Annotated in this window: 50 protein-coding genes (1 of these 50 running past the window's edge); 12 read left to right on the top strand and 38 right to left on the bottom strand. The window is 56.9% G+C overall.

What is annotated here, in order from left to right; genetic code table 11:
• Nucleotide 1: 1 nt before the first annotated feature.
• Entirely contained in the window at nucleotides 2-739 is a 738-nt protein-coding gene (locus tag I6L58_RS19170; RefSeq protein ID WP_058610292.1) for an alpha/beta fold hydrolase, read from the top strand.
• Nucleotides 740-804: 65 nt separating this feature from the next.
• Here I6L58_RS19170 and guaA read toward each other — a convergent pair whose 3' ends face one another.
• Nucleotides 805-2,382: a glutamine-hydrolyzing GMP synthase gene (guaA, locus tag I6L58_RS19165; protein ID WP_042320409.1), complete on the bottom strand. Its 1,578-nt coding sequence runs from the start codon at nucleotides 2,380-2,382 to the stop codon at nucleotides 805-807.
• A gap of 63 nt (nucleotides 2,383-2,445) precedes the next feature.
• Complete coding sequence (guaB, locus tag I6L58_RS19160; protein ID WP_006176656.1) at nucleotides 2,446-3,912, bottom strand: IMP dehydrogenase; 1,467 nt, start codon at nucleotides 3,910-3,912, stop codon at nucleotides 2,446-2,448.
• Between the two features lie 159 nt (nucleotides 3,913-4,071).
• On the opposite strand from guaB, the gene xseA reads away from it, so the two are divergent.
• The 3 genes from xseA to I6L58_RS19145 are packed head-to-tail and all read left to right on the top strand — an operon-like array spanning nucleotide 4,072 to nucleotide 6,874.
• Nucleotides 4,072-5,445, top strand: coding sequence for an exodeoxyribonuclease VII large subunit (xseA, locus tag I6L58_RS19155; RefSeq protein ID WP_088207954.1), 1,374 nt, complete (start codon nucleotides 4,072-4,074; stop codon nucleotides 5,443-5,445).
• 58 nt (nucleotides 5,446-5,503) lie between these two features.
• Nucleotides 5,504-6,523 (top strand): M4 family metallopeptidase, encoded by a 1,020-nt coding sequence (locus I6L58_RS19150; RefSeq protein WP_058610294.1) that lies wholly within the window; start codon nucleotides 5,504-5,506, stop codon nucleotides 6,521-6,523.
• Complete coding sequence (locus tag I6L58_RS19145) at nucleotides 6,524-6,874, top strand: protealysin inhibitor emfourin (protein WP_058610295.1); 351 nt, start codon at nucleotides 6,524-6,526, stop codon at nucleotides 6,872-6,874.
• Here the strand turns inward: I6L58_RS19145 and I6L58_RS19140 are convergent.
• The 17 genes from I6L58_RS19140 to I6L58_RS19060 all read right to left on the bottom strand — a co-directional run bounded on the left by I6L58_RS19140 (nucleotide 6,871) and on the right by I6L58_RS19060 (nucleotide 31,276).
• On the bottom strand, nucleotides 6,871-7,092 hold the full coding sequence (locus I6L58_RS19140; RefSeq protein ID WP_006176660.1) for a zinc ribbon domain-containing protein: 222 nt from the start codon (nucleotides 7,090-7,092) through the stop codon (nucleotides 6,871-6,873). The two genes, I6L58_RS19145 and I6L58_RS19140, sit on opposite strands and share 4 nt — an antisense overlap.
• A 49-nt stretch (nucleotides 7,093-7,141) precedes the next feature.
• Nucleotides 7,142-8,176 carry a Gfo/Idh/MocA family oxidoreductase gene (locus I6L58_RS19135; protein ID WP_088207953.1) on the bottom strand — a complete coding sequence of 345 codons (1,035 nt, stop codon included), beginning with the start codon at nucleotides 8,174-8,176 and terminating at the stop codon, nucleotides 7,142-7,144.
• 63 nt (nucleotides 8,177-8,239) lie between these two features.
• On the bottom strand, nucleotides 8,240-9,781 hold the full coding sequence (locus I6L58_RS19130) for a peptide MFS transporter (RefSeq protein WP_006176662.1): 1,542 nt from the start codon (nucleotides 9,779-9,781) through the stop codon (nucleotides 8,240-8,242).
• Between the two features lie 299 nt (nucleotides 9,782-10,080).
• Nucleotides 10,081-11,556 (bottom strand): ribosome biogenesis GTPase Der, encoded by a 1,476-nt coding sequence (gene der / locus I6L58_RS19125; protein ID WP_006176663.1) that lies wholly within the window; start codon nucleotides 11,554-11,556, stop codon nucleotides 10,081-10,083.
• A 112-nt stretch (nucleotides 11,557-11,668) separates the two neighbouring features.
• A complete protein-coding gene (gene bamB, locus I6L58_RS19120) occupies nucleotides 11,669-12,847 on the bottom strand; it encodes an outer membrane protein assembly factor BamB (protein WP_088207952.1) in 1,179 nt (392 codons plus the stop codon).
• Nucleotides 12,848-12,857: 10 nt separating this feature from the next.
• Nucleotides 12,858-13,478 carry a YfgM family protein gene (locus I6L58_RS19115; RefSeq protein WP_088207951.1) on the bottom strand — a complete coding sequence of 207 codons (621 nt, stop codon included), beginning with the start codon at nucleotides 13,476-13,478 and terminating at the stop codon, nucleotides 12,858-12,860.
• A gap of 13 nt (nucleotides 13,479-13,491) precedes the next feature.
• Nucleotides 13,492-14,766, bottom strand: coding sequence for a histidine--tRNA ligase (gene hisS, locus I6L58_RS19110; RefSeq protein ID WP_042320417.1), 1,275 nt, complete (start codon nucleotides 14,764-14,766; stop codon nucleotides 13,492-13,494).
• An 81-nt stretch (nucleotides 14,767-14,847) separates the two neighbouring features.
• Nucleotides 14,848-15,966 (bottom strand): flavodoxin-dependent (E)-4-hydroxy-3-methylbut-2-enyl-diphosphate synthase, encoded by a 1,119-nt coding sequence (gene ispG / locus I6L58_RS19105; RefSeq protein WP_058610300.1) that lies wholly within the window; start codon nucleotides 15,964-15,966, stop codon nucleotides 14,848-14,850.
• 26 nt (nucleotides 15,967-15,992) lie between these two features.
• Nucleotides 15,993-17,006: a cytoskeleton protein RodZ gene (gene rodZ / locus I6L58_RS19100; protein ID WP_088207950.1), complete on the bottom strand. Its 1,014-nt coding sequence runs from the start codon at nucleotides 17,004-17,006 to the stop codon at nucleotides 15,993-15,995.
• Nucleotides 17,007-17,298: 292 nt separating this feature from the next.
• Nucleotides 17,299-18,465: a bifunctional tRNA (adenosine(37)-C2)-methyltransferase TrmG/ribosomal RNA large subunit methyltransferase RlmN gene (locus tag I6L58_RS19095; RefSeq protein WP_088207949.1), complete on the bottom strand. Its 1,167-nt coding sequence runs from the start codon at nucleotides 18,463-18,465 to the stop codon at nucleotides 17,299-17,301.
• 147 nt (nucleotides 18,466-18,612) lie between these two features.
• Nucleotides 18,613-19,044, bottom strand: a complete 432-nt coding sequence (gene ndk / locus I6L58_RS19090) for a nucleoside-diphosphate kinase (protein ID WP_006176670.1) — start codon at nucleotides 19,042-19,044, stop codon at nucleotides 18,613-18,615.
• A 122-nt stretch (nucleotides 19,045-19,166) separates the two neighbouring features.
• The gene (locus tag I6L58_RS19085; protein WP_241493800.1) at nucleotides 19,167-20,042 is read right to left on the bottom strand and encodes a 4Fe-4S dicluster domain-containing protein; all 876 of its coding nucleotides are present in this window, start codon (nucleotides 20,040-20,042) and stop codon (nucleotides 19,167-19,169) included.
• Nucleotides 20,039-20,842 (bottom strand): dimethyl sulfoxide reductase anchor subunit family protein, encoded by an 804-nt coding sequence (locus tag I6L58_RS19080; RefSeq protein ID WP_006176672.1) that lies wholly within the window; start codon nucleotides 20,840-20,842, stop codon nucleotides 20,039-20,041. The genes I6L58_RS19085 and I6L58_RS19080 overlap by 4 nt, the downstream gene beginning before the upstream one ends.
• Complete coding sequence (locus I6L58_RS19075; protein WP_006176673.1) at nucleotides 20,835-21,464, bottom strand: DMSO/selenate family reductase complex B subunit; 630 nt, start codon at nucleotides 21,462-21,464, stop codon at nucleotides 20,835-20,837. Before I6L58_RS19075 ends, I6L58_RS19080 begins: the two co-directional genes overlap by 8 nt.
• Nucleotides 21,461-23,839 (bottom strand): DMSO/selenate family reductase complex A subunit, encoded by a 2,379-nt coding sequence (locus I6L58_RS19070; RefSeq protein ID WP_306417803.1) that lies wholly within the window; start codon nucleotides 23,837-23,839, stop codon nucleotides 21,461-21,463. The genes I6L58_RS19075 and I6L58_RS19070 overlap by 4 nt, the downstream gene beginning before the upstream one ends.
• A gap of 155 nt (nucleotides 23,840-23,994) precedes the next feature.
• Nucleotides 23,995-26,322 (bottom strand): peptidoglycan glycosyltransferase PbpC, encoded by a 2,328-nt coding sequence (gene pbpC, locus I6L58_RS19065; protein WP_088207947.1) that lies wholly within the window; start codon nucleotides 26,320-26,322, stop codon nucleotides 23,995-23,997.
• 1 nt (nucleotide 26,323) lies between these two features.
• Nucleotides 26,324-31,276, bottom strand: coding sequence for an alpha-2-macroglobulin family protein (locus tag I6L58_RS19060; protein WP_088207946.1), 4,953 nt, complete (start codon nucleotides 31,274-31,276; stop codon nucleotides 26,324-26,326).
• 286 nt (nucleotides 31,277-31,562) lie between these two features.
• On the opposite strand from I6L58_RS19060, the gene I6L58_RS19055 reads away from it, so the two are divergent.
• From I6L58_RS19055 to I6L58_RS19040, 4 genes are all read left to right on the top strand, one after another.
• On the top strand, nucleotides 31,563-33,107 hold the full coding sequence (locus tag I6L58_RS19055; RefSeq protein WP_088207945.1) for a PTS transporter subunit EIIC: 1,545 nt from the start codon (nucleotides 31,563-31,565) through the stop codon (nucleotides 33,105-33,107).
• 12 nt (nucleotides 33,108-33,119) lie between these two features.
• Nucleotides 33,120-34,487 (top strand): 6-phospho-alpha-glucosidase, encoded by a 1,368-nt coding sequence (locus I6L58_RS19050; RefSeq protein WP_088207944.1) that lies wholly within the window; start codon nucleotides 33,120-33,122, stop codon nucleotides 34,485-34,487.
• Between the two features lie 90 nt (nucleotides 34,488-34,577).
• Nucleotides 34,578-35,426, top strand: coding sequence for a 3-mercaptopyruvate sulfurtransferase (gene sseA / locus I6L58_RS19045; protein WP_088207943.1), 849 nt, complete (start codon nucleotides 34,578-34,580; stop codon nucleotides 35,424-35,426).
• Entirely contained in the window at nucleotides 35,426-36,196 is a 771-nt protein-coding gene (locus tag I6L58_RS19040; protein WP_006176682.1) for a MurR/RpiR family transcriptional regulator, read from the top strand. Before sseA ends, I6L58_RS19040 begins: the two co-directional genes overlap by 1 nt.
• An 18-nt stretch (nucleotides 36,197-36,214) precedes the next feature.
• On the opposite strand, the gene sseB is transcribed toward I6L58_RS19040, so the two are convergent.
• From sseB to trmJ, 11 genes are all read right to left on the bottom strand, one after another.
• Nucleotides 36,215-36,991, bottom strand: a complete 777-nt coding sequence (sseB, locus tag I6L58_RS19035) for an enhanced serine sensitivity protein SseB (RefSeq protein ID WP_058610310.1) — start codon at nucleotides 36,989-36,991, stop codon at nucleotides 36,215-36,217.
• A gap of 111 nt (nucleotides 36,992-37,102) precedes the next feature.
• Entirely contained in the window at nucleotides 37,103-38,389 is a 1,287-nt protein-coding gene (gene pepB / locus I6L58_RS19030; protein ID WP_006176684.1) for an aminopeptidase PepB, read from the bottom strand.
• Nucleotides 38,390-38,442: 53 nt separating this feature from the next.
• Complete coding sequence (iscX, locus tag I6L58_RS19025; RefSeq protein ID WP_006176685.1) at nucleotides 38,443-38,643, bottom strand: Fe-S cluster assembly protein IscX; 201 nt, start codon at nucleotides 38,641-38,643, stop codon at nucleotides 38,443-38,445.
• 1 nt (nucleotide 38,644) lies between these two features.
• Nucleotides 38,645-38,980, bottom strand: a complete 336-nt coding sequence (fdx, locus tag I6L58_RS19020; protein ID WP_006176686.1) for an ISC system 2Fe-2S type ferredoxin — start codon at nucleotides 38,978-38,980, stop codon at nucleotides 38,645-38,647.
• A 1-nt stretch (nucleotide 38,981) separates the two neighbouring features.
• Nucleotides 38,982-40,832 carry a Fe-S protein assembly chaperone HscA gene (gene hscA, locus I6L58_RS19015; protein ID WP_088207942.1) on the bottom strand — a complete coding sequence of 617 codons (1,851 nt, stop codon included), beginning with the start codon at nucleotides 40,830-40,832 and terminating at the stop codon, nucleotides 38,982-38,984.
• A 15-nt stretch (nucleotides 40,833-40,847) separates the two neighbouring features.
• Nucleotides 40,848-41,363, bottom strand: coding sequence for a co-chaperone HscB (gene hscB, locus I6L58_RS19010; protein WP_006176689.1), 516 nt, complete (start codon nucleotides 41,361-41,363; stop codon nucleotides 40,848-40,850).
• A gap of 201 nt (nucleotides 41,364-41,564) precedes the next feature.
• Nucleotides 41,565-41,888 carry an iron-sulfur cluster assembly protein IscA gene (gene iscA / locus I6L58_RS19005; RefSeq protein ID WP_003860659.1) on the bottom strand — a complete coding sequence of 108 codons (324 nt, stop codon included), beginning with the start codon at nucleotides 41,886-41,888 and terminating at the stop codon, nucleotides 41,565-41,567.
• Nucleotides 41,889-41,901: 13 nt separating this feature from the next.
• Complete coding sequence (gene iscU, locus I6L58_RS19000) at nucleotides 41,902-42,288, bottom strand: Fe-S cluster assembly scaffold IscU (protein WP_003860661.1); 387 nt, start codon at nucleotides 42,286-42,288, stop codon at nucleotides 41,902-41,904.
• A gap of 24 nt (nucleotides 42,289-42,312) precedes the next feature.
• On the bottom strand, nucleotides 42,313-43,527 hold the full coding sequence (gene iscS / locus I6L58_RS18995) for a cysteine desulfurase (protein WP_058610313.1): 1,215 nt from the start codon (nucleotides 43,525-43,527) through the stop codon (nucleotides 42,313-42,315).
• A gap of 116 nt (nucleotides 43,528-43,643) precedes the next feature.
• A complete protein-coding gene (gene iscR / locus I6L58_RS18990; RefSeq protein WP_006176693.1) occupies nucleotides 43,644-44,135 on the bottom strand; it encodes a Fe-S cluster assembly transcriptional regulator IscR in 492 nt (163 codons plus the stop codon).
• Nucleotides 44,136-44,440: 305 nt separating this feature from the next.
• On the bottom strand, nucleotides 44,441-45,166 hold the full coding sequence (gene trmJ, locus I6L58_RS18985) for a tRNA (cytosine(32)/uridine(32)-2'-O)-methyltransferase TrmJ (RefSeq protein WP_088208395.1): 726 nt from the start codon (nucleotides 45,164-45,166) through the stop codon (nucleotides 44,441-44,443).
• A gap of 132 nt (nucleotides 45,167-45,298) precedes the next feature.
• Between trmJ and suhB the strand changes: the two genes are divergently transcribed.
• Nucleotides 45,299-46,102: an inositol-1-monophosphatase gene (gene suhB, locus I6L58_RS18980; RefSeq protein ID WP_058610314.1), complete on the top strand. Its 804-nt coding sequence runs from the start codon at nucleotides 45,299-45,301 to the stop codon at nucleotides 46,100-46,102.
• Between the two features lie 48 nt (nucleotides 46,103-46,150).
• On the opposite strand, the gene I6L58_RS18975 is transcribed toward suhB, so the two are convergent.
• Nucleotides 46,151-47,131 (bottom strand): nickel/cobalt transporter, encoded by a 981-nt coding sequence (locus tag I6L58_RS18975; RefSeq protein WP_088207941.1) that lies wholly within the window; start codon nucleotides 47,129-47,131, stop codon nucleotides 46,151-46,153.
• A complete protein-coding gene (locus I6L58_RS18970) occupies nucleotides 47,122-47,760 on the bottom strand; it encodes a DUF1007 family protein (RefSeq protein ID WP_042320432.1) in 639 nt (212 codons plus the stop codon). Before I6L58_RS18970 ends, I6L58_RS18975 begins: the two co-directional genes overlap by 10 nt.
• Before the next feature lie 125 nt (nucleotides 47,761-47,885).
• On the opposite strand from I6L58_RS18970, the gene csiE reads away from it, so the two are divergent.
• Nucleotides 47,886-49,163 (top strand): stationary phase inducible protein CsiE, encoded by a 1,278-nt coding sequence (gene csiE, locus I6L58_RS18965; protein ID WP_006176699.1) that lies wholly within the window; start codon nucleotides 47,886-47,888, stop codon nucleotides 49,161-49,163.
• Here csiE and I6L58_RS18960 read toward each other — a convergent pair.
• Nucleotides 49,160-50,299, bottom strand: a complete 1,140-nt coding sequence (locus I6L58_RS18960; protein WP_088207940.1) for a 3-phenylpropionate MFS transporter — start codon at nucleotides 50,297-50,299, stop codon at nucleotides 49,160-49,162. The genes csiE and I6L58_RS18960 overlap by 4 nt on opposite strands.
• 174 nt (nucleotides 50,300-50,473) lie before the next feature.
• Between I6L58_RS18960 and I6L58_RS18955 the strand changes: the two genes are divergently transcribed.
• On the top strand, nucleotides 50,474-50,896 hold the full coding sequence (locus I6L58_RS18955; RefSeq protein WP_006176701.1) for a DoxX family protein: 423 nt from the start codon (nucleotides 50,474-50,476) through the stop codon (nucleotides 50,894-50,896).
• Nucleotides 50,897-50,950: 54 nt separating this feature from the next.
• Here I6L58_RS18955 and glyA read toward each other — a convergent pair whose 3' ends face one another.
• Nucleotides 50,951-52,204 (bottom strand): serine hydroxymethyltransferase, encoded by a 1,254-nt coding sequence (glyA, locus tag I6L58_RS18950; protein ID WP_045783563.1) that lies wholly within the window; start codon nucleotides 52,202-52,204, stop codon nucleotides 50,951-50,953.
• Between the two features lie 304 nt (nucleotides 52,205-52,508).
• On the opposite strand from glyA, the gene hmpA reads away from it, so the two are divergent.
• Complete coding sequence (hmpA, locus tag I6L58_RS18945; RefSeq protein WP_088207939.1) at nucleotides 52,509-53,699, top strand: NO-inducible flavohemoprotein; 1,191 nt, start codon at nucleotides 52,509-52,511, stop codon at nucleotides 53,697-53,699.
• An 83-nt stretch (nucleotides 53,700-53,782) separates the two neighbouring features.
• On the opposite strand, the gene glnB is transcribed toward hmpA, so the two are convergent.
• The 4 genes from glnB to qseE all read right to left on the bottom strand — a co-directional run.
• Nucleotides 53,783-54,121 (bottom strand): nitrogen regulatory protein P-II, encoded by a 339-nt coding sequence (glnB, locus tag I6L58_RS18940; protein WP_003860685.1) that lies wholly within the window; start codon nucleotides 54,119-54,121, stop codon nucleotides 53,783-53,785.
• Between the two features lie 80 nt (nucleotides 54,122-54,201).
• Entirely contained in the window at nucleotides 54,202-55,539 is a 1,338-nt protein-coding gene (gene glrR, locus I6L58_RS18935) for a two-component system response regulator GlrR (RefSeq protein WP_006176705.1), read from the bottom strand.
• A complete protein-coding gene (gene qseG / locus I6L58_RS18930; RefSeq protein WP_006176706.1) occupies nucleotides 55,526-56,299 on the bottom strand; it encodes a two-component system QseEF-associated lipoprotein QseG in 774 nt (257 codons plus the stop codon). Before qseG ends, glrR begins: the two co-directional genes overlap by 14 nt.
• Nucleotides 56,296-57,671: the 3' portion of a two component system sensor histidine kinase QseE/GlrK gene (gene qseE / locus I6L58_RS18925; RefSeq protein WP_176399422.1), read on the bottom strand. The gene runs 58 nt beyond the window's last position; 1,376 of the gene's 1,434 nt are visible here — the last part of the coding sequence; its start codon lies off the right edge, out of view — the gene reads right to left on this strand; its stop codon occupies nucleotides 56,296-56,298. Before qseE ends, qseG begins: the two co-directional genes overlap by 4 nt.

The following is a 57,671-nucleotide window of genomic DNA, read 5'->3' as shown; positions in this document are numbered from 1 at the left end:
GATGAAAGCACTGTCTGTATTAACGGCTGGCCTGTTGGCACTTTCTGCCAGTGCGTTAGCGGAGAGCCATTCAAGCGTAGTGCTGGTGCATGGCGCATTTGCGGATGGCAGCAGCTGGAATAAGGTGATTAGCCGTCTGCAGGAACAGCAAAGGGAGGTCATTGCCGTACAGCTGCCGCTCACCTCCCTACACGATGACGTAGCCGCGACCCGGCGCGCCATCGCCCGGGCGCACGGTAAGGTTACGCTGGTTGGCCACTCGTGGGCTGGCACAGTGATTAGCGAGGCGGGTAACGATGCCCGGGTGACATCGCTGGTGTACGTGGCAGCGTTTGCTCCGGACTCCGGTCAGTCGACGGCGGACCTGGTGGGGAGCTACCCTGCCCCGCCGGGGAGCGCGGGCATTGCTAAAACGGCTGACGGGTATTTGTATCTCCCCCTCAAAGCGGTCAAAGAAGACTTTGCGCCTGATGTCAAAACGGCTGAGCAGGAACGCATTGCTGCAACGCAGGGTCCGATCCGGGCCGATGCGTTTGGCGAAAAAATCACGCATGCCGCCTGGCATGATAAACCGAGCTGGTTTGTGGTGAGCAAAAACGATCGGATGATAAACCCCGATCTGGAACGCACCATGGCGAAAACCCTTCATGCCACCACCACGGAGGTCGCGGCAAGCCATGTCTCCATGGTGAGCCAGCCGGATGCGATTGCCCGGGTGATTGAACGGGCGAGTGAATAAGCGGGATAAAAAAAAGCCCGCGAGAGGCGGGCTTTACTGGCTAAGGGTCTAGATTGCCGGGGAGATTATTCCCACTCAATCGTCGCCGGTGGCTTACCGCTGATGTCATACACCACGCGGGAAATGCCGTTCACTTCGTTGATGATGCGGTTAGAGACGCGACCCAGGAAATCATACGGCAGGTGCGCCCAGTGTGCGGTCATGAAATCGATGGTTTCAACCGCGCGCAGGGAGACAACCCAGTCGTATTTACGGCCATCGCCCATTACGCCGACGGAGCGAACCGGCAGGAACACGGTAAATGCCTGGCTCACTTTGTTGTACAGGTCGGCTTTGTGCAACTCTTCAATGAAGATCGCATCGGCACGGCGCAGCAGGTCACAGTACTCTTTCTTCACTTCGCCCAGCACGCGCACGCCGAGACCTGGCCCCGGGAACGGGTGACGGTAAAGCATGTCGTACGGCAGACCCAGCTCCAGGCCGATCTTACGCACTTCGTCTTTGAACAGCTCGCGCAGCGGTTCAACCAGGCCCATCTTCATCTCTTTCGGCAGGCCGCCCACGTTGTGGTGAGATTTGATGACGTGCGCTTTACCGGTAGCAGAAGCTGCCGATTCGATCACGTCCGGGTAGATGGTGCCCTGCGCCAGCCATTTCACATCTTCCAGCTTCAGCGCCTCTTCATCGAACACTTCGACAAACACGCGACCGATGATTTTACGTTTCGCTTCCGGGTCGTTCTCGCCTGCCAGCGCGTCCAGGAAGCGTTTCTCGCCTTCCACGTGAACGATGTTCAGACCAAAGTGGTCACCGAACATGTCCAGCACCTGCTGAGCTTCGTTGAGGCGCAGCAGACCGTTGTCCACGAACACACAGGTCAGGTTTTTGCCGATAGCGCGGTGCAGCAGCATCGCGGTAACGGAGGAGTCCACGCCGCCGGAAAGGCCGAGGATCACTTTGTCATCACCAACCTGCTGGCGGATACGCTCCACGGCGTCGTCGATGATTTTTGCCGGGGTCCACAGGGCTTCACACTGGCAGATATCGCGCACGAAGCGCTCCAGCATACGCATCCCTTGACGGGTGTGGGTCACTTCCGGGTGGAACTGCACGCCGTAGAAGCGTTTTTCTTCGTTCGCCATGATCGCGAACGGGCAGCTTTCGGTGCTGGCAACGGTCACGAAGTCAGACGGGATGGCGGTAACTTTGTCACCGTGGCTCATCCACACGTCCAGCAGCGGTTTGCCGTCGGCGGTCAGGGAGTCTTCGATACCGCGCACCAACGCGCTGTCGGTCACGACTTCAACCTGCGCGTAGCCGAACTCACGTTCGTTAGAGCCTTCTACGTGGCCGCCGAGCTGCATCGCCATGGTCTGCATGCCGTAGCAGACGCCGAAGACCGGCACGCCCGCTTCAAATACGTACTGCGGTGCACGCGGGCTGTTCTCTTCGGTGGTGCTTTCCGGGCCGCCGGAAAGGATGATGCCGCTTGGGTTAAACTCGCGAATCTGTGCTTCCGTGACATCCCACGCCCACAGCTCACAGTAAACGCCCAGCTCACGTACGCGACGCGCCACCAGCTGAGTGTACTGAGAACCAAAATCCAGGATGAGAATGCGATGTTTATGAATGTTTTCCGTCATTGACGCTAATTCCGAGGCAAGAGAAACAAAATCGCCCGGCATAAAGCCGGGCGTGGAAATTTATCAGGAGCCCAGGCGGTAGTTCGGGGACTCTTTGGTGATCGTCACGTCGTGAACGTGACTTTCCTGGATACCCGCACCGCTGATACGCACGAATTCTGCCTTCGTACGCAGCAGGTCGATGGTACCACAGCCGGTCAGGCCCATACAGGAGCGCAGGCCGCCCATCTGCTGGTGAATGATCTCTTTCAGACGGCCTTTATAAGCTACGCGACCTTCGATACCTTCCGGCACCAGTTTGTCCGCCGCGTTGTCGGTCTGGAAGTAACGGTCAGACGAACCTTTGGACATCGCGCCCAGGGAGCCCATCCCGCGGTAGGATTTGTAAGAACGGCCCTGGTACAGTTCGATTTCGCCCGGGGATTCTTCTGTACCGGCCAGCATAGAACCGACCATCACGGCAGCCGCGCCCGCAGCGATAGCTTTAGCGATGTCGCCTGAGAAACGAATGCCGCCGTCAGCGATAACCGGGATACCGGTGCCTTCCAGCGCTTCAACCGCGTCAGACACGGCGGTGATCTGCGGAACGCCCACGCCGGTGACGATACGGGTTGTACAGATGGAGCCAGGGCCGATACCCACTTTTACCGCGCTGCAGCCGGCTTCAGCCAGCGCGCGTGCGCCTGCGCCAGTGGCGACGTTGCCGCCGATGATCTGCAGGTCAGGATATTTCGCACGGGTTTCACGAATACGCTGCAAAACGCCTTCGGAATGGCCGTGAGAGGAGTCAATCAGCAGCACATCAACGCCTGCTTCTACCAGCGCATCGACGCGCTCTTCGTTGCCCGCACCCGCGCCAACCGCAGCGCCAACGCGCAGACGGCCACGCTCGTCTTTACAGGCGTTAGGCTTACGTTCTGCTTTCTGGAAATCTTTTACGGTGATCATGCCGCGCAGGTGGAAGCTGCTGTCGACAACCAGCGCTTTCTCAACGCGTTTTTCGTGCATTTTTGCCAGCACGACGTCGCGAGTTTCACCTTCACGCACGGTAACCAGACGCTCTTTTGGCGTCATGTATACGCTGACAGGCTGGTTCAGGTCAGTCACAAAGCGCACGTCACGACCGGTGATAATCCCCACCAGCTCGTAATCTTCCGTCACAACCGGGTAGCCAGCAAAGCCGTTACGTTCGGTCAGGGCTTTCACTTCATGCAGGGTGGTGGTTGGCAGAACGGTCTGTGGGTCAGACACAATGCCGGATTCATGTTTTTTCACGCGGCGAACTTCTTCAGCCTGACGCTCAATAGACATGTTTTTATGAATAAAGCCAATGCCGCCTTCCTGTGCCAGGGCGATCGCCAGGCGCGCTTCAGTCACGGTGTCCATTGCCGCAGAGAGCATAGGAATGTTCAGGCGAATGGTCTTCGTTAACTGCGTGCTGAGATCGGCAGTATTCGGCAGAACGGTGGAGTGAGCGGGAACGAGGAGGACGTCGTCAAACGTCAGTGCTTCTTTAGCGATACGTAGCATGGGCAATATCTCTGACCTGGGTGGTTAAATATTGCCGTGGCATTATACAGAGCGTAACCGATTGCATCTACACTTTTTTGAAAAAAATGCTTGCGATCGCCTCTCAGCAGGTTACTATCGACTGAATAACTTGCTGATTTAGAATTTGATCCCGCTCACATGTTATCCTCTCAATCTCCCTCAATTTTTACTGTCAGCCGCCTTAATCAGACGGTGCGTTTGCTGCTTGAGCAGGAAATGGGGCAGGTCTGGATCAGCGGTGAAATTTCTAACTTCACCCAGCCATCATCCGGCCACTGGTACTTTACGCTGAAAGACGATACCGCCCAGGTACGCTGCGCGATGTTCCGCAACAGCAACCGCCGGGTGACGTTCCGTCCTCAGCACGGCCAGCAGGTTCTGGTGCGCGCCAATATTACCCTGTATGAGCCGCGCGGTGATTATCAAATTATCGTCGAAAGCATGCAGCCTGCGGGTGAAGGTTTATTGCAGCAGAAGTATGAACAGCTCAAAGCAAAGCTGTCAGCCGAAGGTTTATTTGATCAGCAGTTCAAAAAAGCCCTGCCCACACCTGCCCACTGCGTGGGGGTGATCACCTCGAAAACCGGGGCGGCCCTGCACGATATTTTGCATGTCCTGAAGCGTCGCGACCCTTCCCTGCCCGTTATCATCTATCCGACCGCCGTTCAGGGTGACGATGCGCCCGGGCAAATTGTGCGCGCCATTGAGCGGGCGAATGCCCGTCAGGAGTGCGACGTGCTGATCGTCGGGCGCGGCGGCGGCTCGCTGGAAGATCTGTGGAGCTTCAACGACGAGCGCGTGGCGCGGGCAATCTTTGCAAGCGTAATTCCCGTTGTGAGCGCCGTCGGCCACGAAACCGATGTCACCATTGCGGATTTTGTTGCGGACCTCCGCGCCCCCACGCCATCCGCGGCGGCGGAAGTGGTCAGCCGCAACCAGCTGGAGTTGCTGCGTCAGCTCCAGAACGGCCAGCAGCGTCTTGAGATGGCGATGGATTACTTCCTCGCCAACAGAACCCGCCGCTTCACCCAGCTTTACCATCGTCTGCAGCAGCAGCACCCGCAGCTGCGTCTGGCGCGTCAGCAAACCGTGCTGGAACGCCTGCGCCAGCGCATGAACGTTGCGCTGGACTGCCAGCTCAAACGTGCGACCTCGCGCCAGCAGCGCATGGCCCAGCGCCTGAACCAGCAAAATCCGCAGCCGAAAATCTACCGCGCGCAAACGCGCATTCAGCAGCTCGAATATCGTCTCGCGGAGAATGTCCGTGCACGCCTGAGCGCCACCCGCGAACGCTTTGGCAACGCGGTGACCCATCTGGAAGCCGTCAGCCCCCTCTCCACGCTGGCGCGTGGCTACAGCGTCACCACGGCGACAGATGGCAAAGTGCTGAAACAAACGAAACAGATTAAGGCCGGGGATGTGCTCACGACGCGGCTTTCAGACGGCTGGGTCGAGAGCGAAGTGAAGGCGATCAAACCGGTGAAAAAAACGCGTCAGCGTAAAACCGGATAAATCTTCGCCGGTTACAAACTATACTGCTGCTATTCCCTTTTTTACTAAGGAGAGCAGCATGCCCCATCTTCACAGCGTCATCCCCCCCTATATTCTTCGCCGTATTATCGAAAGCGGTTCGGAGCCACAGCAGCGTTGCGCCCGGCAGACGTTAACCCATGTGCAAACGCTGATGGCGCATATGCCTGGCAAACCCGCCGCGCCGCACGTCAATAAAACCGGTCAGCTTGAGCGTGATATCTATGACGCGAAACAGACTCAGGAGCTGCCGGGTACTCAGGTGCGTTACGAAGGCCAGCCGTCCAACGGTGATGTTGCAGTGGATGAAGCCTATGATTATTTAGGCATTACCCATGACTTCTTCTGGAAAGAATATCAGCGTGACTCGCTTGATAATAAAGGGCTGATCCTGACCGGCACCGTGCATTATGGCCGGGAATATCAAAACGCCTTCTGGAACGGTCAGCAGATGGTGTTTGGCGATGGCGACGGGGAGATCTTTAACCGTTTCACCATTGCCATCGACGTGGTGGCGCATGAACTGAGCCACGGCGTGACCGAGACCGAAGCCGGATTGATCTACTTTGAACAGTCGGGGGCGCTGAACGAGTCGCTGTCCGACGTGTTCGGCTCGCTGGTGAAGCAATATCACCTTAAGCAAACCGCCGACCAGGCGGACTGGCTGATTGGCGAAGGTCTGCTGGCTGATGGCATTAACGGTAAAGGATTGCGCTCTATGGCGGAACCCGGCACGGCCTATAACGATCCCCTGCTCGGTAAAGATCCGCAGCCCGGTCATATGAAAGATTTTATTAAAACGCGCGAGGATAACGGCGGCGTACATCTCAACTCCGGTATACCTAACCGCGCCTTTTATCTGGCCGCCACGGCTCTGGGCGGCTATGCCTGGGAAAAAGCCGGCTATGCCTGGTACGACACCGTGTGCGATCGCAGTCTGACGCAGGATGCCGATTTTGCGGCCTTCGCGCAACTGACCATCGCCCACGGAGAGAAGCGTTCGGGAAGCGACGTTGGGGCGGCCATCAAACAAGCCTGGGAACAGGTGGGAGTACTGTAAATGCAGGTTCCGGAACTGACGGATGACGCCGTAGTTGAGCTGGCCCGGGAAGGCGGCGTCGCGTTTATCCCTAAGCTGAGCGGCCAGCGCACCATCGCGCTTTCGTCGCTTAACGAGGCCCAGCGCCAGCGCCTGGTGAGCATTCTGGAGCAGGCTTTCCCGCGCGGTCAACCGCCCGGGCAAGCCTCTTCACCCGGCAGCGGTGACCAGCGCTATTTCCGCATCCAGATTATCTGGACCGGACAAAATCAGGCGCACTACGCCGACATCATTGTGCTGGTGCCCGAACAGGAAGCGCCCGAGTCGCTGGTTGAGCTGTGGCGAAAAGGCGAAGGCTGCGTGTGCGATTAACCTTCGGCCCGAACAAACTCCACGCGTTTTTTAGAGATCAGCCCGTGGCCGTTCTGGCAGAAATAATCCACCGCACCGCAGGCTTTTAATACCTCGAGCGGCTTATGGCATTCGGGGCAACGCGCTTCCAGCGCGACGTCTTTATTGCAGCGCGCGCAGTGGGCCGCGCCGTGCTGAGGCTCCAGCTCTGCATGGCAATCCGGGCAGGTTATCGTCATGATGACTCCTAAAGCAGTTCAGTATTACGTCGATAGTATCACGGGGCGCTTAATGCGCTCCACGCAGCCGTTGTTGCAGGTTCAGAAGCAGTTCAACCTCATCGAGCCTGCGCTGTGTCGTACGGCTAACCTCCTGCGGATCGCACCTGAACAGGCTTTGCGCGCCCAGAACGCGCTCCGCAAGGCAGTGTTCGTAAATCGCGCCGGGCAGGGTCCAGCGCTGAATATCATCCCCGTCAATCAGCTCCACGACGTCCTCTGCACCGCGTCGGTCGTGGCTGATAATGCGCCCGTCACGCAGATAAAGCCGCAACCCTTTTTGGCCGCCCGCCGGGCCCGCGTATTTATTGAGCCAGATGTTCACCGGCACACCGCTTACCCTCCCCTGAAGATGCGCTTCACCCTCAGCCGTGATCAGGTCGCCCTGGGTAATGTCGTGGCCCAGCCGATCGCGGGCGGTCATCACCTGCAGAGCCATGTCATCCTGCCCACCGAGATAGCGCACCGTTTCACGCAGCATCGCCAGAACATGGGTCCCAATATCCAGAATGACGCCGTCCGGGTGACGAAGCGTACGCTTATCCGGCTCGCCGGTGGCAAAATTGAGCGCTACCGGTTCTCCGGCAGCGTTGAACCCGCTTGGCTCCTGGAGAAACCCTTCCATGCTGACAATCTCAGAAAAATGGCTGACCAGCGCGAACCGCACCGCGCCGAGGCGCGCCATCCAGTGATCGAGCGCCAGCACCCGGTCCGCTGCGCCAGGCTGAGCCAGCAGTGCTTTCAGTCTGGCCATCTGGGAAAGCGTCGCAACGATCGGTTTTTCGACCACAACACGCGTTACTGGCGAGGCGAGAGCCTGTTCCAGCACCTCGAGGTGATGCAGGGATGCGGTGGTGATGAACAGCGTATCAAGAGGCTGAGCGAGTAGCTCAGGGAGGGATGCGCAGCGAGTGATGCCTTCCGGCTGCTTTGTGGGGTCAAGGTCAAACCCGAGGAGGTGGAGCGAGCTGCCAAAACGGTTACGCAGCGCCGGCAGATATGCCGTTTCAACTACTGCACCAAGACCAACAAACCCTAACAGCATAGTATCGCCTCGTTAAATAACATGCCGGAGCAGAACGCCTGCCCCGGCAAGAACGAGGGGTTATCAGGCGTTGGCAGCCGGTTTCGTCTGGGCATTTTCCAGCATACGGCGTACCGGAACAATGAGGACGATCAGCACCGCGGCACAAATCAGCAGCGCGATGGAGCAGCGCGCGAAGAGATCCGGCAGCATATCCAGCTGGTCGGCCTTCACGTGACCGCCAATCAGGCCCGCCGCCAGGTTACCCAGTGCGCTGGCGCAGAACCACAGGCCCATCATCTGACCGCGCATTCTCTCCGGGGCCAGCAGCGTCATGGTCGCCAGACCAATCGGGCTAAGGCACAGCTCACCGAGCGTCAGCATCAGGATACTGCCTACCAGCCAGAACGGTGAAACGCCTGCCCCACCGTTGCTCAGCACGTTCTGCGCCGCCAGCATCATCAGGCCAAAACCTGCGGCAGCACACAGAATGCCAATCACAAACTTAGTGATGCTACTCGGGCGAATGTTTTTGCTCGCCAGCTTCGGCCATGCCCAGCTGAACACGGGGGCCAGCAGGATGATAAACAGCGCGTTAATCGACTGGAACCATACCGCCGGGATTTCAAAATCGCCAATCATGCGGTTAGTGTAGTCGTTGGCAAACAGGTTGAACGAGGTTGGCTTTTGCTCAAACGCCGACCAGAAAAAGGCGGCAGAGACCAGCAGGATGAAGCAGACCAACAGTCTGGCGCGCTCTTTGCGGTTCAGACCAGCAAAAATGAACAGGTAAATAAAGTAGAGGGCAACGGACGCCGCAATCACGTAAACCAGCACGCTCGCCACGGCGACGGGGTTAATCACAATCACGCCCTGAGCAATCAGGGTGACGATTACCGCCACGCCAACGGCCAGCGCCAGTAGCCACGCGCCGACACCGTTTCGTTTCACGACCGGGCTGTTCCAGGTGGAGTCCAGGCCAACTTCGCTGTCGTAGCGTTTCATTGCCGGAACGGCAAACACGCGGAAGATGATCAGCGCGACCAGCATCCCGATACCGCCGATACCAAAGCCCCAGTGCCAGCCATGGGATTTGATCAGCCAGCCGGAGATCAGCGGCGCGATAAACGAGCCCATGTTAATGCCCATGTAGAACAGTGAGAAACCGCCGTCACGACGCGCATCGCCCTTTTTATACAGCGTGCCGACCATGACCGAAATACAGGTCTTGAACAGACCGGAGCCGAGCACGATAAACATCAGGCCGATAAAGAACAGGTTGTCGCCCATGAAAGCAGAAAGCGCAATGGACAGGTGGCCGAGCGCAATCAGGATCGAGCCATACCAGACGGCTCTCTGCTGGCCGAGCCAGTTATCTGCCAGCCAGCCGCCCGGCAGCGCGGCGAGGTACATCGTCCCGGCAAAGATGCCGACAATCGCCGAGGCGTTCTCACGCGCCAGCCCCATCCCGCCGTCGTACACGGTAGCGGCCATAAAGAGGATCAGCAGCGGGCGTATGCCGTAAAACGAGAAACGCTCCCACATTTCGGTGAAAAACAGCGAACCGAGCGGGTAAGGATGGCCGAAGAACGTTCGGCTTTCTTTTTGATTAACAGAGGATTGCATAATTCTCCCGAGAAGGTATGTCGTCGTGCTTGTAAACGCCAGCAGGTACGCCGGCCAGTTACGTATCTGGCCGATTTTTTACATGCGGCGAAAAGTTGGTTAACCATTTGATAACCAGGCGCTAGTTTTGTCTAGTACCGAACCCTGGACTTTAAGATGAAAATTCGACGATTGTCTACTTTATTAGATTTATACGTGGTTGAAAGTGAATAGTGATTGACATCACACCGGATACCACGGCGGCAGAAAGAGATAAAAAAACCCGCGACTGGCGCGGGTTTTAGCGAGATAAACGTGTGTTATTTGCTTTTCTTAATGTGCTTAATCAAACGCTTACGCTTACGCATCTGGTTTGGCGTCAGGGTGTTACGCTTGTTCGCGAACGGGTTTTCCCCTTCCTTGAACTGAATGCGGATAGGCGTACCCATCACGTCCAGTGATTTACGGAAGTAGTTCATCAGGTAGCGTTTGTATGAATCCGGCAGGTCTTTCACCTGGTTACCGTGGATCACGACGATAGGTGGGTTATAACCACCGGCGTGCGCATATTTCAGCTTCACGCGACGACCACGCACCAGCGGTGGCTGGTGATCTTCTGCTGCCATATTCATGATACGGGTCAGCATGGCGGTGCTCTGACGACGGGTGGAACTGTCGTATGCCTCGCGAACGGATTCGAACAGGTTACCTACGCCGCTGCCGTGCAGCGCGGAGATAAAGTGTACACGAGCGAAATCGATGAAGCCCAGACGGAAGTCCAGGGTCTCTTTCACCTGCTCACGCACTTCATTGCTCAGGCCGTCCCATTTGTTGACGACGATAACCAGTGAGCGCCCACTATTGAGGATAAAGCCAAGCAGAGAGAGGTCCTGATCGGAGATCCCTTCACGCGCGTCGATAACCAACAGCACTACGTTGGCATCTTCAATGGCCTGCAGGGTTTTGATAACGGAGAATTTTTCCACCACATCGGTGATTTTCCCGCGCTTACGCACGCCTGCGGTGTCGATGAGCACGAACTCACGCTCGTCACGCTGCATCGGAATGTAGATACTGTCACGAGTCGTGCCAGGCATGTCGTAAACGACCACACGCTCTTCGCCCAAAATACGGTTAGTAAGTGTAGACTTACCAACGTTAGGACGCCCGACGATTGCCAGCTTAATCGGCAGATCCTGCGGGTTGAAGTTGTCTTCCGGCTCTTCTTCCTCGCCCGCTTCATTGGCTTCGAACTGCGCCCAGTATTCCGCGTCTTCGTCCACTTCTTCCGGTGGGTTCACTTCGTCAACCCAAGGGAGCAGCACGGTTTCAAGGAGGCTGGTCACGCCACGGCCATGAGACGCCGCGATCGGGTAGATATTCCCCAGACCTAAAGACCAGAAGTCCGCAACGGCCTGATCGGCATCAATACCGTCAGTTTTGTTTGCCACCAGGAAGGTAGGCTTTTCGCGTGAGCGAAGATGTTTCGCGATAGCGGAGTCCGCGGGCATCAGCCCTGCACGAGCATCCACCATAAAGAGCACGACGTCCGCCTCTTCAATCGCCAGCAGAGACTGCTCAGCCATACGCGTTTCAACGCCATCTTCTGTCCCGTCAATACCACCGGTATCAATACAGATGAACTCGCGTCCTTCCACTTCTGCACGACCGTACTTACGGTCACGCGTCAGCCCCGGGAAATCCGCAACCAGCGCATCACGGGTGCGTGTTAAACGGTTAAAAAGAGTGGATTTTCCAACGTTAGGGCGCCCGACAAGCGCGACCACAGGTACCATGTTTGAAGCCTCATAAAATTCAACTAAACGTCGCGTCGGCGGCGTTTTTTAAAATGTCAAAACGGCCCCTGAGTTAACAGGAGCCGTTTAGTATACTACAACCGCTGTGTAATTAACGCGTGATCGCGTACAGCGTGCCGTCTTTTGCCTGAATCAGCAGTTTACCATCAGCGACAACCGGCTCAGTCAGGAAGCCGGAGCTATCCAATTTTTGCTGTGCGGTGAAGCGACCGTTTTCCGGGTCAATCCAGTGCAGGTAACCTTCGCTGTCACCCACGACCAGGCTACCGTTATACAGTGCCGGTGCGGTTAACAGACGGTGCAGCAGATCGCTCTGCGTCCACAGGGTCACGCCACCTTCGGTGCTCAGCGCCAGCAGACGATCGTTCTGGTCAACCATGTAGATACGGTTGCCGTCTACGATGAAATCGTTCACGGAACCCAGTTCGCGTTTCCACATGATCTGGCCGCTGCGCAGATCAAGCGCGGTCAGGTTACCGTTGTAGGCCAGCGCGTAAACGACGCCGTCAACGATGACCGGAGTCGTATCAACGTCGCTCAGACGGTCGATTTCAGTCGAACCGGTGGCCTGAGAGATACGCTGCTGCCAAATCATCTGGCCTTCCTGCATCAGCACAGCGCTCACGCGTCCGTTGTCACCGCCAACAATAGCAGCGCCAAAGGCGGTGGCCGGAGCCGATTCACCGCGCAGAGAGAGCGCAGGCATATCAAGGTTAACGGTCCATTTCACCAGACCGTCAGCTTCGTTCAGCGCCTGCAGCTGGCCGTTGCTGGTATGAATCAACACCATGCCGTCGCTAACCACCGGACGAGACAGTGATTCACCGGCAACCGTCGTCTGCCATGCAATAGAGCCATCGCTGGCGTTCAGCGCATAGACCTGCGCTTTTTCGCTACCGACATACACATGACCACCGCCAATGGTCAGGCCGCCAGAGAGCAGTGCAGGTTTACGCGAGAACCAGCCGTCTTTTTCCGCCAGATTAACGGACCAGACCTCTTTTCCGTCGTCGGCGTTAAGCGCTTTGACGGTGCCTTTGCGGTCAGCTGCATAGACAACGCTGTCAGCAAAGGCTGGATGCAGGTTGGAATAGAAATCACCAATTCCGTTCCCGACGGAGGTGCTCCATGCGGTAGACGGGGTAAACTGGTTTTCAACCGTCGGCAGTGGGGACATTTTGACAACATCTTCTTCGCCACTGAACAGTGAACAGCCACTCAATAACGTAACGGAAAGCAGTCCTGGCAGAAGTAATTTACGCAATTGCATCGGGTCCCTCTCAGACGGACAAATTATTTATTTTCATCTGCATCATTTCGCTCAGCGCAGGTGAAGCTTTACTCTCTACGCCAGCTTGCCACGCTTTACGCGCGCCCTCTTTGTCACCTTTGCTCAGCAGTGCTTCACCGCGCAGGTCAGCCACGATGGCCGCAAAGCCTTCGCCTTTGATGGTGTCGAGGGTTTTCAGCGCGTCATCGGCTTTCTTCTGCTGAACCTGGATACGTGCCAGACGCAGGTTAATGACCGCTTTCAGGTTTTCATCGCTGGCAGCCGCAAGACTCTGCGACAGCTTGGCAGCCGCTTTATCCAGTTCGTTTTTATCAACGTACTGCTGCGCCACTTCCAGTGCGGCCAGCGCACCGTAGGTGTTTTTATTGTCGGCGACAAACTTCTCAGCAGCCGCCAGCGTTTGAGGCTGATCGGCACGAATGTCACTGACGGTATTCTCATAAGCCAGGGACGCACCGCGAGCCGAATCGGCCTGATGGCTGTTCCAGTAACGCCAGCCCATCAGTGCACCCACACCTAGAATCACCCCAACAGCCAGCGCTTTGCCGTTTTCAGCAAAGAAGCGCTTAACCGCATCGACCTGGTCGTTTTCGTTCTCGTAAATTTCCACGCAGTCCTTCTCCTTAGCCCAATAAAGTGCGCAAGTGCGCCGCAACGCCGTCCTGCGTTACCGTTGTCTGTTCGCCAGAGCGCAGGTCTTTAACCACAACGTCGCCGTTAGCCACTTCGGACTCACCCAGCACCAGTGCGATACTTGCGCCCCACTTATCAGCACGCGCAAACTGTTTTTTAAAGTTGCCGCCGCCGTGGTTGGTCATCAGCTTAACGTCCGGCAGCGCATCGCGCACGCGTTCGGCAAGCTGCATTGCCGCAGACTGCGTATCCGCACCTGAAGCCACCAGGTATATATCGACAACGGAATCTGCTTTAAATTCCGGATTAACTGCCTGAACCAGCAAAACAAGTCGCTCAAGGCCCATTGCAAAGCCCACGGCAGGGGCGGCACGACCTCCGAGCTGCTCAACCAGACCGTCATAACGACCGCCAGCACATACGGTGCCCTGGGAGCCGAGGCTGGTGGTGACCCACTCAAACACGGTACGGTTATAGTAGTCCAGACCGCGCACCAGGCGCTGGTTAACGGTATAAGCAATGCCTGCCGCTTCGAGCAGCTTACACAGCCCATCGAAGTGTTCGCGAGACTCTGCGTCGAGATAATCACCCAGAGCAGGCGCATCGTTCAGCAAGGCCTGCACATCCGGGTTTTTGGAGTCCAGTACGCGCAACGGGTTGCTGTACATACGGCGCTGGCAATCTTCGTCCAGCTTATCTTTGTGCTGTTCCAGGAACGCCACCAGCGCATCGCGGTAGTTCGCACGCGCTTCAAGAGAACCAATCGAGTTCAGTTCCAGAGAGACGTGTTCAGCGATGCCCAGCGCGCGCCACCAGCGGGCAGTGAGCATGATAAGCTCAGCATCAATGTCCGGCCCCTGCAGGCCAAAGACTTCCACACCCAGCTGATTAAACTGGCGATAACGACCTTTCTGAGGACGTTCGTGGCGGAACATCGGGCCGATATACCACAGGCGCTGCTCCTGATTGTACAGGAGACCATGTTCGATGCCGGCGCGTACGCAGCCCGCCGTCCCTTCTGGACGCAGCGTCAGGCTATCGCCGTTGCGGTCCTCAAAGGTGTACATCTCTTTTTCAACCACATCGGTCACTTCACCGATTGCGCGTTTGAATAACGGGGTCTGCTCTACAATCGGCAAACGGATTTCGCTGTAACCGTAGCTGCCGAGCACCTGCTTGAGTGTGCCTTCAATGCGCTGCCAGATGGCGGTTTCGCCAGGCAGATAATCGTTCATGCCGCGGATGGCTTGAATGTTTTTTGCCACGTTTATTCTCTTTCTATATACAAAAAAGAACCCAAAGAATGGGTTCAATCATACATGGGAAGCCAGCGGCTTCCCAACACGTTATTTTTCGACCTGTTGAACGCTAATGCGCTGCGCTTCATCCAGCATCGTGGCTTTGGCACGAATACGGGCTTCAAGCTGATCGATCATGTCGCTATTATCCAGACGATCTTTACGAACGCCATCTTCATAGAGACCACTTTTCTTGTTACCGCCGGTCACGCCCAGCGTGGAGACCAGCGCTTCGCCCGGACCGTTCACCACGCAGCCGATAATAGAGACGTCCATCGGGGTGATGATATCTTCCAGACGCTGCTCAAGGGCATTCACCGTACCGATCACGTCAAATTCCTGGCGTGAACAGGTTGGGCAGGCGATAAAGTTGATTCCACGAGCGCGAATACGCAGTGATTTCAGAATATCGAAGCCGACTTTAATCTCTTCCACCGGATCGGCCGCCAGAGAGACGCGCAGGGTATCGCCGATCCCTTCTGACAGCAGCAGCCCCAGGCCGATCGCCGATTTAACGGAGCCGCTACGCAGGCCGCCGGCTTCGGTGATGCCAAGGTGCAGAGGCTGATCGATCTGTTTAGCCAGCAGGCGATACGACTCTACCGCGAGGAACACATCAGATGCTTTAACGCTGACTTTAAACTGATCGAAATTAAGACGATCCAGGTGATCGACGTGGCGCATGGCTGATTCGAGCAGCGCCTGCGGCGTAGGTTCACCGTATTTTTCCTGGAGATCTTTTTCCAGAGAACCGGCGTTCACGCCGATACGGATAGGGATATTTTTATCGCGAGCGCAGTCGACAACCATGCGAATACGCTCTTCGCTACCGATATTACCCGGGTTGATACGCAGGCAATCTACGCCATACTCAGCGACTTTGAGCGCAATGCGGTAATCGAAGTGGATGTCTGCCACCAGCGGAACGCTGACCTGCTGCTTGATCAGTTTGAACGCCTCGGCGGCATCCATCGTTGGCACGGAGACGCGAACAATGTCCGCGCCTACGCGTTCTAACGCTTTAATTTGATTGACCGTCGCGTCCACATCCGTGGTGCGCGTGTTGGTCATCGACTGGACGGCAATAGGTGCGCCGTCGCCGACTGGCACATTCCCAACGTAAATCCGTTTTGATTTTCTACGTTGAATCGGAGCCTGGTTATGCATGAAAAATCTCCCGCGTTGCCCGTCTGTTACTGTGCTGCTGATTGTTCGGCATTAACGGTAAGACGTGCAACCTGGTTAGTTCTGATAAAGCGGCTCAGATCAACAGGTTTTCCTTGATACTGGATCTGTACCGCTGCCGGAGCGCCGATTTTAAGTTTATACGGTGCCTGGCCGGTTAGGTTTAACGTGCCATCTTTACGCTGCAGGCCGCTAAACAGTTTTTTTCCTGTTGCGTCAGTGACTTCTAACCAGCAATCTGCCGTAAAGTTCATCACCAGCGCATTAGGATCGGCCGCAGGTGTCGCGACACCCGCCTGGTCCGTTGGTAACGGTGCAGCGTTTGTTTCTGTTGGCTGGGTCGCGGCCGGGGTAGTCGTTGCCGTATCGACATTGGCCTGCGAAGGCGCAACAACCGCATTCGGATCCTGAGTTGCCGGAGCGGTGTTAGCCGTGGCAGCCGGAGTCTGTGCAGAATCGGTTGCTGGCGCGTCTGTCGCTGCGGTCTGAGGATCGGTTGAAGGGGTTTCAGCGCCCGTGTTCAGCGGCACGCTTTGCGCATTATCATTACCGGACTGATTAAGCTCGGCCGAAGACTGATCGGCCATCGTCGTGATCTCTTCCTGCTGCGCTTTGTGGTTTTGCCACCACCATGCGCCCGTCAGACCGACCACCACGAACAGCACCAGCCAGGTGAAACTCATCAGCCAGCCATCGCGTTTCTTACGACGCTTACCCAGAGAGAACGTCTGCATCGGCGCAACTTTCGCTGCACGAACCGGTGCCTGCTTCTCCATCATGGGCAGTAATTCTTCTTCGGGGATATGCACCAGTTTTGCATAAGAGCGGATATAACCACGCAGAAATGTTGAAGCCAGATCGGCAGGCGCCTTATCTTCTTCAATATCGCGAACCGTGGAAACCTTCAGGCATAAGCGTTCTGCAACGGCCTGTTGGCTAAGTCCGAGTTGTTCACGGGCGTTGCGAAGACGAACGCCAGTGGAGAGTGCTTCATGTTGGTCGTGAGTGGCTTCAGTATTCATTCGCTACAACTACTGGTACGTGAAAAAAAGGGTTCAGGTGCCGGTGAGTCACAATGCTACCCGCACCGCGAAACTTCTGGTCAGTTAACCTTGAACAGACAGTATAAGACTGTCAACCTTGAGATGACAGTGCCGCCCTGCCCATGAAGCTAAACTGTTGTTACGTCGTTACATACTGCCCGAAAGTCATATGAAACGCACCGTAATTATTGATAAAACGTCACGAATCTGACTGATTATTCAATGAGATTACGCCTCACGGCGCAGATAGTGCGCCGTGAAAGCATAATAATCAAACAGCTTTGACCGCAATCATCTCGCCCTGCATGCGTTTACGCAGGGTACGTTTGGTACGGTCAATGACGTCACCCGCCAGCTGCCCGCATGCGGCATCGATGTCATCGCCACGGGTTTTACGCACGATAGTGGTAAAACCGTACTCCATGAGCACTTTCGAGAAGCGATCGATGCGGCTGTTAGAGCTACGGCCATACGGCGCGCCCGGGAACGGGTTCCACGGGATCAGGTTTATCTTGCACGGCGTATCTTTGAGCAGCTCAGCCAGTTCGTGGGCATGCTCGGTGCCGTCATTCACATGATCCAGCATCACGTACTCAATGGTCACGCGGCCCTGGTTGGCATTGGATTTCTCCAGGTAACGACGCACGCCGGCCAGGAAGGTCTCGATATTATACTTTTTGTTGATAGGTACAATTTCGTCACGAATCGCATCGTTCGGCGCATGCAGCGAGATCGCCAGCGCAACGTCAATCATGTCGCCCAGTTTATCCAGGGCAGGCACTACACCAGAGGTGGAGAGTGTAACGCGACGCTTGGAGAGGCCAAAGCCGAAATCGTCGAGCATGATTTCCATCGCCGGAACCACGTTGGTCAGGTTCAACAGCGGCTCGCCCATCCCCATCATCACCACGTTGGTGATAGGACGGGTACCGGTCACTTTTGCCGCACCAACGATTTTCGCCGCACGCCATACCTGACCGATAATTTCAGATACGCGCAGGTTACGGTTAAAGCCCTGCTGAGCCGTAGAGCAGAATTTACACTCCAGCGCACAGCCAACCTGTGAGGAGACGCACAGCGTGGCGCGATCGTCTTCCGGGATATAGACCGTTTCAACGCGCTGATCGCCTACGGCAATCGCCCATTTGATCGTGCCGTCTGAAGAGCGTTGCTCTTCAACCACTTCAGGCGCACGGATTTCGGCCACTTCTTTGAGCTTATTGCGAAGGACTTTATTGATGTCAGTCATGTCATCAAAATTGTCGCTGCAATAGTGGTACATCCATTTCATGACCTGGTCGGCACGAAACGGCTTCTCGCCCATCTCTTTAAAGAACTCGCGCATCTGCTGACGGTTCAGGTCCAACAGGTTGATTTTTCCATTTTTATTTGGAACCGCAGGAATGGCGACTTCGGAGGTGTTCACTAATTCAGACATAATTTTATCCGGCCTCGTTGTTACACGTTATGGCCCATGGAGGGTTGAAAAGAAACGCCCCGGCAGGCAGTGTGCTCATCCGGGGCGTTGCATTGTACAAAGTCTGGCGCAGGGATGCCACGTTTGCACGCGGCATTTACGAAATTATTAGCGAGTGCGAGCGCACACTTCGCCTTCTGCGAAGAAGAACGCGATTTCGCGCGCAGCAGATTCAACGGAGTCGGAACCGTGGGTGCCGTTTTCGGTGAAGCTGTCCGCGTAATCTGCACGCAGGGTGCCTGCCAGCGCGTTTTCCGGGTTGGTCGCACCCAGCAGGTCACGGTGACGCTGTACGGCGTTTTCACCTTCAAGCACGGAAACTACGATCGGGCCGGAGGTCATGAACTCGACCAGGCCATCGAAGAATGGACGACCTTCGTGCTCAGCGTAGAAACCGCGAGCCTGTTCAACGGTCAGGTGCAGCATTTTGGTGCCAACGATCTTAAACCCTGCTGATTCAAAGCGAGAGAAGATGCTGCCAATAACGTTTTTTGCCACCGCGTTTGGCTTGATGATGGAAAAAGTACGTTCAATAGCCATGATAACCTCTGTCAAATGTTCTGTTGTTTTGCATACCTGAGTATGGTGTGGCGCGGATTATAAAGAGCAATAGCGCGATTGCCTATGGATTCAGGTAACATTTTTTTAAAATGAGACGAAGATTAGCAACAGGTCAAGTTTCTCATGCTCTGCGTCTGCCCCGCACAGAGATAGCACTGCTTTTCATCGGCGTTAAATCGCCAGAACGGACGGCTGCATGACGTACAGGTAGCGGCCTGCGCCTCCCACGTATGCTGCTGCGCCTCCCCTTCTGCGGGCATCACCTTTATGGCATGAGAAGGACAAACCGCTTCACACCCGCCGCAGCCGGTACAGCGCGCGTTTTCCATCACCAGCGCATTATCCTCAAACCGTATGGCTTTTTCGGGACAGCTTCGCCAGCAGGCGCCGCACAGAATGCATTTTTCCGTGTCGGGAATCACGTCGAATTCGCTGAAACGGGGGAATGCCTGCCGCTGCTGACGTTTGCCCGGCTGCACGATACAGGCCTTCACGTCTTCTCGGGGAGCGTGGATCAGCGCGCGTCGCGACAGGCTAATGTCGCTCGCTGGAACCGCTTTGAAGGACCAGGCTGGCTCACCCAGGCGTCGAAGCGCCAGGTTCAGGCGGGCAAGCGCCACCATCCAGGCGGAAGAAGATTCGGCATCAATGCTAATAAAGCGTATGCCGTACTGAGCGTGCCAGAGCAACAGCTCATTGACCGTCGGGGGGTGAACGGCGAACGGGCCGGTAAGCGTGTCGCTATTGATGAAACGCCGCTGAGGAACGACACCGGAGATGGCGTCTGTGGGGCAAACGAAGAGGCAATCCCCGCATTCAATGCAGCGTGTAGGGTCGATGGTAAACTGCCCGTCCGTCACGGAAAACGCCTGCGCCGGACAGACGTCCGCGCAGGCGTGGCAGGATGCGTGCCGAAATCGGCGACGGACGCAGGCTTGCGTCACGTCCATCGCCGGGGCAAACGTAATCTTCATCAGCCAATACTAAAGAAGACGAAACGCAGCACAATCTCACCCAGGATCAGCAGCGCGCTTCCCGCCAGCAGGAGGCTTCGCGTCTGTTTGAGGCCGCCTGCCGCAAAGCAAAGCATCCCCGCAACCGATACGCACCAGCCCAGCAGATAGACATTGCGCAGTTGCTCAAACATCTGCAGCGGCGTGTGCGGGAAGGTTACCACGGTGTTATCTACCGCCATGATGTCCGACAGCCACACGGGTTGCATGATCAGGCGAGCCAGCACCAGCAGGGTCACGACGATTGCCGCCGTACGCAGCGCATTTCGGGTTTGTGCCCCCAGCGCTACACAGGCCGAACCGACAATCCCGACTGAGCCCATAAACATGAACAGCGTATTGATATGCTGCCAGGTCACCACCGAGGCGTGGATGTAAATCTGTGCCATACAGAACACGTCCACCAGCCCAATGAGGCCCGCCAGCGCCAGCAGTGCTTTACCGCCAGGCTTACTGAAGAACATCAGCAGCACCGCAAAACCAAGTGCCGCCAGATACAGGCTGGCAAAGACAATCTCACGGCTAAGCCAGGAGCTGGCTACGTGGCGCAGCGCGTTCAGCGCATTCAGCGGATAACCCATGTGGAGCGCTGAGGCCAGCAGACCCAGGCTCGCCAGCACGAACGCACCGGCAGCGGCGATGGCTACGCTACGGTCACAGGCGCGCGCGCCCATAACCTGCTGGCGTCCCAGACCCAACCACAGCGTGACGCCTACTGAACCTTGCAGGAACAGCGTAAAAATCAGCAGCGGTAACTCATGCATGACGTTTACCCTCTTTCTCTGCGCCCTGGTGCGCTTTCACTACCAGATTAGGATGGGTGATGGATGAATCAGGCAGCCCTTTGACGTCACATACTGAGCCATATTTGGCGCGCAGTTCGTCAATCGGACCAAACTTGATCGCTTCCAGCGGACAGGTTGCTACGCAGACCGGCTGCTCGCCTTTCGCCTGTAGATCCACACAGAAATCGCATTTCGACATCTGCCCGGTCTGTTCGTTAAGCTGCGGCGCGCCGTAAGGGCAGGACCACGCACAGTAGCCGCACCCTACGCACTTATCCGTATCGACGCGCACAATGCCGTCACCCGGACGCTTGTGCATGGCGGTCGTCGGACAGTTTTTGGTGCAGATTGGGTCTGCACAGTGGTTGCAGGAGATCGAGAGCGTATAGGCAAAGACGTTGTTGCTCACGCCACCCTGTCCGGTAGGAATAAAGTTCCCACCGTTCACTTCATATACCCGGCGAAAACGACGCCCAACCTCAAGGTTGTTTTTATCTTTACACGCTACCTGACAAGCCTTACAGCCCGAGCAGCGGGAAGAATCAATAAAGAAACCCAGCTGTTTATCGCTCACCGGCGCATAGTGTTTAAACTTACTCATGCTTTTGCTACCTCCACCAGCATGGTTTGATGTGAATTCCCTTTCGCGAGCGCAGTAATACGTGCAGAACTCAACACGTTCGCGCAGCCGCCTTTATCGACGCCCTGCTCGTCCGGCTGCCACCAGGCACCGGCCTGCATGGCCACTACGCCAGGGATAATGCGTGGCGTAACCTCCGCCGGAACTTCGCAGATCCCACGCTGGTTATGAATGCGTACCGTATCGCCCTGTGAAATGCCGCGACGCTGCGCATCCTGCGGGTTGATCCACAGTTTCTGCTGCTGCACTTCAATCAGCCACGGGTTAGCGTATTGGGTAGAGTTGGCGCGGTTTTTACCTTTCCAGGTAATCAACTGCAGCGGGAAGCTTTTCGCCAGCGCGTCTTCCGGGCCTTCATGCGCAGGCACGTAGTGCGACAGCGCCGGGATTTCCGGATGATTCATGTCGTACAGGCGCTTTGAGAAGATCTCAATTTTCCCGGACGGGGTCGGGAATGGATGATTGTCCGGATCGCGAATGTTGTCTTCAAAGGCGACAAACGGCGCGCTTTTAAACAGGTGCTGACGCGTTTTTTGCAGCGTCGCGAAATCAGGCAGATTTTCATCCGGCATCGCCAGGCGCGTCTGTTCCCAGATATGCTCAATCCAGGCCTTTTCGTCGCGCCCCTGGCTGAATTCGTGTTCAATACCCAGCTTCGCCGCAACCTCACGCAGCCAGTCATAGTCTGAACGGCGTTCAAATTCCGGCTCGATCAGTTTTTCTGACAGGATCAGGTAGCTTGCCGTACCCCAGGTTTCGCCGATGTTCCAGCGTTCCATGAAGCTGGTTTCCGGCAGCAGCAGATCCGCATACCGGGCGCTCGGCGTCATGTACAGATCGCTTGCCACGATGAACTGAATTTTGGACTCATCTTCCAGCACGCGGGTCGCCTGATGAAGATCCGGGTTCTGGTTGGCAAGATAGTTCCCGGCCAGCGAAAACAGAATACGGATATTGCTGTCGAGTTTGTCAGCATCTTTCAGGCCATCTTCAGGCGTCACCTTTGTGGCGTCGTCTGCGGCCTGCACCCAGTTCATCACCGAGATTTTGGCCTTCACCGGGTTATCCGGCATTTCTGGCCCGGCGGCAAATTTACGATTGCCGCAGCCGCCGTAGCCTGCCGCCCAGCCGCCTTTCACGCCAACGTTACCGGTCAGCGTCGCGAGCAGCGTCGAACCGCGCGCAGTACGCTCGCCGCAGTTATGACGCTGCGGGCCCCACCCCTGGATCAGGGCTGCGGGTTTGGTATTGGCATAGTCACGCGCCAGCTGGCGGATCGTCTGTGCGGGAACATGGGTAATTTTTTCTGCCCATTCCGGCGTTTTCGCAACGCCATCTTTTGCACCGGTAAGGTAGGCAACCAGCGACTCATTTGCCGGCACGCCTTCCGGCATTGATGCTTCATCAAAGCCAATGGTATGGCGGGTGATAAAATCGCGATCGTGCAGATTTTCCGTCACGATGACGTACATCATGGCGTCCATCAGGGCATTATCGGTGGTCGGCAGCAGCGGGATCCACTGGTCTGCCAGCGAAGAAACCGTATCGGAATAACGCGGGTCGACGACGATAAAGCGGGTACCGTTTTGCTTCATCTTCTGGAAGAAGTAGTTGGTATGGCCAAAAATGGTTTCCGTTGGGTTATGTCCCCACAGGATCACCAGTTTGGTATCCAGAAGCGTGTCGAGCGAGCTGCCGCTGGCCGCGGTGCCATAGGTGTAAGGGGTGGCCGCCGCCGTGTTACCCATGCTGACCGAGTGATAACTTTCAAGGTAGCCGCCGGTTAAATTAAGCAGGCGACGTACCATTTTATCGCCGGAGAACGTTCCGCCGGAAACCGCCGTACCCACATGAACATAGCGTGACGCGACGCCATATTTTTCGGTGATCGTTTTTAAATTATTGGCAATCAGCGTTGTCGCTTCATCCCATGAAATACGCTCAAATTTTCCTTCTCCGCGTTTGCCAACGCGTTTCATCGGATATTTAAGACGGTCAGGATGATAAACGAATTTACGATAGGAGCGACCGCGAACGCAGGCACGCATAACGGGCATCTGAGGATCGATTTCATTATCCGGACGGGTAGAAATACGCGTCACTACCCCATCGCTAACGTGCGCACGAATATCACATTTTCCGCCGCAGTCAAACGTACTGCAGGTCTGGACAACCTTTTCTGGAGGCGTATTTTCCGCTACAGAAGGGGTAGCCGCATCAGCCCTGACTGACGTTGAGACAAACGGCAGGGCAACCAGCGCCGAACTGGCCTGGATAAAATGGCGTCGAGACAGGGCAGGAATGACACCGTCTCCCTGGCTGGCTATTTTTTTCATTGCTCGGTCCTTCAAATAAAAGCGCATTCTCGCGGTTTTGAAGTCCGTCACATTTGATAATTATCAAGGTAACTCTTTCGGGTTACCACTTAATTTTGATAATAATAATCGTTATTTTTTAAAATAATAAATCGCTTAACAGATTTAATATATTACTAACGATTCAAGGAAAAATTCACCGCAACGACCTGTCCGGACTCGTCCATTACGGCCAGTTGATATTCACCGGGTTTATTCAATAATAAGGATTGATAATTATTTCGCCCGTCCAGAGGCTCACCGTTTAAAAACCACCAGCGCTGACCTTCCCCGCCGCTGGTCGTCACAGCAAGCGTCATGTTTTCCTGCCCCGGCAGTCGCTTGATTACCGCCCCTTCCCGCACGCCTGAAAGCATGAGCGGTGCGACATTGTGGTTATCAAACGGCGGACAGGTTTTAGACGCAGCCGGGATGCGGGCAGCCCGTCTTTCTGACGGCGGCAGCCAGGGGTCGAGCGGCAGCGGCCATACATCCAGTACTTTCTCTGTCGCCTCCGGGCAGTCTGCTGCCACGCGTTTTCCGGCACTATCCACCCAGATTGGGAAACGGATCCCGCGAATGCCTTCCTGCTCAGGCAGCAGCAGGGTTGGCGGCTCGCTGCCCTCCAGCAGCCAGGTTGAAAGGCGGCGTCGACAGTTTTCACTGCCTTCCGGCAGCGATTGCCCCCCTGGCCAGCAAATGGTCCCGCGCCCTACGCTGGCGGGACGCGGATCGCGCGGCAGACGGGCCTCATCGATCGTGGAACGAGACTGAAGCAGATTGTTGACCTGGTTTAACAGCGGGACGGCGCTGGCAAATCCAAACTGCCCGGCCACCGGCGTGCCATCCGGGCGACCGGTCCAGATGCCGATCACGTAGCGGGCGTTAATTCCGATGGCCCAGGCATCACGGTAGCCATAGCTGGTTCCGGTTTTCCATGCCAGCGGTGCCACCTGAGGAAGCGCACCGTCCGGCAGAGGCTGCGCTTCATTAGCCAGGATCCGTCGAATGACCCACGCTGAACCTTGCGACAGCAAAGGCCGCTCGGTGAGTGGATCTTGCGGCTGCAAACGAAGCCTCCCCGCCTTTCCATGACGAGCGAAGGCGCTGTAGGCGGCGGCAATGTCGGACAAACGCGCCCCCGCCCCGCCCAGAATGAGCGACAAATTCGGCTGCGCCCCGGCAGGTAGGATCAGCGGAAGCCCCGCGTTGCTCAGCATGCCGGCGAAGCGTTTTGGCCCGTAGGCTTCAAGGACCTGCACGGCGGGCAGGTTGAGCGAACGCACCAGCGCCTCGCTCATGCTGACCGGGCCATGAAAGCCGCTGTCAAAATTACCGGGACGATAATCACCCGTTTTTCGCGGCACGTCCTGAAGCAGAGAGGCGGGATGAATCAAGCCTCCATCCATCGCCATACCATAGATAAAGGGCTTTAAAACCGATCCCGGCGATCGTACGGCGTTAACCATATCCACATGGCTGAAGCGACTGTCATCATTGATATCCACCGAACCGACCCAGCCGCGAACCTTCATGTTGGTGTGATCGACCACGATCATCGCCAGGGAACTGCGCGCGGGCAGGCGGGATTTCCAGTTCAGCGCCAGCTCCTCAAGCTGCCGTTGTAACGACGCATTCAGGGTGGTGACAATTTTCGTCTCACGGCTATTCGTCAGCATCATACGGGAGAAAAGCGGTGCCAGCTGCGGCATCTGGCGTGGTGCCAGCCAGACCGGCTCCTCGCGTGACTCCTTCACCTGTTTTGCTGACCAGACGCCCTGCGTTACCATTCGGTCAAGAACCTTATTGCGGGCCGCTTCCGCGCGTTCCGGCCAGCGGTCAGGTCGTAAGCGACTGGGGGCCTGGGGTAACACCGCGAGCAGCGCCGCTTCGGAGTAACTCAGGTGGGAAGGCGGTTTACCCAGATACGTCCAGCTTGCCGCGCCGATCCCCTGCAGCGTGCCGCCAAACGGGGCGCGATTGAGATAGAGCGTGAGAATATCGCGCTTGGAGAGGTGCCACTCCAGTTGCATGGCGCGCCAGAGCTGACGAATTTTGCCGCCAAAAGTGCGCGGATGCGGATCTAAAAGACGAGCCACCTGCATGGTGAGCGTGCTGCCGCCAGAAATGACCTTACCGGAGCTCAGATCCTGCCAGGCCGCGCGCAGCACGGAGAACGGATTCACGCCAGGATGATCCCAGAACCAGCGGTCTTCATACTGGATCAGGGCGTCGAGGTACAGAGGAGAAACGTCTTCAAGCGTAACCGGATAACGCCAGATACCGTCGCTGTCGGCAAAACGCCACAGCGGCGTGCCTTTTTCATCCACCACAACCCGTGCAGGGTTGACCTCCTTCAAGGGCAACGGCCACAGGCGGTCAGCGGCGATAATCAGCCCCCATAAAATAAGAAGCGCTCCCGCCAGCCACAGCCAGCGGGAGCGTATCAGACGTGCCATCAGCATTTTACGGAACAACAATCAGTGGGCCACTGGCCGACCCCGTTGCCCGCCACTGAGGAACGTACATCGATTCCACCATCGGGACCGGCACTTTATAGACTCCCGGCGTGACCGCGCGCGCCAGATAAACCAGCGTTACCGGCTGGCCTTCGTTTACCGGTACCGCTGCGACGAAGCGATCGTCGCGGAATTCCATATGCTGGATATCTGCCTGCTGCATTTGGTTAAGCAGGTTCTGAACTTCACTGCCGCTGTCCTGCAGGCTGGCGCTGCTGCTTGCCAGGTTCTGGTTTTCCAGCTCTAACCCCGCAGGAAGCAGATCCACCACCAGGGCATCCGGGACGTTCTGGTTGGCTTTCACTTCCAGCCACACCAACACCAGCTCACCGCTCTTCAGGGATGAAAGCGATTTAGTGCTGCCATCGGTCGCCAGAATATGGCGCTCAATCTGCAGAACGTTTGAGGAAGGCTGCGGCATGTATTCCGGATACCCCGTGCTGTCGAGACGTATCCACAAAGGCGTCGTGCCGGTATTGGTCACCTGCAGCGAACCAAGCTGGTCACCGTTGAGGTTTTGTACCTGCGCTTTGTCTGCGCCTGAGGCAGCATCAGACAGAGAGGTTTTCGCCTGCCATGCCCCGCTCAGGGTTTGCCGCGAATGCCCTGCCAGGAACAGCGCATTGCTCTCCTGCGTTGAGAGCCAGCGCTGGCTAAAGGCCTGCTCAGACAAGGTATTCAGAAGCGTATTCTGCGCATCCGGCAACAGCTTGTACTCTTCGAGAAGGGAGAGCATTAACGCATTGTCACGCAGTTGGCTTCCGTAATCCGCCATCCAGGTTTTTCTGTCGTTACGCGGCGTTTTAAGTGCCAGATCCAGCGCCTGCTGGCTGCGGGGGGCGTCGCCCATCAATTTCAGCGCCATTCCGAGTTGCATAAGCGGTAGTCCGGAAGCCGCCTGTGAATGGCGATCCCAGATTTCACGCAGCGCCCCCAGCGGCGCTTTTTGCTGACGGGCCAGAACCAGCGAAGCATAGGCCTGCACCGCAAACTTGCTCCCCTGCGTGTCGTCGCTGTAGCGAATGGACATCATGCCCGGGTCCTGCAGATAGCGCAGCAGTCGGTTGTTGGCATTGTTGACCGCATCGGCAGGCACGCTGTAGCCCTGCTCGCCTGCGCGAACGAGGAAGTCCGTGACATAGGCCGTCAGCCAGTACTCTTCCGGGCCGTTTTTATCCCACAGCGCAAACCCGCCATCGTCACGCTGCATCTGCAGCAGACGGGAGATGCCAACTTCAATCGCCGCGCGACGTTTGTCGTCTGTATCTCCTTTAATGCCGAGCGCCGTTAACTGCGCTGCATTGGTATAGAGCGACGGGAACAGGCCGCTGGTGGTTTGTTCGAGACAGCCGTACGGATAGGCCTGCAGTTCACGGATATAGCGCGCCAGGTTCAACGGCGGCTTACCGCTCAGCAGCAGTTGTCCTTGCAGCGTCGCCGGAGAAAAACCATCAATGTGCTGTGCTGGCGCGGTCCATGACTCGCCCGGGTTGAGCATAGCGCCGGTATTCACCGTCTGAGCAGGGAATGCAGGGCGTACGCCGATTTTCCAGCTCTTCTGCTGCGGCGCAAACGTCTCGCCCGGAAGCTGGAGCCCCGTCACCTGAGCAGCAATTTCCCCCTCGCCGTAGCCATCCAGCGCGCGTACCGGGATAAATATCGTAGAGCGTGCTCCCGGAGGAAGCTGAACCGGCTGCGGCTGCATCCCTTCCAGGGCAATTTTTCCGTTGGCCGTCAGGGCAACATTCAGCGTTTGCGGCTGGTCGGTGAGGTTAGTCAGGTCGAGCGTCAACCGCGAGGTGTCGCCGCTGGCAAGGAAGCGCGGCGTATTAAGTTCGGTAATAACAGGTGCGGCCACAATCACTTTGCTTTCGCTGCTGCCAAAGTCTTCTTCGGTCCAGGCCTGCGCCATCAGACGCAGCTCCCCGTTGAAATCACCAATCGGCAGCGTAAGGGTACCTTCGCCATTGGCATCCAGTTCAACCGGCTGTGTTTGCTGAGCAATAATGTTGACGTGATTTACCGGTGGCTTACCGCCACGCTTAAGCTCATCGCCATCGCCACCAAAGCGCAACGCGGCCATACGGCCCTGCCCTTCAATCACCTGACCATAGATGTCATAAATATCTGCGCCATAGCGTTTCTGGCCAAAGAATGCTTCCCACGGATCCGGCGTGACGTAGTCGGTGATATTCAACACGCCGCTGTCGACGGCTGACACCAGCACGTTCACTTTCTGCGGTACAGCGCCCTCTTTCACGCTGGCTTTAACCTTCACGGAAAGCGTCTGATTCGGACGCATTTTTTGCGGATTATCCAGCGCGATGTTCAGACGGCGATTTTCGTCGCCCATCGGCAGATGCAGCAAACCTACCGCACGTTTCGGCGTGGCCGATTTGGATTTATCACCGGGACGCACCACCAGCGTGCTGAGGTAGAGATCGTGGCGTTTCCAGGCTTTATCGACCGGGATGCTAAGATCCAGACCATTGGCCGGAACGTCGATCTCTTTCCACCACAGCGGACCTTCGCTGGATTCGATCATGGCGTAGCCTTTCCCTGCGGCTGGGGCAGCGATATGCAGCTTAATGGTGTCGCCCGGCTGATAGGCGGGTTTATCAAGCTTCAGCGTTACGCGGTCAGGGCGTGCGGCACCCGTGCCGTCGCTGTTATCCTGCCAGCTGTAACCCGCCCAGAAGCGCACGCTACTGACCTTATCGTCAGGCGCTTTGACTTCCAGACGGTAAGAGCCCCACTCCACCGGGAAGGTGACTTTGCCGGTTTCATCAGCTTTAAGGGTCAGATCCTGCTCACCCTCAATCAGATCTTTTTGATCAAACTGAGACTGCCAGCCGTCACTTTCTGACCAGTTCCAGAAGTAATCCCGGCGTTCGCGAACCAGACGTACCTGAAGCCCGGAAACCGCCTTTTTCGCGCCGGTGGCGTCAGCATAAACAATGTCAAAGCTGGCGTTGCCGTTCTCATCGACAATCGGCTGATTAACGGTGGTGTCGGTACGGTAATCGTATACCGCCTTGCTGGCGAACTGCGGACGAATGCCCGGCAGCGCTGCTGCAGGCCAGATCGCCTGCTCGGCACGACGCGTCACCGGACGACCACCCGATTCCAGGAGGCTGGCCTGCAGGATCAGCTGCAGCGGAGAATGGGCCTCTTTCCACTGGCTCTCCAGTGTGACCTGCCCGCGCCCTTGTTCATCAAGCGTGAGCTGCACTTCATCCAGGCTGCGGCTCAGGTTCTCTTCGGTGATATCGCCAAACTGGAAGCCTGGCAGCGCGGCGACCGCATCACGCAGCGGGCGCAGGAAGAGTTGGCCTTGCAGGGAGTTACCGTTGGCCGGTGCGCCATACAGATAGTAGCCGACCACGTCAAAGTTCACGTCCTCCTGCGGGGAGACCGGCGTTTTCTGACCGGTCAGATTCAGCGCCATACGCTCCGGCATAAAATCTTCGACGTGGAAATCCCACAGGCGTTGCTGATTGTCGCCCGTATTGGCACGAATGTGCCACATCCCGGTCTGCGCCCCGCTGTCGAGCGGATAATTAAAGCGATAGAGGCCGTTTTCCGGTTGAACGACGACGGTACGCGCTACCTGCCCGTCCGGGCGCAGGACGTCGAGTTTAACGGGCTGCGCGGGCAGCGGTTTCCCGTCGCTGTCGCGCAACAGGCCGTTCAGGATCACCGTTTCGCCAGGGCGATAGAGATCGCGTGGGCCAAACATAAAGAATTGCTTGCTGTAGCCCGGCGCGCCTGCGATATCAAACTCCGCCAGGTCCAGCGCGGGCAGCTTAAGATCGAGCAGCGTGGTTTGACCGTCTTTGCTGGCCAGAATCAACGCCGCCTCTTTGTCGGTTTCGAGCTTTGCATGTCCGTCGGCGTCGCTGTTCGCTTCGGCAAGCGTTTGGCCTTTATCGTTCAGCAGCGTTACGGTTACGCCAGATTGCGCGGCGCCGTTTTCCAGGCTCTGAGCGAAAATATCCAGACGGTTATGATAGCGGTGAGCGGACAGGCCGATATCGCTTAAGGTGAAAAGCGTGGCCGCATTACTGTAGTTGTAGTGGCCCGCCTGGTTCATCACGGCGATGTAGACACCTGACTGCTGTAGCGGTTTGATATCGCGCAGCGGCAGCAGCAGTTTTTCACGGGTGTTACGGGCCGGATTGAGGTCGAAACGCCCGGTATACACCAGGTCCGCCATTTTCAGCAGATTGTCAGACTCCCAGTTGGTGAGGGAATTACGGTATTCCCACTGGCTGACAAACGAGGCCAGTGATTCTGGCTTCACGCGGTAGAAATTCACATCCACGTTGTTCACGTTCAGCGCCATCACCGGCAGCCCTTCAACCACTTTACCCGGCAGCAGCGAGCCACGGCTGGCAAAACCGACCGTCGGCTCGACATCGCGGGTGGTCAGCGCTTTTTCGTAGTCAGAGCCAAACGTGGCTTTGTTGAGCGCCTGCAGAGGGCGTTCAATGGTGACGACCAAATTACGATTCGGCTCGAGGTGGCGCAGGCGCAGCTCTTTCAGATTGGGCGCAAGTTCCCATGCGCCATCCACTTTGCCGCTTTTCTTGTCGACAACGTGCACCGTTTTGGCGAAATCCTGATCGGGATTGAGCGGAACGGAGAAGGTCAACACCAGCGTGGCCGCGCCATCGAGCTGGACTTCGGAGGCATCCAGCAAGGTCAGCGGTTTCCCCTGACTCGCTGCCGCCAGTTTTGCCAGCGTCTCAGCGTTTGGTTTTTCGGGTGCCTTCTGGGCCGCTGTCGTTGTCGCTGCAGGCGCTGCTGCCTGAGGTTTTTCGTCGCTGTTATCACAGCCGACAAGCGCGAACGCGGTGAGTAGCGCGAGCGAGAGCGCGCCTAAGCGAAACGGTTTCATCCTTTGTCCCTGGCCTTTCGGGCCTGTTGGTCGTCATCCGGGTAAGTATTATCCGCAAGTTTCATTAATACCAAAAGTCCATTTTTAGATTCTGGAGAGCGCCTCGCAAAGTTATTTAGGGCTGCAGGAGGCGCCTGATACCGCGATCACAGGCTCAAACGTAACATGTAACCTTTCAAGTCATTTGTTTTTAAAACAAGTAGATAGCTGGATTAAGTCGCTGATGGCCTGCTAATTTTAAGCCTGAGACGCACGCCAAGTGCGCGGTTCAATAAGAGAGATAGCCATGAAACGAGCCGTGAACGCCCTACAAAATTTCGGAAAATCATTATACGGCCCGGTACTTATCTTACCGATCGTCGGGCTGTTTATCGCCCTGGGTAACGTGCTCGGTAACGGTAATCTGGCGGAGTATCTGCCGTTTCTCGGCCATCCGCTGATTCAGAGTATCGGCCAGCTGATCGCCAAATCCGCCGTGTCGGTGCTGGTCAACCTGGCGCTGGTGTTTGCGGTCGGCATCCCGATTGGCCTGGCCTCGCGCGATAAGGGCTACGCGGCGCTGATTGGGCTGGTCACCTTTGTCGTGTTTATCAATGCCATGAACGTTACCCTGCAGTTAGAGGGGGAGCTGGCACCGGCAGACCAGATGAAAGCCGCCGGGCAAGGCATGGTACTGGGCGTGCAGGTGCTGGAGATGGGCGTGTTTGCCGGGATCCTGACCGGGGCGCTCTCCGGGTATCTGTACAACAAATACTCCGGCGTTCAGTTTAACGGCGCGATGGCGATTTACTCCGGCCACTGTTTTGTCGCCATTGTGATGCTCCCGGTCTCCATGCTGCTGGGCGTGGTGATGAGCGAACTGTGGCCTTTCGCTCAGCACGGCATCAGCGCGCTGGCGCTGGCAATCAAGGGTTCGGGTCCATTTGGCGTGATGATCTACGGTTTTCTGGAACGTATTCTGGTGCCGACCGGGTTGCATCATCTGGTCTATACGCCTTTCCTGTACACCGAACTGGGCGGCACGCAGGAGGTCTGCGGGGCAACCTATCAGGGTGCCCGTAATATTTACTTTGCTGAAATGGCCTGCCCGGACGTGAAACAGCTGAGCAGCACGGTGGTATGGGATGCGCGCGGCATCAGCAAAATGTTCGGCCTGCCCGCGGCGGCACTGGCGATGTACATGACCGCCAGACCCGAGCGTAAGGCCATCGCAAAAGCCATTCTGATCCCGGCGGCGCTCACCTCCCTGCTGGTGGGCGTAACTGAACCCATCGAGTTTTCTTTCCTGTTTGTCGCGCCGCTGCTGTTTGTGGTTCACGCGGTGCTGACCGGCATCGGCATGATGCTCTTTTCGCTGTTTGGCGTACATGCCATCGGTGCCAACGGCATTATCGATTTCATTCTCTACAACCTGCCGCTTGGGACGGAGAAATCCAACTGGCCGATGTACATCGTGGTCGGGCTGATTATGTTCGCCCTCTACTTCGTGGTGTTCCGCTTCCTGATCCTGCGCTTGAACATGAAAACGCCAGGGCGGGAGGATGACGAACAGGAGACGCGTCTCTACAGCAAGCAAGAGTACCAGGCAAAAGGCAACAACGCCGGTCTGGGCGAGTCCATCGTCACAGGCCTTGGCGGTCGGGACAATATTGAGGTCGTGGATAACTGCTACACCCGTCTGCGCGTCACGGTTAAAGATGTCGCCATTATCGACGAGCCGCGGCTTAAGGCGACCGGCGCGAAAGGCATTATTAAACAAGGTAACAACGTTCAGGTGGTCTACGGGCTGCACGTCAAAAAAATGCGAGAAGCCGTTGAGACGTTTCTCTGACAGGAGCAAAACATGTTTACACCCCCGTTCATTCTCTCTATTGCCGGCGGCGGTAGTACCTACACGCCGGGTATTGTGAAAAGCCTGATGGTGCGCCTGCAGGATTTCCCGCTGGCCGAAATACGCCTCTATGATATTGATAACGCGCGTCAGAACACCATTGCGCCGGTCGTCGAGAAGGTTATCCGTGACCACAGCCAGAGCATCAAATTTACCGTCACCGCCGATCCGGAAGTGGCCTTCAGCGGGGCGCACTTCGTGTTCGCGCAGATGCGCGTCGGCCAGTACAAGATGCGCGAGCAGGATGAAAAGATCCCCCTGCGACACGGTGTGGTTGGGCAGGAGACCTGCGGACCGGGCGGGCTGGCCTACGGTCTGCGTACGATCCTGCCGATGGTGGAGCTGGTCGATCTGGTCGAACGCTACGCGCATCAGAAAGCCTGGATCGTTAACTACTCCAACCCGGCGGCCATCGTCGCCGAAGGTGTGCGTCGCCTGCGCCCGAACGCCCGGGTATTGAACATCTGCGATATGCCCGTTGCCGCCATGCGTAATATGGGGGCGATTCTCGGTGTGGATCGCCGCAGGCTCGACGTGGATTACTTTGGCCTGAATCACTTCGGCTGGTTCACCCGCGTGCGGATCGACGGTGAGGACAAACTGCCGGAGCTGCGTCGCCATATCGCGAAGTTTGGCCTGCTGACGGAGGATGCGGCCAAAACCGATCCACAGCACTCGGATCCGTCGTGGGTGAAGACCTGGCGCAACATCAAGCCGATTATGGATAACTTCCCGGAGTATCTGCCGAACCCGTATCTGCAGTATTACCTGATGCCGAACCAGATTGTGGAACATCAGGACCCGGATTATACCCGCGCCAACGAAGTGATGAACGGGCGTGAGAAAAAGCTGTTTGCCGCCGCCGAAGAGTACAAGCGTACTGGCATTCTCCCGGATGCTTTCCATGTCGGCGTCCACGGCGAATTTATTGTCGACGTGGCCTGCTCGCTGGCATTCAACCTGCGCCAGCGCCATCTGGTGATGGTGGAAAACCGCGGGGCGATTACCAACCTGCCGTACGATGCGGTGGTGGAAGTCCCGGCCTATATCACCTCTGAAGGGCCAGAGCCGGTCCGTGTGGGCCAGGTTCCGCTGTTCCATCAGACGCTGCTGCAACAGCAGCTTGCCTGCGAACAACTCCTGGTGGAGGCCACCCTTGAGGGCAGCTACGAGAAAGCGCTGCAGGCATTTACCCTGAATCGTACCGTACCGACGATGGAGCACGCGAAAGCCATTCTTGATGAGATGATTGAGGCTAACCGTGACTACTGGCCGACGCTGCAAAAAGCCTGGCAGGACGGCGAAGCGGTGAAAAAATAGGGGCTTGCTCGCGAGTTGAACGTGGTTTGCTTGTCGGTGTCAGAAAAAACACCGACAATCTTCTTTTATGGAAAAGAACGGAGGCAACCCATGTCCACCTCATATTTTGTCGCCGCCGACTGGCTGATTGAGCACAGCGACGACCCGGAAGTTCAGATTATTGACGCGCGAATGGCCCCTGCCGGGCAGGAGCATCTTCGCGATATGACCGCGGAATACCGCGCCGGACATCTGCCGGGCGCGGTTTTCTTTGATATCGAAGCGCTGTCCGATCACACCTCTCCCCTGCCGCACATGCTCCCGCGCCCGGAAGCCTTCTCCGTAGCCATGCGCGAGCTGGGCGTTAGCCGCGACAAGCATCTGGTGATTTACGACGAAGGTAACCTTTTCTCTGCACCGCGCGCGTGGTGGATGCTGAAAAATGCCGGCGTTGAGAAAGTCTCTATTCTCGCGGGCGGCCTCGCTGGCTGGAAGCGCGATGAACTGCCGCTGCAGCAGGGTGAAGTTACCCTACCGGAAGGCGATTTCGACGCGCAGTTTGATGCGAACGCGGTGAAACGCCTGACGGACGTGCTGGTCATTAGCCACGAAAAAACAGCGCAAATTGTCGATGCCCGCCCGGCTCCCCGTTTCAACGCCGAAGCCGATGAACCGCGTGCAGGGCTGAAGCGCGGCCATATTCCCGGTGCGATCAACGTGCCGTGGGGCGATCTGGTGTTTGAGGGCGAGCTAAAAACCACCGACGAGCTGCGCGCTATTTTCGAGCGTCAGGGCGTGGATTTACAGCGACCAATCGTTGCCAGCTGCGGTTCCGGCGTGACGGCCTGCGTGGTGATTCTGGCGCTTGCCACCCTCGGCGCAAACGACGTTACGCTGTATGACGGTGCCTGGAGCGAATGGGGCGCGCGTGACGATCTGCCCGTAGAACCCGCTCAGTAATGGATAACCGCCTGACCACGCTGTTAACGCGCGGAACGTCTCTGACCCGCGCGGAATATCGCGTGCTGGCCCACCTAACGGAACATCCGCTGCTGGTGGGTAACATCACGGTGCGCGAGTTGGCCCAGGCGACGTTTGTCTCTACCGCCACCATCATGCGGCTGTGCCAGAAGCTGGGTTTCAGCGGCTTTAGCGAGTTTATCTGGCACTGCAAGCAACTCCTTTCAGACACCCCGCACATTACCGCGCAGGCTGAGCAGCACGCAGAGTTGCCCGCGCTGTTTAACCAGTTTATTGCCAACTATCAACAGACCTTTCAGTGGGCGACGCAGGACAAACGCCAGCGTTTTGCCGACCTGCTCCGCCAGAAGGAGAGTTTTTTTCTCTACGGTGCCGGGTTTTCTTATCTGTTCGCCGAGTACCTCACCAAAAAATTGCAGGTGCTGGGCAAAACGGCATTTATTTCCGGGCCGGGCGATAGCCGGAATATCTTTCTCAGCAACGCCGCGCGCTATCAGGTCTTTATTGCCGTTTCCCGCAGCGGTGAAACCGAGCAGGTGCTGGACAAAGCGCGGATCGCAAAAAACGTCGGGATGACGGTGGTGGCCTTTACCCGCGCCTCGGCAAACACGCTGGCAGGCATGGCGGATTTACATTTCGCGTTATATGACGAAGCGGTGCACTACGCCGCCGAAGCCGCGGGGGTGACGTCGTTTGAGTCGAATCTGGTCCTGCTGATGGATTTACTGCTGCTGGAAGCAACGGGGTGAGGCTTCACCCCGAGGAATTCAGATAATGCGGTTGGTTTTGAGATCGCGCAGGAACCCGCCCCAGCGACGCTCATAGAACGGCGTGATGTGTTCGGTAATAAAGTGGCTAATGCCTTTCTCGCCTTTCTTCACCTGACAGATATCAATGGGCTCATCGCCCGGCAGCGTGTCGGTAGCAACACTTCCCGCCGCCTGGATAATCTCGTCAATGTCGCCATCTGCCTCAATGCCAATCAGCAGCACCGGTTGTTCATCGGCGCTCTCTTTGATGGAGCAGAGAAACGCGCGTTTCACCGGCTTGATGGTTTTGAAGAGCGTGGTCAGAGAATCGATCATCTGCGCGGGCGGTTCGGCCACTTCAGAAAGCAGCAGCGTTTCGCCCCCTTCCAGCACCTCTTGTGTGCTGAGCGGGTTGCCCTCCTCACCAATCAAATGGCTGATTTCACGCGGGGTGAACTCTTTGCCGGTCGGCAGTTTGGCGTTGAGGAACAGTGTTTCGCCCAGCGTCATTTCAAACAGGGTGCGTACGGGCATAACCACAAACGCCTGTTCGTCTTCCACTGCTTGCTGAAGGGCCTCAAGAGAGGTGAAGAACGGGATCACTGACGTGCCGTCGTCTTTTTCCCAGTGCAGCAGATCCAGCGCGCTGTCTTCAACGACCTGCTCGCCCTCCGCCGCGGTACCCGGCACCCAGACGGTGGACTCCAGCAGCGTGCGGAAAAATGCCGGACGGTGGGCAGGCTCGGTCGCCGCCTGTTCCAGCAGGGTTTCTAATTCGTTTTTGGTTTCGGACATAACAATTCCAGATGTCGAATATCTCCCTCACCCCGGCCCTCGCCCTCAAGGGAGAGGGAGCAAACCATCCCCTCTCCCCGTGGGAGAGGGTTAGGGTGAGGGCAAAGAGCCTTACTCTGCCGTCAGCAGGTTCGCAATGGTACGCACGCCCAGGCCGGTCGCCCCCGCAGACCACTGTTCAACCGCCGCTTTACGGTAGGTCGCCGAGCAGTCGATGTGCAGCCAGCCTTCCTGATAGTTCTCAACAAAGTGAGACAGGAAGCCTGCGGCGGTGCTTGCTCCGGCCGGGTAGGCCGCGCTGGCGGTGTTGTTAAGCTCGGCAAAGTTCGACGGCAGCTGGCTGCGGTGGAACTCGGCCAGCGGCAGACGCCAGAACGGCTCGTTTTCTTCGGCGGCACTCGCCAGTACGCGAGCCGCCAGCTTGTCATCAAAGCTGAACAGCGCATGGTAATCGTTGCCCAGGGCGGTTTTCGCCGCACCGGTCAGGGTTGCCATATCGATAATCAGCTCCGGCTTCTGGGCAGAGGCGTCGATCAGGCCATCGGCCAGTACCAGGCGGCCTTCCGCATCGGTGTTCATTACTTCGACGTTTTTACCATTACGGTAGCGAATGATATCGCCCAGCTTGAAGGCGTTGCCGCTGACCATGTTGTCCGCGCAGCACAGGTACAGCTTCACGCGTTTGTTCAGACCACGGGTGATGGCGAAGGCCAGTGCGCCGGTAATGGTTGCCGCGCCGCCCATGTCGGACTTCATGGAGTCCATAAACGCGCTCTGCTTCAGGCTGTAACCGCCGGTATCGAAGGTGATACCTTTGCCCACCAGGCAGGCGAAGACCGGGGCTTCTTTATCACCGGTTGGGTTGAAGTCCAGCGCCAGCAGCACCGGCGGGCGCTCAGAGCCACGGCCCACGGTGTGGATGCCCATATAATTCTGCTCGCGCAGATCTTCGCCTTTGGTGATGCGGTAGGACATGTTGTCGCCCGCCACGCCGCACAGCAGGTCAACCGCGCGCTGCGCCAGCTGCTCAGGGCCGAGCTCTTCCGCCGGAGCGTTGATGGTGTCACGCACCCAGTCGATAATTTTCAGGCGGTTTTCCAGCTCTTTCTGTCCGGCTTCGTCGAGGCTCGCCCACTCGATTTTGCGGGTGCCTTTCGGGCCTTTGTATCCCGCCCAGAATGCCCAACTGCGGTCGGTATCCCAGCCTTCACCGTCAAGGGTCACGTGCTTAATGCCCAGACCGTCGATTTTGCGCGCGGCGCGTTGAATCAGCCCGGTGTCATCTTTGCCGGTAAGGTGCAGGGTGATGCCGTCGTGAGTGATGCTCCAGGCGGCTTTCTCGCCCCAGCGCGCGTCGGCAGGCTGAGTGGAGAGCGTAATCTTCATCGCTTCGGTCATTTTATTTATCCTTATTAGCAAACGGGCCGCCTGAAGGCAGCCCGTTAAGTGATTTACTCTGCTTCATCTAACCAGACTAACAGAATCGCCTCCAGAATTTTTTCATTGGATGCGCTGGGATCGTCATCAAAATCCTCTAACTCGCAGATCCACTGATGCATGTCGGTGAATCGTACGGTTTTCGGATCGAGATCCGGGTTTGCGTCGTAGAGCGCTTCGCCGATTTCACGGCTGTCAGTCCACTTCAGTCCCATATTAGTGCTCGCGTGCGTGGTTGATGGTGTAACGTGGGAATTCCACGACCAGATCTTCATCGGTAACCTGCGCCTGGCAGCTTAAACGGCTGTCCGGCTCAAGGCCCCATGCTTTATCCAGCATGTCGTCTTCATCTTCGGTACTCTCGGCAAGAGAGTCGAAACCTTCACGCACGACGCAGTGACAGGTTGTACACGCACAGGATTTTTCACAGGCGTGTTCCACTTCGATACCTGCACGCAGGGCAACATCGAGAATGGTCTCACCGGTCTTCGCTTCCAGAACTGCACCATCCGGACAGAGGTCCGCATGAGGCAAAATAACAATCTTTGGCATATTAAACCTCGTCCACGGACTGGCCTTTCAGCGCGACGCGGACAGATTTGTCCATGCGGCGTGCGGCGAAGTCCTGGGTTTGTTTATCAACGTTTTTAATGGCTTCTTCTATTGCGTCAGCGTCATTGCATTCGGCGACGGCGCTTAAGTGCGCAGCCGCCTCGTCAATCACCTGACGCTCAGCGGCGCTGAGCAGCGCGGCATCGGCAGTGAGTGCACCGTTCAGGCTTTCCAGCACGCGTGCGGCTTCAACTTTCTGTTCAGCCAGCATACGCGCCTTCACATCCTGCTCGGCGTAGCTCATTGAATCCTGAATCATGGTGGCGATTTCGCCGTCGGTCAGGCCGTAGGACGGCTTCACCTGGATGGACGACTCCACGCCGGTCGATTTTTCCATCGCCGTGACGCTAAGCAAACCGTCAGCATCGACCTGGAAGGTGACGCGAATGTGCGCCCCGCCCGCAGGCAGTGCCGGGATGCCGCGCAGCGCAAAGCGTGCCAGTGAACGGCAGTCCTGCACCAGCTCGCGTTCGCCCTGCATCACGTGGATGGACATCGCGGTCTGGCCGTCTTTGAACGTGGTAAATTCCTGCGCGCGCGCCACCGGAATGGTGGTGTTGCGTGGAATGACTTTCTCCACCAGACCGCCCATGGTTTCTAATCCCAGCGACAGCGGGATGACGTCCAGCAGCAGCATTTCGCTATCCGGCTTGTTGCCAACCAGAATATCGGCCTGAATAGCAGCACCCACGGCAACCACTTTGTCCGGGTCGATGGAGGTGAGCGGCGTGCGGCCAAAGAATTCGCCTACGCGTTCGCGCACCAGCGGTACGCGGGTAGAGCCGCCGACCATGACAACTTCCAGCACCTCGTCTGCCTCAACGCCCGCATCTTTCAATGCGCGGCGGCAGGCCAGCAGCGTGCGTTTAACCAGCGGAGCAATCAGATCGTTGAACTGGTCCCGGGTGATGTCACCCTGCCAGCCCGCCACGTTCACGGTAACAGTCTGCGCATCGCTCAGGGCGATTTTGGCGTCGATGGCTGCATCCAGCAGTTCACGCTGTACGCGCGCATCGCTGCGATCGGCAATCCCCGCCTGCTCGCGGATGTAGTCCGCCAGCAGATGGTCAAAGTCATCGCCGCCCAGCGCGGAGTCGCCGCCGGTCGCCAGCACTTCAAACACCCCGCGGCTCAGGCGCAGGATCGAGATATCAAAAGTGCCGCCGCCCAGATCGTAAACCGCAATGACCCCTTCCTGACCGGAGTCGAGGCCGTAGGCAATTGCCGCCGCCGTCGGTTCGTTCAGCAGGCGCAGCACGTGCAGGCCCGCCAGACGCGCGGCGTCTTTGGTGCCCTGACGCTGTGCATCATCAAAATAGGCCGGCACGGTAATGACCACACCGTCCAGATCGCCGCCGAGCGTCGCCGTGGCACGGGCCGCCAGCGCTTTGAGGATATCCGCAGAAACACGAATCGGGTTAAGCAGACCGGCCGCCGTGGCGATCATCGGCAGGCCATTTTCACTGGCCTGTAACTGATACGGCAGATGCGGGTAGCGGGTCTGGATATCGGCCAGCGAGCGGCCCATCATGCGCTTCACGGAGCTGATCGTGTTGGCCGGGTCGCGCGCGGCGTTTGCGCGGGCATCAAAGCCCACCGCGTGGCCCTGCTGCTGGTAGTGGACCACGGAAGGCAGCAGATGGCGGCCCTGCTCGTCAGCCAGCGTCTCCGCCTGGCCGCTGCGCACGGTCGCCACGAGGGAATTGGTGGTGCCAAGGTCGATCCCCACCGCCAGACGACGCTGGTGCGGTGCGGCACTTAAGCCCGGCTCACTGATTTGTAATAAGGCCATAATTGCTTCCGAAAATTAAAAATCGAGCAGCTTTTCTTCGAGTTGTTCAGCGCTGCTTCGCAGTTTATCGAGAAAACGGAGTTTACGCACAGTATCTGCCGCCACATCCCACGTCTCGTTGTTCAGTTGCTCCACCATCTGCTGATGGCGGGTATCAAACATGCCCTTCACGCGCTTGATAAAACGTTCCAGGCGCGCTTCGTCTTTCGCCTGTTCAATCTCATCCAGCTCTTCGCGCAGTTCCAGCTGCTCCATCAGAAACGCCGTGTCGCGTACCGTGTGCTGCTCACTTGCGAGATCAAACCCGTGAAGCGACAGCAGATACTCTGCCCGCGCCAGCGGATGGCGCAGCGTCTGCCAGGCCTGGTTGATAGTTGCAGAGTGTGACACCGCCGCCAGCTGCTCTGCCTGCGTACCGCTGGCAAATTTGTCCGGGTGGTACTGACGCTGCAAATCCTGGAAACGGATCGTCAGGGCCTGCAGATCGATCGGGTATTGAGCGGGTAATCCGAAGAGAGTGAAGTAATCCATAACAATCTCATGGGTAGCCAGTTAGAACAAACCCCACGCGCAGCGGTAGAGCCACGGTGGGGTTATACCTTCTTACTTCGCGCTGCAGATGCGTTGTCTGCACTCGTTCACCCCGGTCACTTACTTAAGTAAGCTCCCGGGGATTCTCTCGCTTGCCGCCTTTCTGCAACACGAATTAATCGGTATAACAGCGGAACGCGGTTAAACGTGGAAGCTTTCGCCGCAACCACACTCGTCTTTAACGTTCGGGTTCGTGAATTTGAACCCTTCATTCAGGCCTTCTTTTACAAAGTCCAGCTGAGTGCCGTTGAGGAACTGCAGGCTTTTGCCATCGACCACCACCTTCACGCCCTTGTCTTCAAACACGGTGTCGTCAGACGCCGGTTCATCAACAAACTCCAGTACGTAAGCCATACCAGAACAGCCGGAGGTACGTACGCCCAGTCGCAGGCCAAAGCCTTTACCACGGTTCGCCAGAAAAGAGCTTACTCGCGCGGCAGCGCTGTCGCTAAGGGTAATCGACATACTCAAACCTCAATTATTTTGCTTCACGTTTGCTTTTGTAATCCGCAATGGCGGCTTTGATCGCGTCTTCTGCCAGAATAGAACAGTGAATTTTCACCGGTGGCAGTTCGAGTTCTTCAGCAATGTCCGTGTTCTTGATTGCCTGTGCTTCGTCCAGAGACTTGCCCTTCACCCATTCGGTCACCAGGGAGCTGGACGCGATAGCAGAACCGCAGCCGTAGGTCTTGAAGCGCGCGTCTTCAATGATACCTTCATTGTTGACTTTAATCTGCAACTTCATCACGTCGCCACACGCCGGTGCACCGACCATGCCGCTACCGACAGACTCGTCGCTGTTGTCAAAGGAGCCAACGTTGCGCGGGTTCTCGTAATGATCAATAACTTTTTCGCTGTATGCCATGATTGAATTCTCCTTATGTACCGATTAGTGATGTGACCATTCAATGCTGTTCAGATCCACGCCCTGCTTGAACATTTCCCACAGGGGAGAAAGGTCGCGCAGACGGCCGATGGAGTTGCGAACCAGCTTGATGGTGTAGTCAATCTCTTCTTCGGTAGTGAAACGACCTAAAGAGAAACGGATAGAGCTGTGTGCCAGCTCGTCAGTCATGCCCAGCGCGCGCAGTACATAGGATGGCTCGAGGCTTGCAGACGTACAGGCAGAACCGGAAGAGACGGCCAGGTCCTTTAGCGCCATGATCAGCGATTCGCCTTCAACATAGTTGAAGCTGACGTTGAGGATGTTCGGTGCGCCCTGCTCGAGATCGCCGTTCAGATACACTTCTTCCATATCTTTCACGCCGTCCCACAGACGGTTACGCAGCGTGCGCAGACGCGCCATCTCGCTTTCCATCTCTTCTTTCGCGATGCGATATGCTTCGCCCATGCCAACGATCTGGTGGACAGGCAAGGTGCCGGAACGCATGCCGCGCTCGTGACCGCCGCCGTGCATCTGTGCTTCGATGCGGATACGTGGCTTACGACGCACGTACAGCGCACCGATACCTTTCGGACCGTAGATTTTGTGGCCGGAGAAGGACATCAGGTCAACTTTCAGCTGGCTCAGATCGATAGGCAGTTTGCCCACGCTCTGGGTCGCATCAACGTGATAGATTATGCCACGCGCACGGCACATTTCGCCGATGGTGGCGATATCCTGTACGACGCCGATTTCGTTGTTAACGTGCATGATGGAGACCAGAATAGTGTCGTCTCGCATTGCCGCTTCGAGTTCTTTCAGGTCGATGATGCCGTTGCTCTGCGGCGCAAGATAGGTGACGTCAAACCCTTCACGCTCGAGCTGGCGACAGGTGTCCAGCACGGCTTTGTGTTCGGTTTTGCTGGTGATAATGTGCTTGCCTTTTTTCTGATAAAAGTTAGCGGCACCTTTGATCGCCAGGTTGTCGGATTCGGTTGCACCGGAGGTGAAAACTATTTCACGCGGATCGGCACCGACCAGGTCAGCAATCTGATTACGGGCGATATCAACCGCCTCTTCAGCATGCCAGCCAAAACGGTGTGAACGGGACGCTGGGTTACCAAAGTTTCCGTCCAGGGTCAGACACTGCATCATTTTCTCGGCAACACGCGGGTCCACCGGCGTGGTTGCGGAGTAGTCGAGATAAATCGGTAATTTCATTGCTCTATAAACTCCGTACATCGCTTCAATGCAAGGAATCAGGCAACCGGCTGGATGTACGACCGAGTACACGGGGCGCGATGCCCCGGCCTGATTCTGAAATCTTTATCGTTTTATTACGCGCGCAGTTTGACGTCGATTGCGTCTTGCGCGCGGGTGCTGCGTTGTGATTCATGGCTATGCTGACGGCCCGACACGTCCAGAACTTCCTGGTTATTGACCAGTTCACCGAGGGTGATGTTGTTCAGGAAGCCGGTCAGACGGTCGCTCAGATCGCGCCACAGCGCGTGGGTCAGGCACTTATCGCCGCCCTGGCAGCCGCCTTTACCCTGGCAACGGGTCGCGTCAACGGATTCATCAACCGCGCTGATCACTTCGCCAACCGCAATACTGCCCGCGTCTTTACCCAGCAGATAACCGCCGCCCGGGCCGCGTACGCTGGAAACCAGGCCATTCTTACGCAGTCTGGAGAACAGCTGTTCCAGATAAGAGAGGGAAATCCCTTGTCGTTCAGAAATATCAGCCAACGGAACCGGGCCCGCTTCGGAGTTGAGCGCAACGTCCAGCATCGCGGTCACGGCATAACGCCCTTTAGATGTCAGTCTCATGTCTTACTTAACCTCAAACTCGCCCCTGCCCGGGGTTTTTTATTGTAAAATGGGGGTATTGCATAGCAGGGCCAAGTCTGACATTCCTGACTAAATTGGTCAACTATTTACTTGACTGTTTTAGTCAGGTATTTAACCTTCTGTGCCGTTTTTTGTCGGGTGGCGCTGCGCTTACCCGACCTACAAAACCGTGTCGTATCGCAAGGGTGCTGCCTGATGCCCTCACCCCAGCCCTCTCCCACGGGGAGAGGGAGAATGCGTGGTAGGCCGGGTAAGCGCAGCGCCACCCGGCGAACAGACGACCACTATTTATTCTTCTGCTCAATCGACGCCAGAATGCCGCGCAGGATGTTCAGCTCCTGGCTTTCCGGGCGCGCACGGGTAAACAGACGGCGCAGCTTGTTCATCACCTGGCCCGGGTGGTCCTGGCGGATAAACCCGGTGGAGAGCAGGGTTTGCTCGAGGTGACCATAGAAACGTTCCAGATCGTCCACCAGCGGATAGGAGGTCTCTTCCTGAGGCTCTGTACGTGCTTTCTCCTGGGTCGCCAGCCACGCCATACGGACTTCATAGGCAATAACCTGTACCGCCATCGCCAGGTTCAGCGAGCTGTATTCCGGGTTCGCCGCAATCGCCACGTGGTAATGACATTTTTGCAGTTCGTCGTTGGTCAAGCCGACGCGCTCACGGCCAAATACCAGCGCCACCGGCGCCTGCCCGGCTTCTGAAACGCTTTTCAGGCCGCACTCACGCGGGTCCAGCATCGGCCACGGCAGCGTACGGGAGCGCGCGCTGGTGCCAACCACCAGGCTACAGCCGGCAAGCGCTTCGTCCAGGGTATCGACGATCTGCGCGTTGCCGATCACATCGCTGGCACCCGCCGCCAGGGCGATGGCCTGAGAGTCAGGTTTGACCAGCGGGTTAACCAGCCACAGGTTCGTTAAGCCCATGGTTTTCATAGCGCGGGCAACAGAGCCCATATTGCCGGTGTGCGATGTTTCGACCAGCACGATTCGAATGTTTTGCAGCATAATTTTTAGGTGTCTGAATTCAGTGTCTGAAGAATATTCCGGCATATTAGCATAATCGAGAGACATAATCCGATCCCGCTGCTATACTCTGCGCCGATTTTCCTGTTCTTTAACATCCAGTGAGAGAGACCGATGCATCCGATGCTGACCATCGCCGTGCGCGCAGCGCGCAAGGCGGGTAATGTAATTGCCAAACACTACGAAACACCCGACTCCGTAGAAACCAGCCAGAAAGGCAGCAATGATTTCGTGACTAACGTCGATAAAGCCGCAGAAGCGATTATTATCGAAACGATCCGCAAATCTTACCCACAGCACACCATCATCACCGAAGAAAGCGGTGAACATGAAGGTACCGATCAGGATGTTCAATGGGTTATCGATCCACTGGATGGCACCACCAACTTCATCAAACGTCTGCCACATTTCTCTGTGTCTATCGCGGTACGCATTAAAGGCCGTACCGAAGTCGCCGTTGTTTACGATCCAATGCGTAACGAACTGTTCACCGCTACCCGCGGTCAGGGCGCGCAGCTGAACGGCTATCGTCTGCGTTGCAGCAACGCTCGCGATCTGGACGGCACTATTCTGGCGACCGGTTTCCCGTTCAAGGCGAAACAGCACGCAACAACCTATATGAATATCCTGGGCAAACTGTTCACTGAATGTGCTGACTTCCGTCGCACCGGTTCAGCGGCGCTGGATCTGGCCTATGTGGCAACCGGCCGCGTTGACGGCTATTTCGAACTGTCACTGAAGCCATGGGACTTTGCTGCGGGCGAGCTGATCGCACGTGAAGCAGGCGCCATTGTCTGTGATTTCACCGGCGGCCATAACTACATGTCTACCGGCAACATCGTAGCGGGCAACCCACGCGTCGTTAAAGCCATGCTGGCAAACATGCGCGATGAGCTGAGCGACGCGCTGAAGCGTTAATCGGTCAATACCCTCTCCCTGTGGGAGAGGGTATCAAACCGGGCCTGACTAAAACGGCCTCAATCCCCTGCCCACCGGCACCGCACTCACCCACATCGTTACCGCAGCCACCAGCAAGATGACCCCGCCCGCCAGCGCCAGGGTTGTCCATCCTATTTGTCGCCACAGTACCGGCGTGTTGTTGCCGCTCAGTTTTACCGCCAGACGGCGGAAGCTGTGCACCAGCAGCGCCAGGGACGAGATCGTCAGTGACGTACCCGCCGCCATCGCCAGGGCCGAGAGAATTCCCCAGCCGAATACGCCGATTACCTTGCTGAACAGCAGCACCATGATCGCCCCCGAACACGGGCGCATCCCCATAGACAGAATAATCATCAGCCGCGCGCGCCAGTCGTCGCCGTTCTGTAACTGTTCCTGCGTCGGCAGATGCTGATGCCCGCAGCCACAGTGCGCGTCGTGTACGTGGTGGGGCGTAAAGGCTTTGAAGGTCGGTTTACGTAACAGCGCGCGCAGTTTTTTCAGCGCCCGCCAGCAGAGGATCATCCCCAGCACGCCCACCAGCGCATAACTCCCCTTCTCCAGCCAGAAACTGCTCATGTGCAGCTGGCGAGCAGGAAGCTGTAACAGTGCAAGCACCACCACGACCAGCGCTATTGCCACGCCGCCCTGCAGCAGCGACGATGCCAGCGTCAGGCCGATGCTCGACTTGAGCTTAGAAGGATGCGTGGCAAGCCAGGTGGCGATCACGATTTTGCCGTGCCCCGGCCCCAGCGCATGCAGTACGCCGTAGATAAAGCTAAACGCCAGCAGGGAGCCGCCCGCTTTGGTGGGGTTTTCCGCCACCGCCTTGAGCAGCCCGCTCATCTGCTGATTGACCTCCCGCTGCCAGACGATGCTTTTAATCATCACCTGCGGCCAGGCCTGCCACAGCCACAACATGCCGCACACGGCCAGCAGCACAAAGAGCGCCAGCGGCCAGAGGTGCAGCCAGCGGCGCGGTTTTCGGGTGGGAGAAGCGATCACTGACATTGTAACGTTACCTGCTGTGCAAACTGTTTGCCCAATTCCATATCCTCTGGCGGCGCATCGGCTTTATCGAGCGATACCGCAAAGTTCAGCATCTCATCGCTGGGCGTTGGCGTGTGAACCGCAACCGTGCAGTTTTTTTGCAGAGCGGCGGGCAGCTCAACGTCGCTGTCCTGCGCGTAATGCATGTCGACGTAATAGGTCGGGTCAAAGGTGGAGAAGGTGTATTTCTGCCCGGCCAGCGGCTGAGGGTGCGCCAGCGGGAGCACGAACGTCAGCACCGCCTGATGGCCCTCGCGCGCCAGGCCGTACTCCGTCGGGCGGTTCAGAAACGTCACCTTTTGCCCGTTGTGCCAGAACTCGGTGAAGTAGTGTTGCCCGAGGACGTTGGCCATCACTTCCGCCGCCAGCTTTTTCCAGACCTCATCCCCGGGCTTTGCGTTGCCCGCATCGTACAGCAGGTCTGCCGAGGTGATTTCATCCATCGTCCAGCGCATTTTCAGCCCGCTAAGCTGAGTGCCGTCCGTCACCAGTCCGGTCTTCAGGCTGATAAAACTGTGAGGATGTGCGCTGGCGCCGAAAGTGAAAACCGCCAAAAATAGCGCCATTGCGCTGTGTTTAACTATTTGCATCATCTCCTCACGTCAAAAATTCTGTGATGTTCGCCCGCAATCCTGAGTGAAAGGCCCGCCGGCGCGCTTTTCAGCGCCCATCCTTTAGCTATTCTTATCTTACATTCACACTGGATACCCGACAGATGATGACGACGCTTGAAATTCCATCTGTGCTTTCCAGTTCGCAGCGCCGCTGCCAGGTGCTTTTGATGCTTTACCTGCCCGATGCTGCCGTCACCGCACAGAGCATCATTGCTGCCAATGGGGTGGACGACGCCATCGCACGGCAAGATATAGCCGAGACGCGCGATGAAATCCAGCGCTATCACCGGCTGGATATTGTTACGCACCACGACGGCTGCTACCGACTTGAAGGCTCCGCCCTTAACCAGCGCTTATGTTTGCTGCACTGGCTGCGCCGCTCGCTCCGGCTTTGCCCGCATTTTGTCTCGCACCAGTTTACCCCTGCGTTAAAAACCGCGCTTAAACAGCAGGGTATCGCGCGACCGCTTTATGATGATGCGAACCTGCGGGCGTTGATTAACTTTTGCTCACGTAAGCTGCAGCGTCAGTTTGAGTGCCGCGACGTTCAGTTTTTACAGCTCTACCTGCAATACTGTCTGATTCAACACCATCGGGGCAACACTCCGCAGTTTTCGCCGGTTCAGCGCAGCTGGACGCAGTCGAGAGGGGAGTATTTTACGGCGCAGGAGATTGTCCGCCACTGGAAACGGCGCGTCCCGCAGGGCACCCATGGCGATGAGCAGCTGTTTCTCGCGCTGCTATTTATGATGCTGCGCACCCCCGACCCGGCACTCGATAAACACCAGCAGGATCAGCGTTTACGCCGGGCGATTGTGCGAATGGTCGCCCGTTTCCGGGCGCAAACCGGCATGAATTTCAGCGATGAACAGGGGCTGACCGACCAGCTGTATGTCCATCTTGCGCAGGCGCTGGACCGCTCCCTCTTTGAGATTGGCATCGACAATAGTCTGCCGGAGGAGATCCATCGGCTTTATCCACGCCTGTTGCGCACCACCAAAGAGGCACTGTATGAGCTGGAAGCCGAGTTTGGGTTGCGGTTCTCGGATGAAGAGATGAGCCTGGTGGCGGTGATTTTTGGTGCCTGGCTGATGCAGGAGACCGACCTGCACGAAAAACAGGTGGTGTTACTGACGGGTGAAGATAAAGCGTGCGAGGCGCATATCGAACAGCAGTTGCGCGAGCTCACGCTGCTGCCGCTCAATATCCGTTACCTGACGCTACAGAGCTTTCAGAAAGAGGGCGCACCGCGCGAAGCGGCGCTGGTTATCACGCCCTATCCTACCGCGCTGCCGCTGTTCTCGCCGCCGCTGATCCATGCCGTAGAGACACTGAACGCGCAGCAGCAAGAACATATCCGCGCCATGCTGGAACATTAAGCCCGGGCGGTTACCTTAGGACGCACGATGATGGCAGGCAGCGCGACCAGCGCCATCACCCAGAACACGCCGTGCCCAAGGTGCTGATACAGGAAGCCCGCAAAGACGGTCATGATCGCAATACTGCCGCCCATCGCGACTGCAGAGTAGACCGCCTGCAGGCGAATAACGTCTCCGCCCTCTCGCGCCGCGATATAGCGCATCGCCGCCAGATGACAGACGGTAAAGGTACCGCAGTGCAGGATTTGCGCGACGATGAGCCACGGCAGTTCGGTGGTCCAGCCCATGATGCCCCAGCGCGCCACGCCGCAAATGGCGGAGAGCAACAGCAAATCACGCGCGCCAAAGCGGCTGAATAGTTTTTTACTCAGCGCAAAGATAATGACCTCGGCGACCACCCCCAGCGACCACAGGTAGCCCACCGCAGACGCAGAGTATCCCGCCCCCTGCCAGTAAATGGCACTGAAGCCATAATAAGCCGCGTGTGCACCCTGAAGCAGGCACACGCAGGCCAGGAAACGCCAGCTTTGTGCCACCAGGCTGCGCCATGCGGGCCAACCTGCGCTCTCCTGGTGACGGCTTTCACCCTGCGGCATCACGGACGGGCGGAGCAGCATCCCCAGCAGCATTGAGGCAATCCCGATGCTCAGCAGTGCCAGGATCGCGTGATAATCGTAAAGGCTGACCAGCTTCCCCACCAGCGCAGAGCCAATCACAAAGGCGATCGATCCCCACAGCCGCACGCGGCCATAGTCCATGGTGATCTGTTTTTGCCAGGTGTTCGCCAGCGCATCCGTCAGGGGAGCCAGGGGAGAGAAAAACAGGTTAAAGCCAACCATCACCACCATCAGCCAGGCAAACTGATGGCTGACCCAGAAGCAGGCGACAAACACCAGCGTCAGCAAGGCGAGTATGCGTACGGCTTTAATCAGTAAAGACGGATCGCTAACGCGCGGCGCAATCAGCAGGCTACCGAGGAAACGCGCCACCAGCCCTGCCCCCAGCAGAACGCCGATGGTTTCCGGGCTCAGGCCGATCCCTTTGAGCCAGACGCTCCAGAATGGCAGAAAAATGCCGTAGCTAAAGAAGTAGGTAAAATAGCTGAGCGCCAGCCAGCGCGTGGAATGCAAGACCATGAATCCCTCCCGAAATGAAGGCCATAGTCTGGCGAGAATAGGCAAATTAAGCAAGTCGATAGCCTGCTATAAGTTAACGAAAATTTAACATTCCGTGCAGTCGGCTGGCTTATGGCAAGGCAGGAAAATCTGTATTACGTTTAAATGACTCCCCCCTGCAGAGGTATTTCTGCCATGAACTCGCTTCGCTACCTCGATTTTGGCCAGTCGCGCCACCTGTTGCTGTTGGTTGCCCGCATCGCCATCGTTGTGCTGTTTATTATTTTTGGCTTCCCAAAACTGACGGGCTTTAGCGGCACCGTGCAGTATATGACGTCGCTTGGCGCACCCATGCCGATGCTGGCGGCGATTATCGCGGTGGTCATGGAAGTGCCCGTCGCGATAGTGATCGTGCTGGGCTTTTTCACCCGTCCTCTCGCCGTGCTGTATGTTTTTTACACCCTGGGAACAGCGGTGATTGGTCACCATTACTGGAATATGACCGGCGATGCGGTTGTGCCGAATATGATTAACTTCTACAAGAATGTGAGTATTGCGGGCGCGTTTCTTTTGCTGGCGATTGTCGGGCCGGGCGCAATCTCCCTCGACCGACGTTAGCCCATAAAAAAAGGCCGCAAGCGCGGCCTTAATACTGTCTGCAAGGCAGTAAGATTATGCGTACACCGGGAAGCGTGCACAGATATCCAGCACTTTACCTTTAACACGCTCAATGACCGCTTCGTCATTGATGTTGTCCAGCACGTCGCACATCCAGCCCGCCAGCTCTTTCACTTCTGCTTCTTTGAAGCCGCGGCGCGTGACGGCCGGAGAGCCGATACGGATACCAGACGTCACAAACGGGCTCTTAGGATCGTTTGGTACGCTGTTTTTGTTGACGGTGATGTTGGCGCGGCCCAGGGCAGCGTCAGCTTCTTTACCGGTCAGGTTCTTATCAACCAGATCCAGCAGGAACAGGTGGTTTTCAGTACCGCCGGAAACCACTTTGTAGCCACGGTTCAGGAACACTTCCACCATCGCTTTAGCGTTTTTAGCAACCTGCTGCTGGTAAACTTTGAACTCTGGCTCCATCGCTTCTTTCAACGCCACGGCTTTTGCCGCGATGACGTGCATCAGCGGGCCGCCCTGTGCGCTTGGGAACACGGCTGAGTTCAGTTTCTTATACAGATCTTCGTCGCCGCCTTTCGCCAGGATCAGGCCACCGCGTGGGCCGGCCAGCGTTTTGTGGGTGGTGGTGGTGACAACGTGCGCATGTGGAACCGGGTTCGGATAGACGCCTGCAGCAATCAGACCGGCAACGTGCGCCATGTCGACGAACAGGTAAGCGCCGATGCTGTCTGCGATTTCGCGCATTTTAGCCCAGTCAACCACGCCGGAGTAAGCGGAGAAGCCACCGATAATCATCTTCGGCTTGTGCTCTTTGGCCTGCTTCGCCATGTCTTCGTAGTCAATTTTACCGGACTCATCAATACCGTAAGGAATGATGTTGTACAGTTTGCCAGAGAAGTTAACCGGGGAGCCGTGAGTCAGGTGGCCGCCCTGCGCCAGGTTCATACCCAGAACGGTATCGCCCGGCTGCAGCAGCGCGGTATAGACCGCAAAGTTAGCCTGAGAGCCGGAGTGTGGCTGGACGTTTGCGTAGTCAGCGCCAAACAGCTCTTTTGCGCGGTCAATCGCCAGCTGCTCAACGATATCAACGTACTCGCAACCGCCGTAATAGCGCTTGCCCGGATAACCTTCAGCATATTTGTTGGTCAGCTGAGAACCCTGCGCCTGCATGACGCGCGGGCTGGTGTAGTTCTCGGAGGCGATCAGTTCGATGTGCTCTTCCTGACGTACTTTTTCCTGCTCCATAGCCTGCCACAGTTCGGCATCATAATCGGCAATGTTCATTTCACGCTTTAACATCCGCATCTCCTGACTCAGCTAACAAGTAAATTTTTGGCCTGAAAAGGCAGTCCTGTTGGACGACGCGCAACAGTATAACCGAATAGTTCTTCGATAACAGGTCTTGACAAACGATTTTACGCAAACGTTTTCCTGCGCGCCACGCAAGGGTTTGAGCAATAAAGCGGTCGTCCGTTTCAGCGGATTTCTTTTCAGCTTTGTGATGCATATTTTTCACTATGCAAAGAACCATTTACATTACAGGGTTATTTTTATAAGATGCATCTAAAATACATCATTAAAGTAACATATGAAGGAAGTTGCTATGTTAGACGCTCAAACCATCGCTACCGTTAAGGCTACTATTCCCCTGTTGGTCGAAACCGGCCCTAAACTTACCGCCCACTTCTACGAGCGCATGTTCGCGCATAATCCGGAGCTCAAAGAGATTTTTAACATGAGCAACCAGCGCAACGGCGATCAGCGTGAAGCGTTGTTTAACGCCATCACCGCCTATGCCAGCAATATTGAAAACCTGCCGGCCCTGCTGCCTGCGGTAGAGAAAATCGCGCAGAAACATACCAGCTTCCAGATCAAACCGGAGCAGTACAACATTGTTGGCGCTCATCTGCTGGCAACGCTGGACGAGATGTTCAGCCCAGGCCAGGAGGTGCTTGACGCCTGGGGCAAAGCCTACGGCGTGCTGGCAGGCGTGTTTATCAACCGTGAAGCAGAGATCTACAGCGAAAACGCCAGTAAAAACGGCGGCTGGGAAGGCACTCGTGCGTTCCGCATCGTCGAAAAAACGCCGCGCAGCGCGCTGATTACCAGCTTTGAATTCGAGCCGGTCGACGGGCAGCCGGTGGCAGATTACCAGCCGGGCCAGTATCTCGGCGTGTGGCTGAAGCCAGACGGTTTCCCGCATCAGGAGATCCGCCAGTACTCCCTTACCCGTAAGCCGAACGGCAAAGGCTACCGTATTGCGGTGAAACGCGAAGAGGGTGGCCAGGTATCAAGCTGGCTGCATAACGAAGCGAAAGTGGGCGACGTGGTGCATCTGGCCGCACCGGCGGGCGATTTCTTTATGGCCGTTGAGTCAAATGTACCGGTTACGCTGATCTCTGCGGGTGTGGGTCAAACGCCAATGCTGGCGATGCTGGATACTCTTGCAAAATCTCACCACAGCGCGCAGGTGAACTGGTTCCACGCTGCAGAAAACGGTGATGTGCATGCTTTTGCGGATGAAGTGACAGCGCTGGCAGCAGGTCTGCCGCACTTTACGGCGCACACCTGGTATCGTCTGCCAACGGATGCGGACCGCGCGGCAGCACGTTTCGACAGCGAAGGTCTGATGAATTTGAGCCGGCATGAAGGGGCGTTTAGCGCGCCGGAAATGCAGTTCTACGTGTGTGGACCGGTAGCGTTTATGCAGTATGCCGCGAAGCAGCTGGTTGATCTGGGGGTCAATAAAGACAACATTCATTACGAATGTTTCGGGCCGCATAAGGTGCTGTAACGCAAAAAGCCCCTCATACGAGGGGCTTTTTTTTCGCCGGATGGCGGCTGCGCCTTACCCGGCCTACATAACCGTTAACAACGTTAAATCGCCGCGTCGTCTTCTTCACCGGTACGAATACGGATCACGCGTGCCACGTCGAAGACGAAGATTTTCCCGTCGCCGATTTTACCCGTCTGGGCCGTGCGGATAATGGTATCCACGCAGGTGTCCACGATGTCGTCGCTGACCACGATTTCAATTTTTACTTTCGGCAGAAAGTCCACCATGTACTCTGCGCCACGGTACAGCTCGGTGTGACCTTTTTGACGACCAAAACCTTTCACTTCCGTCACTGTCATCCCGGTGATGCCCACTTCTGCCAGCGCTTCACGTACATCATCCAGTTTGAAAGGTTTAATAATCGCATCAATTTTTTTCATGGTGGGTCCTTAAACTCTTGCCTGTAAGCTGCCTCGTAATCGATTGCTCACAGTATCATATTCGTTCGGATTTTGCGGTACTACTCTTTAAAATCGTTCGCTTCCAGCTCGTGGCGTGACAGCAGCTTGTAGAACTCGGTACGGTTGCGTCCGGCCATGCGCGCCGCGTGGGTCACGTTGCCCTTAGTGATTTGCAAAAGCTTGCGCAGATAATTGAGTTCGAACTGATTGCGCGCTTCCGCGAAGGTGGGCAGCGCCGTGTTTTCCCCTTCAAGCGCCTGCCCTACCAGCGCATCGCTAATGACCGGCGACGACGTCAACGCCACGCACTGCTCAATGACGTTTACCAGCTGACGGACGTTGCCCGGCCAGCTTGCGGTCATCAGACGTTTCATCGCATCGGTGGAAAAGGCCCGCACAAAAGGTTTATGACGATCGGCGGACTGGCGCAGCAGGTGGTTCGCCAGCAGCGGGATATCTTCCGCTCGCTCGGCCAGCGCCGGAATTTTCAGGTTCACGACGTTCAGGCGGTAATAGAGATCTTCGCGAAACTCGTTGCGCGCCATCACCTTCGGCAAATCACGGTGGGTTGCAGAGATGATGCGCACGTTGATGTCGATATCCCGGTTGCTGCCGAGCGGGCGAACTTTGCGTTCCTGCAGCACGCGCAGCAGTTTAACCTGCAGCGGCGCGGGCATATCGCCAATCTCATCAAGAAACAGCGTGCCGCCTTCCGCCGCCTGGAAGAGCCCTTCCCGGCTGCTGACCGCGCCGGTAAAGGCACCGCGCGCGTGACCAAAGAGTTCGGATTCCAGCAGTTGCTCCGGCAGCGCGCCGCAGTTAATGGCAATAAAGGCATTTTTGCTACGCGGGCTGGCGTTGTGGATCGCCTGCGCCAGGATCTCCTTCCCGGTTCCGCTCTGGCCGTTAATCAGAACGCTGACGTCAGATTGCGCCACCATCCGCGCCTGTTCGAGCAGGCGCAGCATAACAGGACTGCGCGTCACGATGGATTCACGCCAGGTCTCATCACCGGAAGGCGCGGCATGTTCAAGCGCGCTGTCGATGGCCTTATACAGCGCATCTTTATCTACCGGTTTGGTCAGGAAGCTGAACACCCCCTGCTGCGTTGCGGCCACAGCGTCCGGTATCGAGCCGTGCGCGGTAAGGATTATCACCGGCATTCCCGGCTGCTGCTTCTGGATCTCGGCGAACAGCTGCATGCCGTCCATCTCGTCCATCCGTAAATCGCTGATGACCAGATCGATCTTCTCGCGGGAGAGGACTTTTAGCCCTTCCTGGCCGCTTTCGGCAGTCACCACGGTGTAGCCTTCACTAACCAGACGCATCCCCAGCAGTTTTAACAGCCCGGGATCGTCATCCACCAGCAGGAGATGGGCAGGTTTACGGCTTGTCATGACTCACATCCTCTTGTTTGGGCGTGTCGCTCTCCTGATCCTCAGGCACCGCGGAAGGTTGATTACCTTTAGAGCCATCAGGCAGGTAGCTGCCCGTCGGCTTACGCGTTGAGAGTTGCCTTTCAATGTCGGTCAGATTTTCCAGCTTGCGGGTCGTGGTATCAAGCTGCGCGCGTAACGCGTCCTGCTGCTGGCGAAGGGTATCTAACTCGGCATCCGTCGCTTGTTGCAACCTGCTGTAGCGCGAGCGCTCCTCAGAGAGCTGCAACTGCAGGGCCTGCCCGTCACGCCACAGCTGGTACACCGGGCGCACCTGAGAGGGAATACTCATCGCCTGAGCATCGAGGCGCGTGGTATTCGCGCGGCGCTCGACCGGCGTGATTTTGGCATCTGCCAGCAGGATCGCGCGCTTAAAGTTGTCCTGCCAGGTCTCTGCGCCCCACAGGGCCGCCTGCGCACGCGCGTCTACAGGCGCCAGACGCTGCGCGCAGTCGATCCCCCGCAGCCAGAACAACGGGTTGGTTTCGACGTCGTGCCCCGATAACTGCCAGATGCCTTCACACGGGGTGGTCAGGAAATTCGCCAGCTGGTTGACGGGCCATTTATCGTCTTGTTTTTCACTGATGGCACTCTTAGGTGCATGGGTGACACAGCCTGCCAGTAAAAGACATGGCAGGGCCAGGCGTAATGGTTTGCTGGAAAACGCCGCGCGCATTGCGCGGAAAAAGACGTGTGACATACTCACCAGACTTAGATTCATTTCATTGATTTTTCCGGCTCAAGAGGCAGTTCAATACGGAAGCAAACGTCCGACCGCGCATCGCTAACGATCTTCAGTTCACCCTGCATACGTCTTATGCAGTCGCGGGCAATACTCAGCCCCAGACCGCTTCCTTTTACCGCACCTTTCCGCTGATGACTGCCCTGAAAGAAGGGTTCAAATATCATTGTTTTTTCGTCATCCGGGATCGGGGTGCCCGTATTCGCTACGTCAATAAACACCCGAGAACCGTTCGTATAGCTTCTGATATAAATGTTACCGGATTCAGTACCATAGTGCACCGCATTGGAATAAAGATTATCCAGCACGCTCATCAGCAGCATCGGTTCGGCCAGACAAGCCGGCTCGTCGAGCGCCACAGTGGTATGCATCATTTTAGCCCTTGCGGGCAGGCTATGGGCAGAGATCACCATATCCACCAGCGGCTCAATCTCAACCTTCTCCAGCACCACCACACCATCCGCCAGCTTGCGGTTATAGTCCAGCAGTTGCTCAATAAGCTTTTGCAAATTGCGGCTGCTGGCGTCCAGTATCTCGACAATCTCTTTCTGCTCAGAGGTCAACGGCCCTGCCACCTCATCCGCCAGCAGTTCTGTGCCTTCGCGCATGCTGGCAAGCGGGGTTTTAAGCTCATGGGAGATGTGGCGCAAAAACTGATGGCGCTGAGATTCGAGCCACGCCAGGCGCTCCGAAAGCCAGATGATACGCTGCCCCACGGAGCGCAGCTCGCGCGGCCCTTTAAAGGCCACCGTGTCACCCAGGGACTTCCCCTCCCCCAGCCGGTTAATCATCCGCTGGATGCCCTTTACCGGGCCGATGATCATGCGCGTGAACAACACCACCAGCGCGAGGCTAACGAGAAAGAGTATTAACGCCTGCCAGCCAAAGAACTGCCCGCGCTCGGCAATCTCCTGCTGCAACTGCTGTCCACGCGAGAAAATCACCGTCCGCGTGGTCTGCACCATTTCGGTATTGGCGTTGGCAAAGGCTTCAAGACGCGCCGCGGCGGCTTCATCCGGGCCACTGTTTTTACACTGGAGCTGGGCAAGGCTGTTCAAATCCTGGCGCAATGCCTGGTAGAGCTTATCATCCGGCAGTACGCCCGCATGGGCATCCAGCATTTCGCTGTAGCGCTTACGCTGGTTCTGATAGACCTTCTCCAGCGTGCTGTCGTCGAGAACGCAATACTGGCGATAGCTGCGCTCCATCTCCAGCGCGGCGTTGGTCATTGCCTCACTGCGCCTGGCGTCAATGAGCGTGGTGCGGTTGGTTAATGCCGCCTGCGCGCTCAGGGCATTCAGGCTTTGCCACGCCTGCCATGCCAGCACCAGCAGTGGCAGCAGGATCAGCA

It is taken from the genome of Enterobacter cancerogenus (assembly GCF_019047785.1).
GTDB classification, from domain to species: domain Bacteria; phylum Pseudomonadota; class Gammaproteobacteria; order Enterobacterales; family Enterobacteriaceae; genus Enterobacter; species Enterobacter cancerogenus.
Note: the sequence above shows the minus strand (reverse complement) of the source record. Positions and strands in the feature narration are given on the sequence as shown.

What these genes read in the sequence shown, in the direction of transcription:
- glyA (WP_045783563.1), bottom strand. Translation starts at nt 52,204, where the DNA reads ATGTTAAAGCGTGAAATGAACATTGCCGATTATGATGCCGAACTGTGG.
- I6L58_RS19075 (WP_006176673.1), bottom strand. Translation starts at nt 21,464, where the DNA reads ATGAGTAAGTTTAAACACTATGCGCCGGTGAGCGATAAACAGCTGGGT.
- I6L58_RS19145 (WP_058610295.1), top strand. Translation starts at nt 6,524, where the DNA reads ATGCAGGTTCCGGAACTGACGGATGACGCCGTAGTTGAGCTGGCCCGG.
- hmpA (WP_088207939.1), top strand. Translation starts at nt 52,509, where the DNA reads ATGTTAGACGCTCAAACCATCGCTACCGTTAAGGCTACTATTCCCCTG.
- I6L58_RS19140 (WP_006176660.1), bottom strand. Translation starts at nt 7,092, where the DNA reads ATGACGATAACCTGCCCGGATTGCCATGCAGAGCTGGAGCCTCAGCAC.
- I6L58_RS18960 (WP_088207940.1), bottom strand. Translation starts at nt 50,299, where the DNA reads ATGGTCTTGCATTCCACGCGCTGGCTGGCGCTCAGCTATTTTACCTAC.
- I6L58_RS19050 (WP_088207944.1), top strand. Translation starts at nt 33,120, where the DNA reads ATGTTTACACCCCCGTTCATTCTCTCTATTGCCGGCGGCGGTAGTACC.
- sseA (WP_088207943.1), top strand. Translation starts at nt 34,578, where the DNA reads ATGTCCACCTCATATTTTGTCGCCGCCGACTGGCTGATTGAGCACAGC.
- guaB (WP_006176656.1), bottom strand. Translation starts at nt 3,912, where the DNA reads ATGCTACGTATCGCTAAAGAAGCACTGACGTTTGACGACGTCCTCCTC.
- I6L58_RS19135 (WP_088207953.1), bottom strand. Translation starts at nt 8,176, where the DNA reads ATGCTGTTAGGGTTTGTTGGTCTTGGTGCAGTAGTTGAAACGGCATAT.
- hscA (WP_088207942.1), bottom strand. Translation starts at nt 40,832, where the DNA reads ATGGCCTTATTACAAATCAGTGAGCCGGGCTTAAGTGCCGCACCGCAC.
- pbpC (WP_088207947.1), bottom strand. Translation starts at nt 26,322, where the DNA reads ATGCTGATGGCACGTCTGATACGCTCCCGCTGGCTGTGGCTGGCGGGA.
- fdx (WP_006176686.1), bottom strand. Translation starts at nt 38,980, where the DNA reads ATGCCAAAGATTGTTATTTTGCCTCATGCGGACCTCTGTCCGGATGGT.
- qseG (WP_006176706.1), bottom strand. Translation starts at nt 56,299, where the DNA reads ATGAATCTAAGTCTGGTGAGTATGTCACACGTCTTTTTCCGCGCAATG.
- I6L58_RS19095 (WP_088207949.1), bottom strand. Translation starts at nt 18,465, where the DNA reads ATGTCTGAATTAGTGAACACCTCCGAAGTCGCCATTCCTGCGGTTCCA.
- bamB (WP_088207952.1), bottom strand. Translation starts at nt 12,847, where the DNA reads ATGCAATTGCGTAAATTACTTCTGCCAGGACTGCTTTCCGTTACGTTA.
- guaA (WP_042320409.1), bottom strand. Translation starts at nt 2,382, where the DNA reads ATGACGGAAAACATTCATAAACATCGCATTCTCATCCTGGATTTTGGT.
- rodZ (WP_088207950.1), bottom strand. Translation starts at nt 17,006, where the DNA reads ATGAATACTGAAGCCACTCACGACCAACATGAAGCACTCTCCACTGGC.
- iscA (WP_003860659.1), bottom strand. Translation starts at nt 41,888, where the DNA reads ATGTCGATTACCCTTAGCGACAGCGCTGCCGCGCGAGTAAGCTCTTTT.
- I6L58_RS19080 (WP_006176672.1), bottom strand. Translation starts at nt 20,842, where the DNA reads ATGCATGAGTTACCGCTGCTGATTTTTACGCTGTTCCTGCAAGGTTCA.
- I6L58_RS19055 (WP_088207945.1), top strand. Translation starts at nt 31,563, where the DNA reads ATGAAACGAGCCGTGAACGCCCTACAAAATTTCGGAAAATCATTATAC.
- suhB (WP_058610314.1), top strand. Translation starts at nt 45,299, where the DNA reads ATGCATCCGATGCTGACCATCGCCGTGCGCGCAGCGCGCAAGGCGGGT.
- hscB (WP_006176689.1), bottom strand. Translation starts at nt 41,363, where the DNA reads ATGGATTACTTCACTCTCTTCGGATTACCCGCTCAATACCCGATCGAT.
- I6L58_RS19150 (WP_058610294.1), top strand. Translation starts at nt 5,504, where the DNA reads ATGCCCCATCTTCACAGCGTCATCCCCCCCTATATTCTTCGCCGTATT.
- ispG (WP_058610300.1), bottom strand. Translation starts at nt 15,966, where the DNA reads ATGCATAACCAGGCTCCGATTCAACGTAGAAAATCAAAACGGATTTAC.
- iscX (WP_006176685.1), bottom strand. Translation starts at nt 38,643, where the DNA reads ATGGGACTGAAGTGGACTGACAGCCGTGAAATCGGCGAAGCGCTCTAC.
- iscS (WP_058610313.1), bottom strand. Translation starts at nt 43,527, where the DNA reads ATGAAATTACCGATTTATCTCGACTACTCCGCAACCACGCCGGTGGAC.
- I6L58_RS19170 (WP_058610292.1), top strand. Translation starts at nt 2, where the DNA reads ATGAAAGCACTGTCTGTATTAACGGCTGGCCTGTTGGCACTTTCTGCC.
- I6L58_RS18955 (WP_006176701.1), top strand. Translation starts at nt 50,474, where the DNA reads ATGAACTCGCTTCGCTACCTCGATTTTGGCCAGTCGCGCCACCTGTTG.
- trmJ (WP_088208395.1), bottom strand. Translation starts at nt 45,166, where the DNA reads ATGCTGCAAAACATTCGAATCGTGCTGGTCGAAACATCGCACACCGGC.
- glrR (WP_006176705.1), bottom strand. Translation starts at nt 55,539, where the DNA reads ATGACAAGCCGTAAACCTGCCCATCTCCTGCTGGTGGATGACGATCCC.
- pepB (WP_006176684.1), bottom strand. Translation starts at nt 38,389, where the DNA reads ATGACCGAAGCGATGAAGATTACGCTCTCCACTCAGCCTGCCGACGCG.
- csiE (WP_006176699.1), top strand. Translation starts at nt 47,886, where the DNA reads ATGATGACGACGCTTGAAATTCCATCTGTGCTTTCCAGTTCGCAGCGC.
- I6L58_RS19070 (WP_306417803.1), bottom strand. Translation starts at nt 23,839, where the DNA reads ATGAAAAAAATAGCCAGCCAGGGAGACGGTGTCATTCCTGCCCTGTCT.
- I6L58_RS19040 (WP_006176682.1), top strand. Translation starts at nt 35,426, where the DNA reads ATGGATAACCGCCTGACCACGCTGTTAACGCGCGGAACGTCTCTGACC.
- ndk (WP_006176670.1), bottom strand. Translation starts at nt 19,044, where the DNA reads ATGGCTATTGAACGTACTTTTTCCATCATCAAGCCAAACGCGGTGGCA.
- iscR (WP_006176693.1), bottom strand. Translation starts at nt 44,135, where the DNA reads ATGAGACTGACATCTAAAGGGCGTTATGCCGTGACCGCGATGCTGGAC.
- glnB (WP_003860685.1), bottom strand. Translation starts at nt 54,121, where the DNA reads ATGAAAAAAATTGATGCGATTATTAAACCTTTCAAACTGGATGATGTA.
- I6L58_RS19130 (WP_006176662.1), bottom strand. Translation starts at nt 9,781, where the DNA reads ATGCAATCCTCTGTTAATCAAAAAGAAAGCCGAACGTTCTTCGGCCAT.
- I6L58_RS19060 (WP_088207946.1), bottom strand. Translation starts at nt 31,276, where the DNA reads ATGAAACCGTTTCGCTTAGGCGCGCTCTCGCTCGCGCTACTCACCGCG.
- der (WP_006176663.1), bottom strand. Translation starts at nt 11,556, where the DNA reads ATGGTACCTGTGGTCGCGCTTGTCGGGCGCCCTAACGTTGGAAAATCC.
- sseB (WP_058610310.1), bottom strand. Translation starts at nt 36,991, where the DNA reads ATGTCCGAAACCAAAAACGAATTAGAAACCCTGCTGGAACAGGCGGCG.
- I6L58_RS18975 (WP_088207941.1), bottom strand. Translation starts at nt 47,131, where the DNA reads ATGTCAGTGATCGCTTCTCCCACCCGAAAACCGCGCCGCTGGCTGCAC.
- xseA (WP_088207954.1), top strand. Translation starts at nt 4,072, where the DNA reads ATGTTATCCTCTCAATCTCCCTCAATTTTTACTGTCAGCCGCCTTAAT.
- iscU (WP_003860661.1), bottom strand. Translation starts at nt 42,288, where the DNA reads ATGGCATACAGCGAAAAAGTTATTGATCATTACGAGAACCCGCGCAAC.
- I6L58_RS18970 (WP_042320432.1), bottom strand. Translation starts at nt 47,760, where the DNA reads ATGCAAATAGTTAAACACAGCGCAATGGCGCTATTTTTGGCGGTTTTC.